Raw genomic sequence first — 57,671 nt, 5'->3', positions numbered from 1 at the left:
TTCAAGTCCTAACGGTGCTCCAATTGTGGTAGCTATGGTAGCCCCGATAAACTGCAGGAAGGCAGGTAGATAACGATCGATTAAAATCCATATGCCAGTAGCCAGTAATGGGAAATAGAAGGGTAGTTCCCAATCGGAGTTCAGTTGTTTGATTCCCCACAGGCAGCCAGCGGTAAATAATGAAGCGCAAAAGCTAATAATGGCAGCTATTCCCAACTTCTTAAAAAGAGGGAGAGATGTAGATGATCCGGTCTTAAATACTGGCGCTATTCCAGTGCCAATTCTGTTGATGTTATAAAATATATTCTGCATATAGGGTTAAAATAAACCACATTATCAAAACTATACAGTTATTATCATATTCACAAATGATATTTGTATAATATAATCAGAAAGAAACGTATAAATAATAAATTCATTTTATAATTTTTTTAGTTAGGAAGCCTTATAATATATTTGTATTAATGCAGAGGAGCACCAAAATCTATTGTCTATGACTGATATTTCAAATCAGGGCCCTGATCAACCTCCTTCCACTCCAGATGTTCAAACCCTGGTGCGTATTAAGCGAATGCTTTTATATACATATGAGGATGAGCAATATCTGGTTAAGGCAGGAGAGATATTACAGCCTTATGTTGAAGACATATTGAATGAGTGGTATGATTACTTGTTGACCAATAACTATCTGTCTATTTACTTTAGCCGGAACGGGCAGCCAGACCAGGCATATTTAGAGGCGCTACGGCCACAGTTTCTGCAATGGATAACAGTTTTGCTAAAGGGGAGAACCAATAGTGAGTGGTGGCAACTGGAGGAGCGTATTGCAGCTTTAATGGAAAAGAATAATGATCAGGATTCGGGAAGCTTACCACTTATTTATTTACGATACCTGACAACCTTTGTATATCCGATAGTAGGATATGGCAAGCATTATCTAGATCAATCCGGTAAGGATAAGAGAGAAATTTCGCTGATGCAGCAGGCCTGGTTTAAAGCAATATGTTTTAGTGCCTTGTTATGGGTATATCCGTCGGGGCAGCGGTTTGAATAGATTTACGCGATTTGATGGAAACCAAAATCAATTCTTATGGAAGTAGCAGTATTTGATACCTACGTAAAAAAGAAAGATGGGAGATACCTACACTTTAATATCATTGTGGGTAAAGACACACCATTTGAAGAGGTTTTAGGGTATGGAAACAAATACTTACAGGTAAAGGGTGTCAATTCTGCAGGAATCCTACATAAAGATTGCCGTTTCTGTCATTTAACGGCTATTATTCCCAATTGGGAGCTCCAGATTAAGGCTGAAGGGTACTATGTACACGAATTAGAAGGCTGTTAAAATAGTTTGTAATTCCACTAATATGCTATTTCCCACCATACATTTATATTGTACCTTGCCCCATTAACTATTAAGGACAGCAAGAAAATATGGGGAAAGTTTCCACATTCAGCCCCGCACAGCAGGCAGAAAACACGTCTAGTAAGGTAGTGGCCTCGCTGGAGCGATTATCAGAAGCATTCCGCGTACTATTATGGCAGGAAGCAACTCAGTATGGATTAAGTCCAATACAGATTCAGGTGCTTACATTTTTACTTCATTATCCTGAAGAAAAGCGTACTGTAACAACTTTGGCGACCTATTTCAACATGACCAAAGCAACGATCAGTGATGCAGTAAAATCGTTAGAGCAGAAAAACTACCTGACTCGCAAGCCTAGTCCAACTGATACCCGTAGCCATACTTTACACCTTGTAAAGGAAGGACGGGCCATTGCTAAAAAAGTAGAGCGTTTTGCAGATCCGTTACAAGAAACGGTAGAGCAATTGTCATCTAAAGAGCAAATCGGATTGTTAGAGCAATTAATGCAATTGATTCACAAACTGAATCAAAGAGAAGTTATTTCCACTCAACCAATGTGTTTTAACTGCCAGTTTTACTCAGAGAAACGCGGACATTATTGCAACGAATTAAAGACCTCCTTAAATCAGGGTGGGCTGCGTGTAGATTGTTCGTCATTTGAGTTAAAAGAAGAGTAGCCACGTTATTGCTTCCTGGGCAACTGACAGGTCATTTCATTTCCTCCGGAGATGAAACCAAACTTTTCGTACAATGATTTGCCAAGATCACTGGTATGTAGACTTACTTTACCGGTATTGCGGTCTTGTGCCTCTTGCAGAACCATCTGCAATAATGTATTTGCGATGCCTCTACGTCTGTAGTCTGGTAACGTATATACATTTAAGATATAGGCAACCTTACCTTCTAAGTTGTGGTACAGTGGTGGCTGATTATAGAATACTATACCAGCACTGGCCACAGCTTTTTCATCACTTATAGCAAACCAGTTTACAAAATTTTCTTTGGGAAGATGTTCCTGCAGATAAACAGACAGGTGATCGGACAGGCGATGATCCTGTGTTTCATCGGCATTAGGGTACATTTCTTTCAGGAACTGAATACGAAGATTGATCAGTTGCGGGATATCTTTAATATCCGCTTTTCTATAGGTTATCATAGTTAGTTTGGGTTATCCCGGGGCAATTAAGCTTCCCTGTTACTTCTCCACCATCTGAATGCCAGGAAGCCAATAATAACCAGCGGGGTTAGCGCTAACATTAAAATACCATTATTAAGCCCTTTTGCCGGACCTTCTCCAAGTTGTTGTGCTGTTTTAGTACAAAGGGAACATTGAGCCATTGCAGCTACATTGATCAACATAAAAATTCCCGTTAATAAAAAAGCACTTCCCCTTTTCATGATATACTAATTTGAATACAAAGTTAGACGTTCTGGTGCAATTAAGTTGCCGAATTCCATTAATGGTAATATGGAGAAATCATGATATACACAATTACACCTGTAACTGCCACATAGAACCAGATAGGCCAGGTAATACGTGCAATTTTACGATGGCGTGGGATATCGTTCTGAAATCCGCGAAGCGTGGTAAATAATACCAATGGTACGATTACACCTGCCAAAACAATATGTGTAAGTAATAAGAAGTAATAGAAATAACGGATACCTCCCAAAGCAGCTTTTTCAGCAGCATCCAATACTCCGTTGTGGTCCAGATCTCCAAACTTGGTTTCCGGTGCCAATGAGTGATAAGTCACATAAGACAATAGAAAAACTACCGACAGGGCAATGGCAATGAGGTTAGTAGTTTTATGAGCCTTTACATGACCATTCTTGATAAAGTAGAGGCTAGCCAGTAATAATACGGCTGTAGATGAATTCAGAATGGCATGAAATAATGGGAGTATCTTCACATCAAAGCCAGGATGAAAATCGGGCTTTGGTAATACAAACAGTAAAGCCACCAGCACAGGAATCACAATTGAAACGATCGTAATCGGTGTATTGAGATTTTTATTCTTCAACTCCATTTTCTGCAATTTTTATTTATGAATTACGGATTTGCGAACAAGATAGCTTAGTATCTTCCCACAAATCCGTAATTAAATTAGTTTTATTAATAAATCAGTTCTCCATTGAAAACAGCTTCTTGAGGAAGGCGATAAATCCCGGACGATGTCTGTCCTTTGCTAAATGCAATGTGGCTATGTCGCTGGCAACTCTTTTGATATCGTTAGAATCAAGACCGTTGTAATATCCTCTGATATTTCTGTTTTTATCGATCAGAACCAGTTTTTCGGTGTGAATGAAATCATCTGGTCCACCATCTCCCTGAGTAACTGATACAAAGAATTCGTTTCGAGCGAGGTCGTAGATTTCTTTTTTGCTACCTGTAAGCAGCCACCAGTTATCTGGGTTGATCTGATGTTGATAGCCGTACTGACGTAATTTATCAACAGAATCTCTTTCCGGATCTACTGAAAAGGAGAGGATTTGTAAAAGCGTATCATTTTTAATGTACGCATCCTGTACCATTTTCAGGTTCTTCGTCAGTGTAGGACAGATAGAAGGGCAGGAGGTAAAGAAGAAATCTACCAATAACACCTTTCCTTCGAGATCTTTCATACTAACTTCCTGGCCTAATTGATTTTTCAGGCGGAAATCTTTTACCTGATGAAAAACACTGTCATAGGTAACTTTACCATTGTTCCGGATAGTATCTACTTTTTCAAAGATATAATATCCTGGAACCGGAACCACATTTTTACCGTAGTGATCTACAATGAGATAACCCAAAAGCGGCACCAAAATGGCCAATGAAACTCCTAATAAAGCCCTGCGAGAAATGATCCTAAAGTTTTAACTATTAATAATGACCTGGTTTTTCAGCCGGAGCAACAAGTGGAGCTTCCACCGGAGTACCAGTTTTCAGGTTTTGACGTAAATGTTTCCATGAATCACCATCGTATAGGAATGCGATGATAAACCAAACAAACAGCAGTAAAGGCATTAAAACACTCATGATGAGGTTTTTGATTTCATGACCTAAGTGCATGAATTCAGCAACGATATAGAATGCTTTAAATAAAGTAAGAATAACGAATACACCATTCAGCGCTACTCTGGGCAGGAAGCCAAATTCGAGGTGTAAGAAGGCCAATCCTACTTCAACTACAGTGATACACAACAGGATCCAAAACGTTCTCCAGATGGTTTTGGTAGTTGAATCCCCATGATGAGCTGTTTCATGTCCTTCAGCAGTATGTGTATGCTCCATTACTATTTAGATTAAAAAATTCGAAAAATCAGATTTCAATTAAATGCTTCTTGTCTTTTGCTATTATGCTTAGAGCAGGTAGAAGCAAGTGAATACGAATACCCAAACCAGATCTACAAAGTGCCAGTACAGACCTACTTTTTCAACCATTTCGTAGTGTCCTCTGTGCTCATAGGTACCTTTCAGTACGTTAGCGAGGATTATGATATTCAACACTACACCGGAAGTTACGTGTAAACCGTGGAAACCGGTGATAGTAAAGAAGAAGTTAGTAAAGTTAGTAGAAGCTTGTGTTCCATCAACGTTAGGGAAAGGATTACGACCCCACCATGCACCTTCATGGAATAAGTGTGTCCACTCCCAAGCCTGACAAGCCAGGAAGCAAGCACCGCCGATGATAGTCCAGATAAGCCATTTTGCAACAGCTTTCTTATCATGCATTTTACCGGCATGTACGGCCAATACCATGGTTACAGAACTCATGATCAGGATGAAGGTCATCAAGCTCACGAACATTAATGGTAAATTGGCGTGCCCCATCCCAGGGAATGACTTGAACACTTCATTAGGATCAGGCCAGGATTGGCTGGAAAACCGGATTGTACCATATGATATCAATAATGCGCCGAAAGTGAACGCATCTGATAGCAGAAAGAACCACATCATCAACTTGCCATAGCTCACATTAAAAGGAGAATATCCTCCGGCCCACCATTTTTTCTTCGCTGTAACTGCTGTATCCATTGTTAGTTTTATAAAATTTTACAAAGTTTATCTGGCGATACTCAAAAAAATCAACAAGTAAATCCATAGTACATCTACGAAATGCCAGTAAGTAGCGGCCACTTCAATAGGTACTGCACTATAGGTACGGACGCGGGTTCTGTATGCTCTGGCAAACATTACCAGTAAGGCTACCACCCCTCCTAATACGTGCAACATATGCACACCTACTATTACATATATAAAAGAGGCAGATACCGGCCCATTAAGAGGCAGACCTACGTTCTTTAATTGTACGAACCCAATCCACTGACACACCGCAAATGCCACTCCTAAAATGGCTGTAATGGTGATCAATCTCTTGTAATTCCTCATATTCCTTTCCTTAAATTGCTTTAAAGCAAGGTGAATTGTTAGACTACTGAGCAAAATCACGGCAGTAGACAACCAAAAAATATGAGGCAATTCGAAAGCTAACCAATTTGCCTGTGATCTTTTAACAACGTAAGCGCTTGTAAATCCGATAAACATCATGGTAATACTACCCATGGCAATCCATAGGCTGTATTTATGCGGATGTATTTTTTTACGTTGTTCTAATGTCATAGTATTCATCACTCCTCCAATTTCAATTAAGCTTTATCCAGCAATTGCACTAGTTGTACTATAGTCAGGTAAATGTATGATCCAAACATCAATTTACGTGCTGCCGGCACATCATTCTTTCTGTATAGATTAATTGCTCTGTAGAAAAAGAATAGTCCGAGTACAATTGCAACTATCGCTGAGGTACTACCGGTGATCCCCAGTTTAAAAGGGGCAATACCGGCAGGAATTAGCAACAGGGTATAGGTAGCTGCCTGAAGAGCAGTGTATTTATTAGGTTCTCCGCTGCCTGGCAGCATTTTGAAACCAGCTTTTGCGTAATCTTTATAGGCAATCCAGGCTATAGCCCAGAAGTGAGGGAATTGCCATAAGAATTGAATAGCGAATAAAGACCATCCGCCAATGCTCAGTTCGTTAGCTCCTGCAACCCAACCAATCAGGGGAGGCAAAGCACCAGGAATAGCTCCTATTAATACAGAGAGGGAATTCCATTTTTTCCAGGGAGTATATACAAAACCGTATAATACCAGAGAAATCAGACTAAGTGCAGCACTTAACCAGTTGAAACTGAATCCCATAATCAGGGTACCGCTCACACCGGTTACTACAGCCAGCATAATTGCTTCCATATCGCTCATTCTGCCGGAAGGCAGCGGGCGAACGGCTGTACGGGCCATTAACTTATCTGTATTCTTTTCCCAGATCTGATTAATAGTGTTGGCCGATCCTGAAACCAGCAAACCACCTGCAAATAATAAAAGAACTTTCACCCAATTGAACTCAATCGTCGGCACCAGCAGATAACCTACTACCGATGAAAATACCACCATAAAAGTGAGATTAAACTTCATTAACTGAGAGTAATCTTTCACTTTGCTGGCAATAACGTACGATGACGACAATTTTATGGTGTTTTCTTGCAACATTTTTTTTCTAGCCACATTCCGGAATTAAAAATCCGGAACAAATTTACAAACTCCACTGAGAACAAAGTTCCGGAAGAACGATTTTTCTTGAAGAAACATCATCCTGCCGGAACCAGAAAATATTAGTGTGTTGCCTCGTTCGGGCCAATAGGCTCGGTTTGAGGAATGAAATCACGTCCGTCTTTACTGTAATCATAAGCCCAACGGTGAACTTCAGGAATTTCACCAGGCCAGTTTCCGTGACCAGCGTGAATAGGAGTAGTCCATTCCAGAGAAGTTGCTTTCCATGGGTTCATGGTAGTCATCTTTCTTCCTTTGAAAATGCTGTAGAAGAAGTTGAATACGAACAGTAATTGAGTTGCAAATACGATGATTACCACAATACTGATAAAGTAATTCAGCGGTCCGAACTGGTTGAAAGAAGCCCAGTTAGTGTAATCAAAGTATCTTCTTGGCATACCGGCCATACCTTCGTAGTGCATTGGCCAGAAGATCAGGTAAGCACCAACCAGGGTAACCCAGAAGTGAATATAGCCAAGTGTATTATTCATAAAGCGGCCATACATTTTAGGGAACCAGTGGTAAATACCGGCAAACATACCAAAGAATGCAGATACACCCATTACTATGTGGAAGTGCGCGATTACGAAGTAGGTATCGTGCAGGTGAATATCGATAGAAGAGTTACCCAACCAGATACCTGTCAGACCACCGGAGATGAAAGTGCTCACGAAACCGATAGAGAACAGGGAAGCAGGGGTGAAGTGGATATTACCTTTCCAGATGGTAGTAATCCAGTTGAATACCTTGATAGCTGAAGGTACAGCGATCAGGAGTGTCAGGAGTACGAAGAACGCACCCAGGAACGGATTCAGACCAGTTACGAACATATGGTGCGCCCATACCAGGAAGGCCAGGATACAGATCGCAAACAAGGAACCCACCATCGCAAGGTAACCGAAGATTGGCTTACGGGAATTAACCGCAAGTACTTCAGACACCATACCCATTGCAGGGAGGATAATGATATATACCTCAGGGTGACCAAGGAACCAGAATAAGTGTTGGTAAAGAATAGCGCTACCACCCTCATTTGCCAGTGCTTTACCTGCGATAAAGATATCAGACAGATAGAAGCTGGTACCAGCGTGACGGTCCATCAACAACAGGATGAAACCAGACAACAGAACAGGGAATGATAATACACCCAGTACCGCGGTGAAGAAGAATGACCAGATAGTCAGAGGCATCTTAGTCATCGACATACCTTTGGTACGCATATTCAGAATAGTAGAAATATAGTTCAGACCACCCAATAACTGAGATACCACGAACAACGCCATACTAGTCAACCAAAGGTCAACCCCGATTTTAGAACCGATAGATGCATCGCCCAGCGCACTCAGCGGAGGGTACATCGTCCAACCACCGGAAGCCGGACCTGTTTGTACAAACAGGGAAGCCATCATCACCAGGCTAGCCAGGAAGAAGAACCAGTAGCTGAGGCAGTTCATAAATGGAGACGCCATATCGCGGGCACCTACTTGCAGAGGAATAAGCAAGTTTGAGAAGGTACCGCTCAATCCGGCAGTCAATACAAAGAATACGAGAATAGTACCGTGCATTGTTACCAATGCATAGTAAGCTTCCGCTGAAATACGGCCACCTTTAGCCCAGTGACCCAGGATGCTTTCCAGCCATGGAAAGGTTGCATCCGGAAAACCAAGTTGCAAACGGAACAGAACAGAGAAGAAAGCACCAATGATAGCCCAAACGATACCAGTGATCAGGAATTGTTTGGCGATCATTTTGTGATCCATGCTGAAAACATATTTCGAAATGAAATTGTCTTCATGATGGTGCTCATGATCATGATGATCATGCGCTCCGTGCATTACCTCCTGTTGACTGTGCAATGTTGCTTCGTTACTCATAATCGGTTCGGTTTATTATAAACTAACGCCCGGGAAGTATCGTCGTTTGTCAGTTCGTCTTTATTGTTTTTAATTGTACTCCGTCAAAAATTCTTCTACACAAAATTATGGCTTACTTAATGTTAGCAGCCACAGTTTTTTGCGTGGTATCTGCTTTTGGCGCTTCCGGTGCAGCTGGTGCAGGATTTGCCAGATCATAAGCAGATTTTTGGCTTGTTACCCATTTGTCAAATTCTTCCTGGGTTTCAACCACGATTACACCTCTCATGGAGTAGTGACCGCTACCGCACATCTGATCGCAGGAAATTTCGTAGGTGAAATCAGGGTTACCTGTTTTCTCTTTCATTTCCTTGGTAGTGAACTTAGGAGTTACCCACAGGGTAGTAGGAATTCCAGGCACCGCATCCATCTTCATACGGAAGTGAGGTAAACCAACGTCGTGGATTACATCGCGGGAACCAATGATCATTTTTACAGGTTTGCCAACAACTAAGTGCATTTCTGTAGGAATGAAGTCATCTTTACTCAGTGGATCGGTCCAATCAACACCCAACTCATTTCCTTTAGCAGGATCGATTTTACTGAATTCGCGGCGACCTAATTGTCCGTCTTTTCCTGGATAACGATAAATCCAGTTAAACTGTTTACCGGTGATTTCAACAACCATAGCATCTTTTGGTGCTTCGGATGTTAACTGGAACCAATGTTTCAGACCGAAAGCCACCAGAATCGTCAATGCGATTGCAGGGATAACTGTCCAGATAATTTCCAGTTTATTATTATGTGGAAAATAAAAGGCTTCTTTTCCTTCTTTTTCCTGGTATTTAAATGCGAACCAGAAAAGCGCGATTTGTGTAAGCACAAACACCACACCTGTGATGATTAATGTTACATAAATGAGGTTATCAACACCTTCTCCTTGAACTGAAGCAGATTCGCCAAGGATTTTGCCTTTCAACAAATCATTGCACCAGTAAACTCCGATGAGCCCCAGCACCAGGAAAGCTATTAGCAGGAAACCATTGATACGGTTACTCTGTTCACGTGCTTTCTTTTCTCCCTTCAATATGGACACATATTCGCTCGCCTTCGCAATCTGGAAGATGACTATGAATATGAGAACAACAACTAAGACTGCTAAAAATCCTGACATTGCTATATGAAATAATTAAGTTATCTAATGATTTTCTATTGTCTGTGATCCTTAAACACCATTAGGTGTGGTGAACAATACTTTCTTTCAGGTAAGGATGATTCTTTGGTACCAAAGGAGCTTTAGTAAGCTGATTGGAAACCAGGAAGATAATCAATCCAACAAATCCGAGTCCAAGTCCAAATTCATACCAAGGGAATGACAGGTGCTTAACGGTACCAGGGTAAACCATCTGCCAGAAATCGAGCCAGTGACCGAAGATGATCACGATAGCGATGAAAACTATTGCAGTATAGTTACGTTTAGTATCCCTCTTCATCAGGAACAACAACGGTGTAATAAAGTTAATCAGGAGATTCAGGAAGAAAATTGGTCTCCATTCGCCCCAAACGCGAGGTTGGAAGTACTCAGTTTCTTCAGGCATGTTTGCATACCAGATCAGCATATACTGGGAGAACCAGAGGTAAGTCCAGAAGATACTGAAAGCGAACAGGAATTTACCCAGATCGTGCAGGTGTTCTTCAGTTACAAAAGTGAGGTAACCGTGTCTTTTCAGGTAAACAACGAAAAGTGCGATTAATGCTACACCGGATACCCAGGTACTAGCGAAGGTATACCAGCTATACATGGTAGAGAACCAGTGTGCATCGATACTCATTAACCAGATCCAAGGAGTGGTAGAACCAACGCTAAGGACAAAGATCGCCATGAAGCCACCGCAAACAACGGTGTTTCTCCAGAGGATTTTACGACCGGTTTCGCGGCTCATATCCCAGCTATCTTCCTGGATTGACATTTTACGGATTCTGATGGTAAAGATGATCCACAGTGCTAAAGTGATAACAGTAGCAATGGTAAAGAATCCTTTATTCAGGAAAGCTTTTTTCCAGCTCAGAATTGGGTCGTGTGCAACGTGTTCGGCATTGATCCAGTGGTAGATATCTTCTCTTCCACCGAAAATAAGGATCATCACAACGAGAAATAGAATGACTGCCAGAACAGGCACAGCCATTGAAATAGCTTCAGGAACACGACGGAAAGCAATTTGCCAACCACCTTGTGCCAAGGTAGTAGCAGCTATAAAAAAGGTGCTTGCCAATGTAATCAGCAAAAAGAAGCTGCTGTTTTGCAACAGACCGGCCCAGAACCGTGTCTCACCCTTAAACGCAATTAATCCGATCAATAACGTCAGCAAGCCTACTCCCATCAACACGAAGCTGGTCTTCTTTAATCTTGCCGGTACTACAAATTGGTCTTTCATTACTGTATATTAAAATACTTTTGAAATGCTGTTAATCTCTTTACTTAGCTGAGGTAGAATCACCTGCAGGAGCGGCAGCGCCTGCTTTTTTGCTTTGAATATACGCCACTACTTTCCAGCGTTGTTCTCTGTCGAGTTGGCTGGCGTAGCTACCCATCATATTATATCCATAAGTGATTACATGGAAAATGCGGCCTTCAGTTAATCCGGCTTTAGCACCAGCAACCAGGTTGGCAGGAGCTGCAGGATAAGGACCTTCACCACCTTTATAGAGAGGACCGTTACCATCTAAAGCAGTACCATGGCAGATACCACAATAGATATTAAATAAACGTTCACCTTCTTGCAGGTCGGTTCCTGTAATAGTTAATGGATTTTTGATCAGATTAGCTTGTGCAGTATCTGATTCTTTCAGGTGGTATGGCAGAAGTTCTCCTCTTTTTACTGTTCCTTCCACTGGTTTCAGAGCTGACAAACGAGCACTATAAAACTCATACGCACGGGATTCATACATGTCGGGCATATAAATCCTGCCGGGCTTTCTGTTGTGCTCCCCTCTGTTACAGGCTGCCAGGAAAGCTCCAGTTGCCAATGCGGCTACAATCAATATGTTGGAAGTCCTTTTCATCAGAAATTATTTATCTAGCTTTCATTAGTCTTGCTTACGAATCCTAATGTTGCAACTGTATATTTTAGCTGTTAAATTATTAAGCGTTTGCGGTTTGAATTTTACGCAGATAAGGCTCATCATCCTTATCGAAACGTCCGAACCACCATCCTGCTTCAGCTTTCTGTTCATTTATATCATGTGCACCAGCAGCAGTGAGGAAGCTCTTAACTTCTTCTGCGTTAGTTTTCTCTGTTAGCTCAATAACCATTACAAACTTATCATCTGTTTGTCTTGGGTGGAAGATATGTTTCTTCACACCTGGCATCATCTGGCACAACCAGCAGAATGTCATTACCATACCCACAGCAGCAAACAATACAGTCAACTCAAATGTGATAGGAATGAAAGCTGGTAATGGGAAATGTGGTTTACCACCGATGTTCAGCGGCCAATCAACATTAAACACCCAGCTCATAAAAGATAATGCTGTAGTTGTTCCGGTGATTCCATATATGAAACCGGCTGTGTGCAGACTGGTTTCTCTTAAACCCATTGCATGATCAAGGCCGTGAACAGGAAAAGGAGTGTATACATCGTGCAATTTGTAGCCTGCAGTACGTACTTTCTTAACTGCCGGAAACAACACTGCCTCATCGTCAAACAAGCCTACAACAAATTTTTTAACAGCCATATATTTAAAAATTCAAATTCCAGTAATTAGTTCTTAATTCGTCTATTAGTGTGCGTGAGCAACTTCGTGAGCAAATTTCTCTGTGTCTTGCCCTTCGTATACTTCCATTTTCTCTTTATAGTTCTCACCTGAAGTTTTCAGGATTGACTTGATCTCAGCTACCGCAATTACCGGGAAGTATTTAGCGAATAAGAAATAGCAAGTAAAGAACAGACCGAAAGTACCCATGTAGAAACCAACTTCTGGCCAGGATGGACGATAGTAAGACCAGCTAGATGGCAGGTAATCGCGGTACAATGAAGTACAGATAATCACGAAACGCTCGAACCACATACCGATGTTAACGATGATAGACATAATGAAAGTCACAGCAACGCTTCTTCTCATTTTACGGAACCAGAATACCTGCGGAGAAATTACGTTACAGGTCATCATAATCCAGTAAGACCAACCTAAAGGACCAGCAGCACGGTATTTGAAGAATGTATCGAATTCGTAAGGGTTAGCACCATACCATGCCATGAATAACTCAGTCAGGTAAGCGCAACCTACTACAGAACCGGTCAGTACAATTACTTTGTTCATGGCTTCCATGTGTCCAACAGTAATGTATTCTTCCAGGTGTAATATTTTACGAGTAATGATCAACAAGGTATTTACCATCGCGAATCCTGAGAAGATCGCACCCGCTACGAAGTAAGGAGGGAAGATGGTAGTATGCCAACCAGGAATTACAGAGGTGGCAAAGTCGAACGATACAATGGTGTGTACAGAAAGTACCAGTGGAGTAGATAAACCAGCCAATACCAGAGATAATGCTTCGTGACGTTGCCAGTGTTTTGTAGAACCTGTCCAACCAAAAGAAGCTACACCATATAACAGTTTACGTAATTTAGTTTTAGCCCTATCGCGGATGGTAGCGAAATCCGGAAGTAAACCGGAATACCAGAAGAGGAGCGATACGGTAAAGTAAGTAGAGATCGCGAATACGTCCCAAAGGAGCGGAGAGTTAAAGTTAACCCATACCGGACCGCGGGTATTTGGATAAGGCAGAATGAAGAACGCCATCCATACACGACCCATGTGAATGATCGGGAACTGACCCGCGCACATTACGGCGAAGATAGTCATCGCTTCAGCGGCACGGTTTACACCAGTACGCCAGCCTTGGCGGAATAACAAGAGGATCGCGGAGATCAACGTACCGGCGTGACCGATACCTACCCACCATACGAAGTTGGTGATATCCCAACCCCAACCGATAGTCTTGTTCAGATTCCATACCCCAACACCGAAATATATCTGCCAGAACACTGAAAATGCGCCGAAGCCCAACAGTGATAGTGATATAAAAAAGCCTACATACCACAATTTACCAGGCTTTCCCTCAATGGGACTAATGATATCTTCCGTTACCTGGTGATAATCCTTAACCCCGTCTACCAAAGGTTCTCTCAGTGTGGATTCGTATTTTAAATGCATATTCTATAAGCTTTTAGCCGCTAGCTTCCAGCTGCTAGCCCTTGTCTTTTGTTATGATCTCAGATTCTGTAACTTCTTTCTTATTTTCCTTAACGATACCGTTAAAGATCATTATGCGTGATGAGCTTCTTCTTTGTGAGCAGATTCTGCTTTAGGAGCCGCATCCTTGTTTCTGATCTTAGCCAGGTAGTTGATTGAAGGTAATACGTGGGTTTCTTCCAGTACGTAGTACATTCTTTCAGTTTGTTTTTCGTTACGGATTTTGAAGATTTCGCTGTCCTTGTCGTTAACGTTACCAAATACGATCGCACCAGCGCTACATGCTTGTTGACAAGCTGTTTTCGCAGCACCATCTTTCAGAGGGTGACCTTCTTTCTTAGCTTGCAGCTTGGCATCCTGTAAACGTTGTACGCAGAAAGAACATTTTTCCATAACACCACGGCTACGAACCACTACATCAGGGTTCAATACCATACGTGTTAAGCTATCGTTCATATCAGCAACATCATACAGGTTGTTTTCAAAGCTATCAGCTCCGTTCCAGTCTCTCCAGTTGAGGCGACGAACTTTATAAGGACAGTTGTTAGCGCAATAACGAGTACCAATGCAACGGTTATAAGCCATCTGGTTAATACCTTCAGAGCTATGGTTGGTAGCACCTACCGGACAAACGTTTTCACAAGGAGCGTTGTCGCAATGCTGACACAGCATCGGTTGGAATACTACTTCCGGATTATCAGTATCTCCGCTGAAGTAACGGTCGATACGAATCCAGTGCATTTCGTGTGCTTTTGCAACTTCTTCTTTACCAACTACAGAAACGTTGTTCTCAGCCTGACAAGCAATGGTACATGCACCGCAACCAAAGCAGGTATTCAGGTCGATAGACATACCCCATTTAATACCAGGGTAAGTATAGTTTGGATACAAAGTAGCGTCTTTACGGAAGTCAGGACCGAACTTCTTCAGTTCTTCCCTGTCTTCGTTCACTTCTTTAGGGTTCTTGATGAACTCTTCCAAAGTAGTTTCTTTAATGATAGGACGACCTTCGTAGCTATTGTGAGTTTGAGTTAAAGCAACAGGAGCTTTAGCACCAGTAGCTTCTACAGAAGCATCAGTGCTGAAGTAATCGAAAGTCTGACCATTGAAGCTTACAAAAGGATAAGCGTTCTTACCGATATTACCGGCAGCTTTACCGAAGCTTTCGTTATGACCATAACCAAGAGCGATTGCGATAACATCCGGGTGAATACCAGGAAGGATCAGCAATGGCAATTCGATTTCTTTACCACCAACTTTAATTTTCAATACTTTCTTATCAGTAGTGATTTCATAGTCATCACCTAACTGAGTAGAGAATTTCTTAGCGAGTGTATTGGAAATACAAGCGTAGTTATCCCAGGTAGCACGGGTAATAGGATCCGGCATTTCCTGTAACCAAGGATTATTAGCCAGTTTACCATTTCCGATAGCTACTTTTTCGTATAATACTAATTCGTAAGTACCACCTTTCTTAGCACTGCTGATTTTAGAAGCAGCACCGGCAACATCGCCATTGAAAGAAGCACCACCCAGAGCAGGAGCAGAAGCAGGTTCTATAACTCCATCCTGTAATGCTTTATCCCAGGCAGATTCGTTACCACCCAATTTAGCGATCCATTCTTTTTTCAGATAGTCGGCCCAGGTAGTAGGGTTACCACTCCAGGTCAGCAATGTATCCTGAACAGAACGGGTTTTGAAGAGCGGGAGAATAGTAGGTTGAGTGAAGCTGTAGTAACCAGTTTTACCTTCAACATCGTTCCAGCTTTCGAGGAAGTGATGATCAGGAGCTGAGAATTTGCACAGTTCAGTTGTTTCGTCTTTTCTTTCGTTGAAGGAAACTGCGAGTTTTACTTTCTTCAGACCTTCAGCGAATTTAGCTGCATCGTAGTAATCGTAAGCAGGGTTAGCACCGTAAACCAGTACAGCACCGATGTTACCGGCGTTCATATCAGTTACCAGTTTCGCCATTTCAGCGTCGTTACCCTGACGGTAATTAGCAGGAGAAGCGAAATCGATGGTAGTACCGTTAGCACCAACGATGTTGTTGATAGCGTTAACGATAATTTGAACGTTTACGTCGTTAGAACCACTAACTACCAATGATTTACCATTATTAGCTTTCAGTTCTTTAGCAGCTTTCTGGATACCTTCCTGAACGCGTTTATCAGCGATAGCAGGAGCGGTAACATTACCACCAACAGCAGCCAGGAGTGCCAAAGCAACAGCACCAGCTTCAGAAGGACGGTGAGTATATCTTTCGTCGGCATTTGCACCGGTAAGGCTCATAGTGCTTTCGAACACGAAATGCTTAGACATTTCAGGTTTTTCAGCATTGATCTTACGGGTTTGACCGAATTGCTGAGCATATTCAGCAGGGTTCAACCAGGTACCGAGGAAATCAGCGCCTAAGCTAACAACCACTTTAGCGTTTTCGAAGTGGTAAGAAGGAATTACTCTTTTACCGTAAGAAGCTTCGTTGGCTTGCAGCATACCCGAGTAAGAGATCGGATCGTATACTACGTGGCGTGAGTTAGGATATTTAGCAAGGAATTCGCCTATTACTTTTTTAGTACTAGGGCTTAATAAAGTGGAGCTCAATATAACAGCAGGAGCACCGCCTAATCCGGCCAGTGCTGCAGATACTTGTTTATCGAGTTCGGCCCAGGTAGTTTCACTGCCGCTGATAGAAGGGTAGCGAAGACGGGCGGTATCATATAAACTCAAAACAGCACCCTGTACTTTAGCAGTAGTAGCACCGTTTGTGATTGATGATAAAGTATTTCCTTCCAATTTGATAGGACGACCTTCGCGGGTTTTCACCACTAATGGTACGTATTCACCATCAATAGAATAAGAAGAAGCATAATAGTTGGCTACACCCGGAGTAATTTCGTCCGGTTTGTTTACGTACGGAATAGCTTTTCTTACTGGTGTTTCACAGCTGGCGGCGATTGCAGCAGCAGCGGTGGTGAACCCCAGATATTTTAGAAAATCCCTGCGGGGGGTAGTAGCATTTAACAGGCCTTCACTCTCGAACGGTAGTTCTTCACTGAATTCGTTCTTCACAATTTCCTGATGCGCATCGGTATTGTGCAACTCCTCCAAGCCTTTCCAATACTTTTTTTGCTCCATGTTATATTAACGAGTTACGTTTATAAATTTTGATATCTTCTTTTGATTCTGAACTCCGGATGGTTTCCGGAGTTACTAAATCTTAAATCCTTCCTAGTAGTGGCATTTTTGACAATCAGTACCACCAACCATTTCAACAGTTACGCTATCGATCTTACCATCTTTCATTTCCTGGTGAAGTTTCTCGAAGATGCTGTAATAGTTGTTATCTGCGAACTGTACTTTAGTAGTACGGTGACAGTTAATACACCAGCCCATTGACAAGTCTGCAAACTGATGAACTTCGTCCATTTCAGTGATTGCACCGTGGCAAGTCTGACATTGTTGTTTACCAGCTACAATGTGTTGGGAGTGGTTAAAGTATACATGGTCTGGCAGGTTGTGGATCTTAGTCCATTCGATAGGTCTGCCTGGTTTAGTGTAGGCAGCTTTCTCAGGATCCCAGCCAACGTAATCGTATAATTTGGCGATTTCGGCAGTACCGTTCACTTTCTTACCTTCTGCAGTTACCAGTTCAGGACCAGAATATTCTTTAATGGCCTTGTGACAGTTCATACAGATATTTTCAGAAGGAATCATGGCAATCTTACTCTTCTCAGCACCAGCGTGGCAATACAGACAGTTGATCTGGTTAATGCCGGCGTGTACTTTGTGGCTGTAGAAGATAGGTTGTTCAGGCATATAATTTTTCTGACGACCTAAATTGATAGCACCATTGATTGTGAAGTAACCACCTACCATAAAGAGCACTAAAATGATCAGTGCGAGGTAAGCTTTGTTTTTGTAGAAAGGAACAGGGTCCGGAGTTGGTACACCATCTTTATCAGCAGCTAACTTATTCAGGTTGCTGTTGATTTGCATGAGGATCAGTGCTACAACCGCCAGAATCAGGGTAATGATACCGAATAACAAACTGTTATCAGCACCTTCGCCTTCAGCTTTTCCTTCATTACCTGGAACAGTTTTAGGACCAGGAACATTTTTCTCTTCCACCTGAATGTAAGCCAGGATATCATCGATATCACCGTCAGACAACCCAGCGAAAGCAGGCATCGCTTGTTTGTTGTACTCAGCGAACAACTGATTAGCATATTTGTCGCCTGAAGCCAGAACTGAAGCGGAGTTATGAATCCACTGATGTAATAACTTTTTATCAGACCAGCGTCCTTCAACCCCTGCTAATGCAGGACCTGTCAGCTTCTTGTGGACATTATGGCAGGAAGCGCAGTTTGTTTGGAATGTTGCTTTACCCTTCGCTGGATCCGCAGCCTTAACTGAAGAAAACGGAATTACTATACTAGCGCATAGAATAAGCACACTCACAAAATGCTTGCGCAAAAGAATGGAAACACGACGATACACAGCCTATATAGTTTAGATTTGACCTAAAGTTTCTTAAAAGTGCCAGCAAAAATAAGACAGAATGTTGACAATTTTCAAACAATTGTAAAAATTTATTGCCTGCTGATTCGTCTATTTCAACTGGTATATTGAGTGATTATTTCGATGTAATTCTTACTGCTGGCGTATTTAAGCCCTCTGTCGCATATCACCTTTCAGAACTTATTATTTTGATTGAAAGTTCATCAACGATGTGGATAATAGTCTACATCTTAGTATAGAAGTAGGTTTTGGGGGATATAATTATAATATATGCAGATGAAAATAAGATAGTAGACCCCTATATCCTGTTCATCATATTATATATATACACAGAACAAATAAGAACAAATACACTTAAATCTCTGAGAGAGCGTTAAATTTACCATAATAACCTATCAGCCATCCAGAATGTTCAAACCTCTAAAAAAAACATCTTATGCAGAAATCCCTGCTACTGGCGATAGGATTATTCGCCCTGGCCTGTAATAATAAAAGGGCCGGTTCCAATAGTGACAGCACAAATAATACTACCGGCACCCATCAAATGACAAAACTTACAGGCACCTTCCAGGGAACAATCCCTTGTGCCGATTGCCCCGGTATCAACTATCAGATTACCCTGTTCGATGATCATACTTTCAGTGAACTAACTTCTTATCAGGCAAAAGGAATGAATGTAGAAGGTATTCCAATGAATGTTGCAAATGTGGAAAACGGCACCTGGAAGCAACTCTCCGATTCAACAATCATGATTCAACGAAAAGCTGATAATGCCTCATTCCTCGCAGAAGATGGTCATCTCCTGCTCCTCGACCCTAAAGGGAGAAGAATCGAAGGTGTATTGGCTGGTAATTATGTCCTAAATCCGGTTGAAGGGGGCGACAGACGCACCCTATTTGCCCAAAAACGACAACAAGGCATCAATTTTACCGCAAACGGAAACGAACCAGGATGGGCGTTAGACATCGACCATAAACAAATCTATTTTCATACAATAAATGGTGATAGTATCAAAACCGCCTTACCATCTCCACAACCTAACTCCGACAGCTTAAAAGTATACACCACAAAAAATATTACTGTTTCCATCCGAAATACCCTCTGTACAGACGATATGAGTGGATTAATGCGCCCCAATACCGTACAGATTACATATAAAGGCAAAACATACCGGGGCTGCGGAGAGTATTTACAGGTTAAATGAATGCTTTCTCGCAAAGAAGCTAAGGTTTTTGAAGCTAGCCAAGGTAGTTTTTAATTGCTTTCTCGCAAAGTGGTTAAGGTTTTTGAAGTTAGCCAAGATAGTTTTTAATTGTTTTCTCGCAAAGAAGCTAAGGTTTTTGAAGTTAGCCAAGGTTAGTTTTTAATTGTTTTCTCGCAAAGTGGTTAAGGTTTTTGAAGTTAGCCATGGTAGTTTTTAATTGTTTTCTCGCAAAGTGGTTAAGGTTTTTGAAGTTAGCTAAGGTTAGTTTCCTACAAAGAAGCTAAGGTTTTGGGGGAATGGTTTCTATTGGGATATGATGTCTCGAAATCCTTAAGCTGGTTAAAGGATTTTGGGAATAGCTTCCTCTTTTGCTTCTTCAAAAAACTGATGCCGCTTTGCGAGAAACCGGAAACAAGTTAATTTTGCCAGCCATAAAACATCTTCTTTTGAAAAATATAGCCATTTTCGCGTCAGGTGCTGGTAGCAACGCTCAAAAAATTATTGATCATTTCAGACATTCTGATCTGGCCAGGGTCTCATTAATTCTGTGTAATAAGCCAGGAGCGGGAGTATTACAAATTGCTGAACGTGAAAATATTCCGGCTGTCATTATAGATAAAACCGCTTTCTTTAATTCGGATACATATATTAAGGTATTGCAGGAGGCGCATACAGACCTGGTGGTATTAGCTGGTTTCCTATGGAAAGTACCTGCTAATCTTGTGCAGGCATATCCAAATAAGATTATTAACATACATCCGGCTTTACTCCCTAAATATGGAGGAAAAGGTATGTACGGGCATTTTGTACATGAAGCTGTTGTAGCAGCAGGAGATAAAGAAAGTGGTATTACTATTCATTTTGTTAATGAGAAATACGACGACGGAGAAACCATTCTGCAGGAACGTTGTGAAGTAACCAGTACAGATACCCCGGAATCTGTGGCTAAAAAAGTACAGGCTCTCGAACATCGCTGGTTCCCGGTAATTGTGGAACGATTATTGTCCGAAAAATAGCATAAGCGCCGCTCTAACCTCTACAACTGTATGAAAAGAACACTGATATTATTCTGGTTGTTTTCTCTCCCCATCCTATCTGCTGTAGCACAGGATAGTACTACAAGAGTAGGACGTAAAGGTTTCCTGAAAATCAATCCGGCTACCTTAATAAATGAACTTGATATTTATCTTGAACAGGAAATTTCAGATAAGGTTAGCCTTGAATTTGGCATCAGCGGTATTTATACAGATTATCCGGACTACGTATTAGCTAAGAAAATAGACATAGGTCAGAAGAAACCCGATATTAGCACAAGTCAATTCGTTGATGGACGCGGGTTAGGCTTCAGATTAGGTGCCCGCTGGTATCTTTTTTCACGTGATATGAAAGTTTCAAGAGCAGCAGGCACCTATTTCGAACCCATTTTATTCTATAAGAAAGTCTTTTACCCCAACGAAAACGTAACCTTTAATAACACTACCTATACCAACACAGCTGATAAAAATGTAGGCGGCTTACAATTGTTAATTGGCCGACAATTCACAAAAGATAAATTCATCTTCGATCCATACATCGGCTTAGGGATACGCAGTAAGTTTTATAGATACGATACCTATCATTATGATGGTAATAATGTATCCCTCAACGACGGAAAAATGGTAAGTATCCTTCCAAGTGTTCAATTTGGTATAAAAGTAGGCATCAAATTATGGTAGCCTAAAAGGGAACCACTATTTTAGTACTGATATTTCTTCCCATATTATAAATACCTCTTCTTCCGTTAGGTGTTGCTTCATAATATTCGAAGTACTTCAATCGATTCATATTGGATTGATAAGCTACATTACCAATATTTTCTACCTGAAAAAACAGTTCAAACAACAATTTACCTTTCTTATTTACCACTCCTGAACCTGCACCTGCATTCAATAATGTATAACCAGGTGTGAAAGTTTCAGTATCATCTACGCCATAGAAATGCGACTGATCAGCAAATACCTCTACTCCAGCCCGTAAATATGCATTTGTAAAACAGGCAAACCGGTTTTGTGACGTTGCCCGAATCTCTGTGCGCCACTGGGTTGGAGGAATCAGCGGTAAGTAACGGGCAGCAGAACCATGTTCTGCAATCAGCGCCGAATTTCTGTTGCGGCCCTGGGTAATAGCAAGATTAGAATTCACATTCAGCCATGGAATCCGGCGGGGATGCAGTCCTACAGAAAGTTCCGCCCCATAAAGCCTGGCGGCCGATTGTTGATAACTGTATGTTACATTACCAGGAACAATTACTACAGGATTTCCATTATTATCGTATAGTCTTGCCTGATAGATATAGTTACTAATGCTATTATGAAAAACAGCCAGATCTACGTCCAGATCCGGAAGCATAAGGGCCAACCCGATATCTTCCTGTAAGCTGAATTCAGGTTTAAAGTTCCTGTTCCCCAGATAAACAATATGAGCACCGGGATCAAGACCATTAGACCCGATCTCTGTTATATTCGGAGCCCGGTAGCCTCTTGCTACATTTGCTTTTAGAAACAGATAATCATTGATGCCCCAGGTAGCGCCGAGGCTCCCTGAAATTCCACTATATCTATGATTAAAATGCGGGAATTGAAGGTTGGCACCTGCAGTATCAGGTGGATACACGCGTTTTTCCAGGCCGTTGTCTTTATCCGGACCTACATAGAAGTCGTTCCAGTTAATAAACCTGTTATCGTACCTGATACCACCGGAGATATCTACCGATCCTATTGTTTTCTTAGCATACAGGAACCCTCCTATATCAAAAAGGTCGTAATCGGGAATTGGAAAATCTGTTGCTTTTTTACTTTTATTGGATTGATACATTCCATTGACCCCCACGGTTGTTTCAATCCCTTTAATAACCGGCAGATTATATCTTACATCATAGTTCAGGGTATTAAGTACAACGTATAGCCCGGGCTGTGAGGTTAGTTCTGGATGATTATATTCCCGCCTGATACTTTGCTGCAAAGCCAGCATCGTTTGCAGGTTGCTACTTCCTAGTTTATAGGAAGTGTTGTTATAAACTCTGTAATGCTGGATTCTTTGATGAAGCGGGTTAAGGGTGTAAGTACGCAGGCGACTATCGGGAACTATAGGTCTGTTCTTAATATCATCGTCTTCATTTACCTGATATGTAAACTTCCTGGTAAGTGAATCCCGGCTTCCATCAGGGATTTCCTGGGTATTATCGTACAAAGTAACACCAGTTTGAGAATAACCCCATGATTTATCTACTCTTCCGAGCAAGGATAAATTATATTCTCTGAATGCGGTACCATATACGTATCCGTCTATTTTATTCTGATAATTGTGAGCAGCTTTTACACTTCCTCTGACCATGTATTTCCAGTCATTTATTTTTTGCCCCAGCATTAAGGAAGACCCGATCATTCCGTTGTTGGTATGATAATCTACCAGGGCACTTCCTTTAAGCCGGCCAGATTCCATTGATGGAAATTCCGGAATCATATTTATAACACCAGCCAGGGCATCAGACCCATAAGTCAGGCTGGCCGGCCCTTTTACCACTTCAGCTCTGGTAACGCCATATTGGTCTATCTCGATACCATGTTCGTCGCCCCATTGCTGGCCTTCCTGTCGAACCCCGTCATAAAGGGTTAGCACGCGATTATAACCCAGACCTCTGATGAAGGGCTTAGAGATATTTGGGCCGGTAGTTACAGCACTGAGTCCGGGGATTTCTTTAATGATTGCATCAATGATGTTATTATTTACGTTCCTGTTCATGGTTTTACCTCCTATAACGGCAAGGGGTATAGGATTTTTCCGGATTGAAGTAGCCTTGGAAACTCCGGTTACTACCACTTCATTGAGTTTGGAAGCATCGTCAGTTAGAATTACTGTACAGTTGGTGGTAAGATTAGCGGTTACTGTTTGTTGTTGAATGCTGGTTCTGTAACCAACAACAGAAATTTTAAGCTCATGCTTACCGGCTGGCAGGTTTTTCAGGATGAAATTGCCATCCTGATCTGCCATGCTACCAATCTTAAGCGCCGGAATTGCGATGGTAGCCAGCGGTACCGGATGTCCATCGGGTGTTCTGACGACGCCTTTTATATTCCCTTGCTGAGCAGTGGCCAGCAGGGTAGAGAACATGCAAATAGAGAGTATAGATATTAGTTTCACTGAATATTTATTTTTCAGCAAATCTATAAATTGAAAATATGTTTGTCTAAATTATTTTTTAGGCTAATCTAAATTTTACAAATTTTCATCCATCTATAATTCAATAAATGAGCAATGATAATTCCAATAGCCGCCAGAAAAATAAGGAGTAGTTCTAAGCTATTTTCAATATAAAAATGTGCGAGCAGAAGAATGGAAAAGCTTATTATAAAAATGAACACTGAGAGAAAGCGTTTATGATGCATCAGATAGCCGCGCCCAAGCGACCAAATTCCAATCAGGAATGAAAAACCCAGGAGACAATATTCAACATAAACATTCTCGCTCCATAAACTGCCGATAGGCAATAGCATTAATACCAAAGGCCAGATTGCACAATGTATCGCACAAATGATAGAGGCACTTATTCCAAGGAAGTCGGCATTTACTTTTCTAATGATTTTCAAATCCATTTTTCTAAACTTTCATGACGCGAATATACACAAATATGCAACATTGTTGCATATTTGTTAAATAAATAAAAACGTTATGTATAACGTATTATAAAATCATAGAAAACGAGTGTTTCTTTCATAATTGGCGAGTATCTCTTTAGGATGTAGTACCTTTGTATACTGGATAAAAAGGTGACTTACCTATGTCGAAGAAATTAATCATACTCATTTCATTTTTTGTTGTGTTGAGTGCAGTCTTTTTGGGATATGCAGGATATGTAATTAAAGGAGAAACCGGCTCCTTTTTCGGGAAAGAAAAATTACCGTTCTTAGGTCCGGTAGGCCATACGGTTCCTGGATTTTCCTTTACAGATCAGAATGGTCAAACTAAAACCAAGGCTGATGTAGATGGTAAGATCTATGTAACTGAGTTTTTCTTTACTACTTGTACAGGTATTTGTCCGAAGATGAATGCCAATATGGAAAAGGTATATGCTAAATATAAGGGCTATTCCAACTTTCTGATCCTTTCTCATACAGTAGATCCTGAAAATGATAGCGTAGCTGCATTGAAAGCATATGCAGAAAAGCATGGAGCGGATTCAAAAAACTGGTGGTTCTTAACAGGAACAAAGAAAGATTTATATCGATTGGCTCGCCAGGGTTATTTAGTAGATGATGGTACTTACACCGGAGATGAGGATTTTGTGCATACACAATGGTTTGCGCTGGTAGATAAAACAGGACATATCAGAGGCCTGTATGAAGGCACCAAACAATTGGATATTGACAGGTTAATTGAAGATATCGACAGATTAATGGGAGAATAATAAATTTTTTCATCATGGGCAGCAAGCAACAATTAACGGAGCGGATTGGAAACCTATTGCGGGAAAGCAAGTTAAGCGTGACAGATACCAGAACCAAAATTCTGGAGCTTTTCATGAAAAGCAATGGTGCACTGGAACATAGCGATTTTGAGAAACTTACAGGCTCAAGTTTTGATCGTGTTACCGTGTATCGTACACTACAAACTTTTTTGGATAAAGGCATAATACATAAAATACCAACTACAGATACCTCAGTCAGATATGCGTTATGCAAATCTGAATGTACAGAACATGATCATCACGATCATCATGTACATTTTAAGTGTGAAGAGTGTGGAAATACTGTTTGCCTGGAAGAAACTAATGTGCCTGCCATCCATCTACCAAAGGGTTACGCAGCACATAATGTAGAAGTAGTGGTAAGTGGGGTTTGCAAATCCTGTAAATAAGCTCGCGTTGCTCGCTTGTGTTTCTCGCAAAGAGGCATAAGAAGCAAAGAGGCATAAGGATCGAAGCGATTTTTAAGGGGCTCCTGATTGGTTTTTCTATTATATTAGAAACCGATCTGAATTCCTTGAACATTCGCTTCGATCCTTATGCCTCTTTGCTTCTTATGCCTCTTTGCGAGAAAAAGCGAGCAACGCGAGCTAAATCTTCGAAATTTCTGCCTTCACAAAATCTGCCAGCTCTTTCACATAAGCAGGAGAGAAATCGAACTTAATTCCTGCAGCTTTATATAGCTCGGGTAATGTTTTAGTATTTCCTAAACTCAATGCTTTCACATAGTTCTCCAAAGCCTGTTGCTTATTTTCTTTGTACTGTTTCCACATTGCTATAGCACCTAATTGAGCAATTCCATATTCTATGTAATAGAATGGTACTTCAAACAGATGCAGTTGCCTTTGCCAGGTAATAGCTCTATAGTCTTCATGCCCCGACCAGTCAACAACTGAAGGAGAAAACTCATTCAGAATTTCCAACCATTTAGCAGTCCGTTCTTCAACTGTATGTTGAGGATTTTCATAAATCCAGTGCTGGAATTTATCTATAGTTGCAATCCATGGGAAAATAGTAATTGAACGTTCCAACTGTTGCAATTTAGCCCGTCGCAGCTGGTCGGCATCTTTAAAGAAAATATCCCAGTAGTCCATCGTCAGCAGTTCCATGCTCATGCTCGCCACTTCAGCAATCTCCATTGGATATTCTTTAAAAGCACTCAATGTAAGATTATGACTTAAGAAAGAATGTACAGCATGTCCACCTTCATGTACCATGGTGGTAAGATCCTTCATTTGTCCGGCTGCATTCATGAATATGAAAGGTACACCAGTTTCTGCAAGTGGGCAGTTATAGCCACCTGGCGCCTTACCTTTTCTGCTCTCGAGATCGAGCCGCCCCATTTGTTTCATTACCCGCAGGCAATCACCAAAGAAGGGATCGAGTTTATCGAATGTTTCGATAGCTTTGGAAACCAATTCATCGCCAGTATGGAAGGGCTCCAGTGGCTGTACTCCAACAGGTTCGGCATCAGTATCCCAGGGTCTTAAAACCTCGAGATTAAGTTTGGTTTTCTGCTTTTCAAGGGTATCCTGAACCAGCGGTACTATATGTGATTTGATGGCTTCATGAAACTGGAAAACATCTTCCTTAGTATAATCGAACCTTCCTAACTCTTCGAATTTATAATCGCGGTAGTTATTGAATCCTGCATTCTTTGCAACCTGATCACGTTTTTTAACAAGGCCAGAGTATAGTTCATCCAGGGCCTGTTTATCTTCCAATCTTCTGGCAGCTGTTTTGGTAAACACCTCTTCACGTAAGGCTCTATCGCTGCTTTCGAGGAATTTTGCGGCTTGCTGAAGCGTGTATTCCTGGCCATTAACAGTAATCGTCATTTTACCGGCGATGGCACCATATTGTTGGGCCATTACGCTAAGCTCCGCCTGGATAGGAATATTTTCTTCTCTGAAGAGTTTGATTTGCTTGTTAACGCTGCGTATATACGTTTTATACAAATCGGGATCAAGTTCTTTTACATATGGACTTTCGATAAACTTTTTGTTTAACGCATCGGCGTATGGCTGCAGCTTAGGCTGAATTTCCATACAGAAATAAGTGAATGCTTCTTCCAGCGATTTATCAGTAGTATCGCAGGTCATTTTGATTTGGCGCCAGCAAGCATCTTCACTTACTACGGCTTCCAGCTCACTCATATCTTTAAGCCAACTTTCGAGGTCAGTAACGCTATTAATATTTCTTTGAATTAATGCTTCGAAGTAGGGTTGAAGAGTATCCCAGGTAGTTACTTGAAAATCTTCCGGGAGGAAGTGGCGGGGTACTTTTTTGATATCTGCACTTAAATTATTCATCCTATCTATAATTTTTTAATTTTCAGATTGAGAAATTTATGAAATTTTACTTGAGTAGGAAACTAAAGAATAGTTAATGTTTCCTATAAATAAAACTTATGAGTGTTTGGAGACACAAAGCCTTAGAAATAATGCCCCGGTTCAAAAGGGAGATTGAGGACAATGATATTTATACTGCGTTCATGCTATTGCTTTCCGAAACGCAGGAAGCACATGATAATGATAATAAATTGCAGCTCCGCAAATATTATGACTATGCCGAATGGTGTTTTCGCCAAAACGATAAGAATCTTTGGAATGCGGCAGGTGTGGTCTTTTATGAGCATTTGTTGGATCATTCAAAGACACTGAAAGAATTTGCGAAATGGGTTAAAAAAGATATCTATATAAAGATCCGTCCGTTATTAGAAAAACGGTATAATAGCCAATTGGTAAACCAGATAGATCGTCAGTATACTATTTTCTAAAAAGACTTCAGGCTTCTACTTACCAGGAAAAACCTTTGTAAATAGAAGCCTGTTAGCAGGGTATTGATGAATGGATCATCAATGCGCCGATATACTTTATTCTTCTGTTTTCTTCTTGCGTGGTTTAGCTACTTTTTTAGCTTCACCTTCTTCTGTAGACGCTTCTTCTTTCTTAGCTTTAGTCTTCTTAGGTGCTTTTTCAGCGGCACCTTCTTCACCTTCTTCCTTGTCGGCCTTTTTAGCGCGTGCTTTCTTTGGCTTTTCTTCTGCTACTTCTTCAGTGGCAGCGGGAGCAGCTTTTTTCTTTTTTTCTGGTGCGGCAGTTTCTTCAACTGCTACTTCTTCCACTTCCTCTTCGCCGTTAGCGAGGATTTCATCGAATTTCAACAGATCATTTGCTTTGAGGATACCAAACCATTTAACCATCTTCTTCATATCGCTCACATATACTCTGTCTTCATCGAATTCAGGGAATACGTTTTTGAAATATGCTTTGATAGCATTGTTATCTGCTTTACCGTCTAATGGCGGAAAAGTTGAGAACTTTTCGTCCATAGCTTTAAATACTTCAGCCAGGTTTACGTTTTCGCCGGTAGTGAATACTTCAATACTTTCCAGTGGAGTAAAATTATGCACGCGGGAAGACACAAACTTAGTGCTTTTATCTTCCAGTGACCTTACGATGGCGCCATCTTGTTTGCTGGCTACTAACTGAAACAAACCGCCCAATCCGGTTACTGCAACAATTTCTCTGTACTGCATGTCTAAATTTTTAGGAAGCGCAAATATAAATAATTATAATAGATTGCCAGTGGCTAATTTTACGTATTAGAGATCGCTGTTATTTCAACTTCCGTGCCAGCGTTACCGTTCTTTTCCAGCGCATAATGCTTCCCTGCAAGTTAAATATTTCTATTAAGAATATATAAACTCCTGATGGCAAAATTTCTGAAGCCTCATTTGTTCCATTCCAGGATAAATTCCCACTATTTCCCAGTAGTATATTACGCGCCAGCTGTCTGACAAGTTTACCCTGTATATCGTAGATATTCACATTGCCCACATAACCAGGCTGGGGTAGTTCCCAGCTTAATATGGCTTTATTATCAATAATCAGATCGGGGGTTATCAGTGCTGGTTGAATCGCAATAATAGGAGGATTAACTGCTGCCACCCATCGCTGGGAGTTTTCGAAGCCGGGAGTAGCTCCATTGTATATATTAGAAGCGGTATGCCAATTAGAGGAAATATCAGATGCTTGCTCGGGAGACAAACGCTCTATCGACACATCGCGGTTGTTAGTCATTAACGGAAAGAATAGGGAATCGGAATATCGTACATCATCAATAATTGTAGAATCGGCTGATAATAATATAACTGATCCTTCATCCATCGCCATGGTGGGTAAGCTATTTATTGTTGCAATTTTATCCTTTGCCTTACAAATAAAATGTTGGCATAATGCTTCTGCATTGGTGGTAAAAGCGAGGTAATCGGAAGCTGGTAATATTCTGGGGAGAACAGCCAGTTTTCGGAAGGTGGAGAGACTTCCATCTTTCTTTCTGGAGCTAAAATATAATTGATCTAAAGCTATTGGTTTATCAGATCTGTTATAAACCTCGATAAATTTAGGGATGCCCGGGGAAGGATTAACCAATAGTTCGTTAATTACAATATTTCCTTTTTGTGGTTTTTTCCCTTTTCCCAAGATAGTGGTATTATACAGGTCACTTTCCTTTCCGGTACAATCCAATAAGCCATTGGTAGTGATTTGATATAATACTTCAGTATAAACGGGGTCCAATAAACTAAGGTCCACCTCTTTAAATAATGGAGGCACAGCTTTAATGGCCTTCAATGGGAGGTCTGGGGATATTTTGTAATATGTAGGATTAGTAGCGATGCTGCTATCTAATGATTTGCTGAACAGGAGCCTGATTGTGAGACTATCCAGCCATACAGCGTAGAGCAGATCGGGGCGGGAATCATCGGTCCATTGCCCGTGTACAGAATTCATGGTTCCGGGAGTGCCGCCGGTAGAACTGGAGCTTGGCAGCCAGTTGGCTTTTTCATAACAGGGTTTCCCGATATCAATCATTTCAAGGCTTTTGCCATTCTTTGAAACACTGCCGTACCAGCCCTGATTGTAATCAATAGCGTGAATTACCTTATGCTTTGAATCGAAAAGCGTGATCAGGGCTGTATCATCTGAAATTGCCGGGAACCTGGAAATCCCAACAATATTGCTCTGATGATAGGCTTCTGCCCCCGCAACGGAACAAAATACGATTAGGCTATCAGGTTTCAGAAGATAAGCTGGTAAAGAAACAGTGCGGCTATTAACTTTTAGCTGCCAGTTTTCAAGATTATAGGAATGAACACTCCGATTATATAATTCTATATACTCATATGGCGGCAAAGCCAATACTGGTGTGGGCTTTGGTAATACTTCATGAATAACAACATCATAAATTTCAGGATTTTGGGAAAAGGCGGTACAACATATCAGTACCAGCAAGGAACAAACAACGGGTAAACGCATAATAAAAAATTGAAGATTGAAGGTATCAGTATTTTAGGAGAGGCTTGTTAATGGCGTCTTAACAGCAAAAAAAAGTTAGTGCTATGAAAAGCGCTATTGTTATATTAATTTTGAGTTCCTAAAAAAAATTTAAAAAACAATAAAATGAAAGTTGCCGTAGTAGGAGCGACCGGACTGGTAGGCTCCAAAATGTTACAAGTTTTAGCGGAGAGGAATTTCCCCGTTACTGAATTGATTCCAGTAGCTTCAGAGAAGTCTGTAGGTAAGGAAGTAACATTTAAGGGTAAGGGTTATAAGGTGGTGAATGCAGATACGGCTATTTCCATGAAGCCTAACGTGGCAATTTTTTCTGCAGGTGGAAGCACATCATTAGAGTGGGCTCCAAAATTTGCAGCTGCAGGCATCACTGTTATTGATAATTCCAGCGCATGGAGAATGGACCCAACCAAGAAACTGGTTGTTCCTGAAGTTAATGGAGATGCAATTACACAGGAGGATAAGATCATTGCGAATCCTAACTGCTCTACAATACAAATGGTATTGGTATTAAAGCCACTCCATGAGAAATATAAAATTAAGAGAGTTGTAGTTTCAACTTACCAATCAGTTACTGGTACAGGTGTTAAAGCTGTTACACAACTGATGAATGAAAGACAGGGTATAGAAGGGGAGAAGGCATATGCATACCAGATAGATCTCAACGTAATTCCGCAGATCGATGTATTTCTCGACAATGGTTATACGAAAGAAGAGATGAAGATGGTAAATGAAACCAAAAAGATCATGGGAGATGATAACATTTTGGTAACAGCAACTACAGTGCGTATACCAGTAATGGGTGGACATAGTGAATCTGTAAACATTGAGTTTGAAAACGAATATGATGTTGCGGAAGTGCGTTCATTACTGAGTCAGACACCTGGAGTGATAGTAGTAGATGATCCATCGAAAGCGCAGTATCCAATGCCTAAGGATGCTCATGATAAAGATGAAGTATTTGTAGGCCGTATTCGCAGAGATGAAACTCAGCCTAAGACTGTAAATATGTGGATAGTAGCAGATAACCTTCGTAAAGGTGCTGCAACCAACGCTGTACAGATAGCTGAATACCTGAGCGGTAAAAACTGGTTGTAGTTTATCATACTGTTGTGTTATGTAAATTTGTGGAGGATGGTCTGATTATCGCAGTAGCAAACATGACTATACGAAAATATATTTGTAAGTAATTAAAAGCAAGCATGTTAATGCTTGCTTTTTTTTATTGTATATAGAAATTTATTGTGTGTGTAGTTGAAAAATTACACGGAAGTAGTATTGATTTGTGGAGGATAAAAAGCAATTTTGGAAGTAATAATCCTATGCCAACTAACCTCTTTAAAGAAGAGGAGTCCAATTTTAGAGATGCCGGTATTTTTCGTTATTTTCTAATCAGAAAACACCCTTAAGTCCTATGAAAACCAACACCAATCGAGAACTTCTGTTAATGCACAAGTTTACCGAAGAGTGGAGTACTAATTTCTCATCTCAGGTATCCAGGATCATGAACATCGTTGATCAGCAGGATACACTAGATGGAATTATACCAATTATTGAGGTGGCCAATGTCTACAATCAACGCTTTGCGCATGCGCGTACCGACAAGGAAAACTTGTTAAAAAATCGCAAAGCTCGTCCATTTGAATTTCTAATTCACAAGAATTAGTGAATATGCATTATTAGTTTATCAAACGATAATTGTATTCATCAGGAACGCTAATTATCAGGAATTAAAATTATTGATTGATAAACTAATAATTGCATTGCAATGCAATTAATCCAATGCACGATTTAGGAATTGCACCAGCGGTTGCATAACTGCAAAAGTCTTGAGGATTTCTCTGACAACAGCAGGTTGTGTGCACAATTCATCTGGAAATTGCCTTTCCACCAATACGCTTTTTAATTTAAGATATGCGATTGCAGGGTTATCAGGAGCATAACCCTGAGGAGCTGTTTTTAATGCATCCCCTTCTACTTTACTAAAGTGGCGGATAAATTCTTTATTGGATATAATCTGTTCGAATTCTTCAAAATTATAATCAATTTCCTGGCGTATTTTTTTCAATGCAGGAGCAGGAGGCATCCAAATACCACCACCTGCAAAGCTTTTATTACCAGGTTCGAGATGAAAATAATATCCGGCAGTAATAGCTTTCTTTCCTCCGGATTGGAATGAAGCACCGAAATGTGTTTTGTAAGGAGTCTTATCTTTAGAAAATCTAACGTCTTTGTATATACGAAAAACAGAATCTTTTATCTGTAATCCTTTAATTGCAGGATCTTGTTTCGACAATCCATCAATCAATTGCTGAACGGTATTTTCAAAATCAGTTTTTGCATTCTGATAATCTGATTTATGATTATCGAACCATTCTTTATTATTATTAAGCCTTAGCGTCTTAAGAAATTTCAACGTGGATGGCTGCACCATACTAGTCATTTGTTTTTTGCAGCAAGTTAATAAAATAGGTGTAAATACAAAGAGGTGCCTGTCAATCTCTAAAGAATTAACAGGCCCCCTTTTATGCGATGGGAAAAGTCAGATTAGAAATGATAGGTGGCCCCAATCAGTACATTAGCAGATTGATCTACAGCCTTTCCGTCGGATTTCTGGAATATTTCAGCAGACGCTTTATCCAATCTAAACTCAGGCATTATAGTAAGGTTTCCTACCTTATAATTAAGCGTTACAGTTCCGGCAACTACATTTCCACCGTCGCGGGCAAAAACCTTAATACCATCTTTATCACTAAAATATTCACCACGTACGGTAAGTCCAACTTTTTCTGTGAAGTCGAGATTCACATATAAAGCATTTCCCCACCAGTTAACATTTTCACGGGTACTTTTAGGAACAGCAGTATTAGAGTAAGTACTATAAGTAGCATTATATCCTAATCCGAATACTTTAGTGACCTGATACGTACCTACAAAATCGATCTGATGATTTTGAATACCGGAAGTATCTTTTCCTTCGAGGTAATTCAGATAAAGCTTCAAAGGAATTTTGGAAGCAGTATATCCGAGTTGTGCCCCGATATATTTATGGCCGGTAAACGAAGCAGATTTCAGGTCAGTAGGATTAAATACGCCAATCATTGCACTGAAATTTGAGCTGAGGGCAATATCGGCTTTTACACCAGTATGGAAGAAAGGGCCGTAGCTAAACATATAGCTCATGCTATAGTTTCTGTTTAAATAAGCATCTACCAGTTCGTAGCCAACGTGTGTAGCATAGCTACCTAAACTAATTTTCACTTTGCTGGTAAGTTCGTAGCCAACGTATAATTGTTTGATTGCCATTGAAAGGCCTGTGCTGGCATCAGGCACATCATTATAGGAAAACTCACCGGCTCTTTTTCCAAATCCAAGATCAGCAACAATGCTTCCTTTTTTAAAACTATGCTCAGCTTTCAGCGATACCATTCCCAATTCAAAAGAGTTATGTGAGTTGGTAAAGCTGGTTTTATTATTATCGGTTGCGGTTCCGTTGAAATTGTATTTGTAGTATACATCAGCAGATCCGGATAACTTAAATGCAGGAGCAGTAGTTGTATCTGTAGCGGATTGAGACATGGCTAGCATCGTGCTGCCCATTGCAAATAAGGTCGTTAACATTCTTTTCATACTTATAAGTTTGGTTGATAAAATGGTAAGAAACTGTTGATTCGTGCCTTTTCCTGCAAGATTGTTTTGGGGTGCGCGTGCAATAAGGTGCTACAATAAATTAGAAGGAATGGATAATCAGTAATTAATGATTGGTGCGAGTTTCATTATTTACAGCAAAACAATTACCAATTATCCATTCCAGGTTCTTACAACATAAAGTATATGTTTAATAAAGTTGATAAAGATCTGATTCAAAGAACTGATTGTGGTTGAAAAAGCTAGTCTTGGTTCCTACTCATGAATGAATCAGTTCATCTTCTTCTTTCAGAGAGCCATTATCAGATACACTGATAAAAGATGAGTGATAACCTTCATTGTGTTGAGTAGCATCCAGACCCAGTTCTTCTTCTTCATCGCTAACCCGTAAAGGATGAATTAAATTGATCAGTTTAAAAATTCCATAAGAAACAATAAAGCTGTAACCAACAACCAGTAAGAGGCCTAAAACCTGATTCTTAAACAGTTCGAAGTTGCCATAGAGCCAACCATCATTACCACCGCTATTGATAGTTTTGGTTGCAAAAACACCTGTGAGCAACATACCCACCATACCACCAAGTCCGTGACAAGGGAATACATCTAAAGTATCATCGATGCTTGTTTTAGATTTCCAATGAACAGCGAGGTTAGAAATGATAGCAGCTATGAAGCCGATAAAAATACTTTGAGGAATCGCTACAAAACCAGCGGCAGGAGTTATAGCCACCAATCCAACTACAGCACCGATACAGAAACCGAGAGCTGAAGGTTTTCTGCCACGGATTACATCAAAGAATACCCATGATAAACCAGCAGCAGCGGTAGCGGTATTAGTAGTAGCGAAAGCAGAAGCAGCAAGGCCATTGGCACCTAAAGCAGAACCGGCATTGAAACCGAACCAGCCAAACCATAACAAGCCAGTTCCTAATAATACGAATGGAATGTTTGCAGGCTGTAAATCCTTCTTCTCGATGTGATCCTTTCTTCTCTTTAATACTAATGCACCAGCCAATGCAGCACATCCTGCAGAAATATGTACAACGGTACCACCAGCAAAGTCGAGTACTCCCAATTTAAACAGTATGCCATCCGGATGCCAGGTCCAGTGAGCAATAGGAGCATAAACTAGTAGGCTAAACAATACCATGAACAACACGTAGGAAGTAAAGCGGATTCTTTCAGCTACCGCTCCTACCACCAGGGCCGGTGTAATAATTGCAAATTTCATCTGGAAAAGTGCAAATAATAACAACGGAATAGTGGGGGCCAGGCTCCACGGGGCTCCTGACCCTACATTGTTGAACATAAAAAAGGTACTTGGGCTACCGATAAGACCATGATAAGATTCACCAAACGCCAGACTAAATCCAACTACTAGCCAAACAATACTAATAATACCAGTTGCTATAAAGCTCTGCATCATTGTAGAGATAACATTTCTCTTATTTACCATTCCTCCATAAAAAAATGACAACCCAGGGGTCATTAAGAATACAAGAGATGAGGCAACCAGAATCCAGGCAATATCTGCGAAGTTATATTTGCTGGTATCTCCAAAAACTGGGAGAGATGGAACAAAAATTCCAAGTATTGCGACTACCGTGAGGAAAATAAAGGGGAGGTAGTCTTGAAATGTTGTTTTCTTCATAGCGATGATATTTTTAAATTCTTAAATAAAAGTAGAGGTTGAATTTAAAACATCAAATAGATCGCCTTAAAAATAGAAATATTTGAAATTGAGGCAGGAAATTTGGGTTAAAATCAATTATATTAAAATAAATAATAATATTAATTATTGATTTTTAGATTTATAGAGGAAAGAAGAAGTAGAAAAATCTGTATAATTAATTGATTATTAATTATTTGAAAAAATAATAAAGAAAGGGTTAACAATTTTCAAAAAACACTCAAAGAGGCACTACTACAAATTTTCATAATAGCGCCTAGAATATTGATAATTAATATATTATAAATAATAAAATAAATGATTTATTTGCTAAAACAGACAAGACATATTATAAATAATTCTATATGCTGTTTTATTGAAGCCCTTCTGATTATTGCTTCATTTCAAGTAATTCTCTCTCTAAAGCAAACATTTGATCTCTTAACCGGGCCGCTTCCATAAAATCTAAATCTCTCGCCGCCTTTTCCATATCTTTTTTCACCTTAGCAATAGACTTCTCCATCTGCGGAATAGTCTTACTACCCGCTGAAGTCTTCGCATAACTCATTTCTTCCTCCGCTACTAACTGCACATCATCTCTGATTGCCATCGGGGAATTTTCATCGAAATGCTTGATTTCCAATACCGATGTCTGACCCAGGATTTGCTCCTTAGTCTTACGCACCGTTCTCGGAGTTATATTATGAGCTATATTAAAGGCCACCTGCTTTTCCCTGCGCCTGCTGGTTTCATCGATCGTCTTTTGCATACTCTCCGTAATCTTATCCGCATAAAAGATTACCAATCCATCCACATTACGCGCTGCACGGCCAGCCGTTTGCGTCAATGAACGCTCATCCCTCAGAAATCCTTCCTTATCGGCATCCAGAATCGCAACCAGTGAAACCTCCGGTAAATCGAGCCCCTCTCTCAATAGGTTTACACCTACCAATACATCTATATTACCAAGCCTCAAATCTCTCAAAATCTCAATACGCTCCAGAGTATCTACTTCAGAGTGGATGTATCGTGACTTAATATTAATCCTACCAAGATACTTGTCCATTTCTTCCGCCATCTTTTTGGTAAGTGTGGTTACCAACACCCTGTCGCCCTTCTGAACTCTCTTGTCTATTTCATCGAGCAGGTCATCTACCTGATTCACACTTGGCCTAACCTCAATTGGCGGTTCAAGCAATCCCGTTGGCCTTACTACCTGTTCAACAACCACCCCTTCCGTTTTCTTTAATTCGTATTCACCTGGTGTAGCACTTACAAAAATCGTCTGGTTCAAGAGGTTTTCAAATTCATAGAAGTTAAGCGGCCTGTTATCCAATGCCGATGGCAGTCTAAATCCAAATTCAACCAGATTGAGCTTCCTGGAACGATCGCCCCCATACATAGCTCCAATCTGAGGCACGGTTACGTGGCTCTCATCTATTACCAATAAAAAGTCGTCCGGGAAATAATCAAATAAGCAGAAAGGTCGGGCACCTGGTTTTCTACGATCCAGAAATCTCGAATAGTTTTCAATTCCACTACAATAGCCCAGCTCCCTCATCATTTCTATATCATAATTTACTCTCTCTGAGAGTCGCTGTGCTTCTATCAGCTTACCATTCTCCTTAAAATAATCTACCTGTGCTTTCAATTCATCCTGTATTTCATAGATGATCTGCTGCATCATATCTTTTGGTGCCAGATACATATTAGCCGGGAAAATAGCAGCATTTTCCACGACCGTTATGCGTTTGCTATTCTGAACATCAATTGTCTCTATTTCTTCGATTTCATCACCAAAAAATGTAATTCTATATCCATAATCCACATACGGAAGATTGATGTCTACAGTATCGCCCTTTACCCTGAAATTACCTCTGTTGAAATCACCAGTTGTACGGCTATATAAAGAGTTAACCAATCCATGTAATAAAGTATTCCTACCAATAGTTTGTCCTTTTTTGATTCTGATAATCCCATTTTCATATTCTGCTGGGTTACCAATACCATAGATACAGGACACACTGGCTACCACAATAATATCCCGTCGACCGGATAACAGGTTGGAAGTTGCCTTCAAACGTAGTTTATCCAGTTCTTCATTAATAGCGAGATCTTTTTCTATGTAAGTATCACTAACCGGCATATAGGCTTCCGGTTGATAATAATCGTAATATGATACGTAATATTCTACTGCGTTATCGGGGAAAAACTGTCTTAACTCGCCATACAGCTGAGCAACCAGGGTTTTGTTATGGGTCAACACTAATGTTGGTTTTTGGACCTCCTGAATAACATTAGCTACAGTAAACGTTTTTCCTGAACCAGTAACTCCGAGTAATGTCTGAAAAGCTTCTCCATTCATTACTCCCTGGGTTAATTGTTTGATTGCTTCCGGCTGGTCGCCAGCGGGAGCATAAGGAGCTTGTATCTTAAATGACATATTGAAAAATCGTTGTTTGTGCAGAACATCAAATTTACTAAAGAATCCGCAAGTGAAGTGTTAAAAAAAGAACCTTTACTTTTGCCTTTTATTTGAAACTTATGAGAAAGAAATTCTTAGCTGGCCTCATTCTGGCCTTTATGCTTCCTGCTGCCACTTTTGCTTGGGGTCCAAACGGACACCGCATCGTAGCTGAAATTGCCTGGTTACATCTCACACCTAAAGCCCGTAAGGCAGTTTCCAATATTATTGGCCCTAAAAGTATGGCGATGGTTGCCAACTGGCCCGATTTTATTAAGTCCGATACCACCCACCAATACGATCATACCAATACCTGGCATTATCTGGATTTTCCTGCGAATGTAGACAGATCTACCTTCGATCAAATGCTGAATGCTGCTACAGGAGAGAATCTGTATACCGAGACGCAGGCAATGATCAAAAATTTAAAGGATAAATCATTGAGTAAAGATCAACATACCTTCTCTCTTTCTTTCCTTATTCATATGATGGGCGATATGCACCAACCATTGCATGTTGGCCGCGATGAAGATATGGGAGGCAACAAAATCAATGTAACCTGGTTTAACACTCCTTCTAATCTGCATAGAGTTTGGGATGAACAATTGATTGATTTTCAGCAATTAAGTTATACAGAATATACTAAAGCGCTCGACATTGCAACTCCTGCCAAAGTAAAGGAAATACAGAGTGGTTCTATTGCCGATTGGATGTATGACTCACATTTGATAGCAGATCGAATTTATGCGGGAACAAAGCCTGATTCAAAGTTAAGTTATCGTTATAATTATGTGTTTGTAGATGACCTGAATAATCAATTATTAAAAGGAGGATTGAGGTTAGCATCTATTCTTAATAACATCTATAAATAATCACTTCTTTATAAAATAAAAATGCTGATCTAATTACAGATCAGCATTTTTTTTATTGTAATTATTGATTCGTTTAAACCAGGTCGATATCGAAGTTCACCAATTGAACAAATTGTTCGATACGTGCAGCAATTTCACCTTTAGTAACCTGACGGATTCTTTCTGTACCAAATTTCTCAACACAGAATGAAGCCATTGCAGAACCAACGATGATTGCTGTTTTCATATTCTCGAAAGAGATGTCTTTAGTTCTGGCCAGGTGACCGATAAAACCACCTGCGAAAGTATCACCAGCACCGGTAGGATCGTATACCTCATCCAATGGCATTGCTGGAGCAAAGAAAACATGGTTATCGCAGAATAATAATGCTCCGTGTTCTCCTTTCTTAATGATCAGATACTTAGGACCCATTTCGAGGATCTTACGGGCAGCTTTAACCAGTGAATACTCACCGCTTAATTGTCTTGCTTCTCCATCATTTACCATCAGCACATCTACTCTCTTTAATACTTTCAGCAGATCTTCCAAAGCTACTTCCATCCAGAAGTTCATGGTATCCATTACAATCAATCGAGGTCTCTCTTTCAATTGATCCAATACGCTCATTTGAACCTGAGGTGTAAGGTTTCCTAAAATCAGGAATTCGCTACCCTGATAGGTTTCAGGAATAACTGGCTGAAAATCGGCCAAAACATTTAGATCTGTCACCAAAGAATCGCGGGTATTCATATCCATATGGTATTTTCCAGACCAATAGAAGGATTTTTCGCCTTCTTTAATCTGTACTCCATCCAACGCAACTCCTTTAGCAGATAAGGCATCCATTTCAGCCTTTGGAAAATCTTCTCCAACTACGGAAACCTGATTAATAGGTTGTACAAAGTTAGAAGCAGCCCAGGCAATATAAGTTGCCGATCCACCTATTATTTTACCAGATTTACCAAATGGCGTTTCAATTTCATCGAATGCCATAGTGCCTACAACAGTAAGTGACATGCTATTTTTAATTGATTTAATTATTTTAATATTTGTGCAAAACCTCGCAAAGGTAATATTAAAATAGAAAGCATAAAGCTAAATCTTAACCAGCTTCCAGGTATTCCTTCTAAATAAACAAATGGCAATAATAGCAGATGTTGACTCAGAAATAGCAACTCCCAGGAAAACGCCCTCTGGCCCCATATTACAGTAAACCGCCAGAAACCAGGACAATGGCATTTGCCATAGCCATAACGCAATTAGATTAATAAACAGGGGAGTACGTGTATCACCAGCTCCGTTAAAAGATTGCATAAGCACCATTCCATATGCATAAAATAAAAATCCCATGCTTATATAGCGTAAGCACTGAACCCCATATCCGATTACTTCTGGCTGGTCTGTAAACAATTTAAGAATTGTAGGGGCTGCTATCCAAAATAATAAAGCCATACAACCCAGAAACAGCATATTATAAAAGGCTGTTTTCCAAACAGAAACTTCAGCTCTATCTGGTTGTCCTGCCCCCAGATTCTGCCCTACCAATGCCGATGCCGCATTAGCCATACCCCATGCTGGGAGCAATGTAAAGATCATAATCCTGATCCCTATCGTATAACCGGCAACTGCATCTGTTCCGAATCTGGAAATAATACGAACCAAAAAGATCCAACTTGCTGAAGCTATTAACATCTGGCCAGTTGCTCCACCGGCAATACGTAATAACGACCAGATAACATCCATTGCCAAGCCCAATTGCTTCCTTGTAATTCTTATCAAGTCCTTACCCTTCAACAGATGAAACAATTGATAACATACTCCTGTTCCTCTTCCTATAAATGTAGCCAGAGCTGCACCTTTAAGACCGAATGCCGGAATAATTCCCCAGCCATTGATCAAAATAGGGCAGAGCAAAATATTTAACCCATTAGCCAGCCACAAAGCCCTCATTGCCAATGCTGCATCACCCGCCCCTCTGAATATTCCATTTATCAGGAAAAGAAGAATGATTACAATATTTCCTTGTAATAGCAACGCAGTATATTCATACCCGTTATTAACAATACCCGGAGAAGCACCCATTAACATTAAAATATCTTTCGAAAAGAATATTCCTATCATGGTAATAAGTACAGAGATAACCAAGCCCAAATAAAGTACCTGTATTGCAGCATGAGAAGCAGCTTCCGTATTTTTTTCCCCTACACGCCTGGCTATTACCGCCGTAGCTGCAATGCTTAGCCCCATTGCCAATGTGTACACAATTGTCAATATAGATTCCGTTAATCCCACAGTAGTAATTGCATCAACACCCAAATGACTAACAAAATAGATATCAACAACAGCAAACAATGACTCCATTAGCATTTCCAATATCATTGGCACTGCCAACAGAAAAATTGCACGATTAATATTACCTGTTGTAAATTCTTTTTCACTACCTGAAATGGCAACTTTAAATAAACGAAATAGATTGGCTATACGAAGCCCTAACGTATTAAAACGTGGCATACAATTATTTTTGAAATAATAAATAGGATACACTACTACAGTTAATTGTAGTTTCAGTTGGAGAAGATTTGGGAGCTTTAATAAAAAGCTTTAGAAGACTTTCATATGCCTTGAGTATTCAGGTATGCCTAACAAATCTATAATTTTTTTTACTCTTAGTGTAACTTATTTTTTCAGGCACCGTTTAACATACATCATCAGCGCTGACAAACCTAGGAAAATCAATTAGTACAATCTTAAAATCGCAATCTTAAAACTTTATTAGAGATGCTTATGTTCAAAAAACACGCACTCCGTACCGGAGTGGCGTTAGCTACTGTATTGGGTATTACTTTCGCATCATGTTCAAAAGACAAGGATGATCCAGCGCCTCCGACTCCACGTTCAAAGTCTTTTGAATTAAAAGGAACCGGAGCTGATGCAAATAAAAAAATCGGAGAAATAATCGTATCTGAAAATACTGACAGTTCAATAAATGTGGTATTAAGTCTCACAAAAAACACCAAAGATGCAGATCACCTTATCTACTTCATTGGTGGTACAACCACAGCACCTAAAACAGATACATTGTTGTCTAAATCTTTCAAAGGAAACGGTGCAGCACAAACAGTTGACTTGTTTAAAAATGTAACTACAATTAAGCTGTATCAACCTGCCGATGCGACTAAAGACGTTGCTTTCAAATACAATGATGCTATAGCATATAGCGCACACCTGAAAGTATTAAAAGGAACCGACACTTTAGCAATTGGTAATTTCGGAAAGAGTAATTAATCAGCAATTAAATAAGGACTCATAATTACAACCCCAGTAACCGGTTGCTGGGGTTATAATTATATGTATAAAAAAAGAGACTACCGGTTTGGCAGCCTCTTTCTACTGTAGAACGTAGGATATGGAAAGCAATTAGATTTTTATCATTGAGAACTATTGTTGTCGTAATCGCTTCTGGCTTCCACTTGTCTCTTCAACACTTTAAATTCTGTTCTGCGGTTTAGCTGACGGCCTTCAGGATTATCTTTACCATTAGGCAGAGAGTTTGGAGCAATTGGTCTGGATTTTCCGTAACCTTTTGCAATTAACCTGTTAGGAGAAATACCTCTGCTGATCAGGTAATCAACGCAAGATTGTGCACGAGCCTGAGAAAGTTTATCATTATATTTCACAGATCCGATGCTATCGGTATGTGCACTCATTTCTATAGTGAGTTTCGGATTTTCTCTCAAGATATCCACCACTGTATCCAATACTATTTTAGATTCTTCTCTCAATGTTGCTTTATTGAAATCGTAATAGATATTGTTCAATACAATTGGCTTATCGATTTCATATGGTTTGAGACAGAGAGTCGGATTATCTAATGAATCTATTTTCAGCAAGTCATCTGTATTTACGTACAATGCTTTGGAGAAGTAGTTTTGTTTCTCTGCGAGAAGTTTATAATAACGCTGAGGATCGGCTTCGAAGGTATATCTGCCATCAGCGCCTAATGTAACTTTGCTGATAGTTTTTCTTCTCACTGTATCCAATAGGGTAACCGTAGCTCCCTGCAGGGGCTTTTGGGTATCACAATCGATAATCAATCCACTGATCACTTTTTTGATACGTCTGATACCGAATACTTCCAGGCAGCAGATCGATTCTCTATCTGAGCTGATAAATCCGGCAGCAAAAGGATGAGAGTTATCCAATGCTGTGTAGTAAATATCGTCTTTAGGTGAATTGAGCGGTTTGCCCATATTTACAGGCTGAGACCAGGTACCAAAATCGCCTTCGCTGGAATAGAAATCAAGACCTCCATAACCTACACGACCATCTGTACTGAATACAAGAAGATTTTTTTCTGCATCATAAAATGGAGCCTGCTCCTCATCTTTTGTATTAATAGCTGTACCCATGTTTTTAGCACCACCAGGAGTGCCGTTAGACATAATACAGTACCAGAGATCATATTTCCCCATACCACCTGGTCTGTTGGAAGAAAATAACAGGTATTTTCCATCAGAGGTAATAAAAGGTTGCATGGAATTATATCCGGGTACGTTTACGTTATCGCCTAATGGCCGAGGTTCTGCCCAGGCACCATTTTGGCGTATGGTCATATAAATACTAGCCTGTTTTACTCCATCCTTCATGAACCAGCGGGTCAGATACATTGAGTTCCCATCTGGAGAGATAGTGGAAACGCCCTGATCAAATCCTTTAGCCATAGGAATTTTAACTTTCTGGCTATTGTCATAAGAGTTCTCACTACCTGTTGCGGTGTAAAGGTTATTTACATAAGGAGTACCTTTTCTATTGTTGGGATTTGGTTTCTGTTTGGAAGCAGTGGGTAAAGGAGGGTTATCTGACCTGGAAGATGTGAACATTAAAGTTCCAGGATCAAGCACTACAGGTGCATAGTTTGCACCACCTTCGTTTACATTGCCGGAAGTTTTTTCGATTGTAAAACGAGGAAGTTTCTGCCCATCAGAAAGTGCGAATTCACAAGTAGAAATTTCAAGAGCTGTTCTAACACTTAGGTCATCTGATGCGGTATAGCTTTTTTGAAATTTTTTGAATTCATCGAGTGCTTCCTGATACTTTCCGTTGTAGCGCAAAGTGGTAGCATACCAGAAACGGGCTTGCGGATAAGCAGGATTGTTGAATCCTACCAGTTGTGCATACCAGGTTTCTGCATTTCCGTAGTCATAGAACCGACGATAAGAATCGGCCAATCTCGCAACAACATCCTGGTAATCTTTCATTTTTCCGGTTGGGGCAGGAGCACCAGCGATGGTATAGGGTAAAACTTGTTCTGGTTTGATTTTAAACGTACCCAGCGCTTTATTGTAGTACTGTGCCGCGGAATAATAATCCCGGGCATTGTAATAAACATCTGCGGTATGTTTATAATCATAAACATATTGAGCTTGTATAGAGCTAAATATCCCAGTAAGAACCACCAGCAAGCAGAGAGTAATTTTTTTCATGAGGGTTCCATTTCTTTTTCTGTATATGTTTTTCATGCAGATTATAATCTTGGACAGATAAAGTATTCTTCGTTCAGCAGTCTCTTTTTACGGCTAATGAAGGAGAGAGATACTTCAAAGGCCTGACTTCCGTTTACTAAAGATTTCATCCCGGAGGTATTAGCATCGTAGCTCAATCCTAACACGAAGCCTTTATAATGAAATCCGGCAAATGGAATGACAGCATCGTTAAAGCGGAAATTGCAACCTATGAGGAAGTCGAATTCCGGGTTTACCAATAGCTGTGCATAAATACCGGCTACAGTTTCTTCCGCATTACCCTGATGCATGTATAAAGCGGTAGGTGTTAAGCTTACTTTATCGGCTACCTTAATCTTTGTTCCTCCATGAAACAGCCAGCGTACTGGCAGGTTGATATTATTTCCATCACTGGCAAACGGATCTCTTGGGGTATTAAGATGTTGGGCGGCGAAACCTACAAATGGATTTAGAATGTGATTAGGGTTACCGTCGAACAGTACAGTACCTGCACCAATATCAAATTGAGTAGAGTTAGTTTTTCTAAGGCTTTCACCATTATACAATGAAGGATCAAATCCGCCGATCGGAGACCACATCAGACCGGTCTGGAATTTAGCCGGATCGAGTCTGCGATTCATGAGGCCGGCGTTCATACCAAATGTGATCTGAGTAGTTTTAGTGCGACCGAATTTCACACCGGTGTATGAAACGCTGGCCATCGCATTAAAAAAATTATAGCCGGCATCCCCAGCCGACATATTCAGTACATTTAATCCAACTCCTATGTTTTTTGTTGTTGCCGCATCTATAGATACCCCTGCTGTAGAATATGGTTTGCCATAATTGGCCCATTGATTTCGATAATCACCGCTTATCCGGTAATCACCATCAATAACACCAGTTAAGGCAGGATTTAACCACAGCGGGTATGCGTAATATTGAGAGAAGTGGGGGTCCACCTGCGCGACTACCACCCGGGGCAACAAACTGCTCCACAAAATTAGTGCAACTATAAAAATCCTTTTCATAGGAACATTTTTAACTTGTTCTGTATAAACCGGGATACTGTTGTATCCCGGTTTTTTGATATTATTAGTGTTGATCAATTCTCAATCATTATCTCATCAGTGTAATATTTCCTTTCTTAGTTATCACTGTGCCATCCTGCATTGTAGCCTTCACGATGTAAACGTACACTCCAACTGGCTGACGTCTTCCATCCATAGTACCATCCCATCCCTGGCGTTGATCTTTAGAAGTGAAGACTAACTGACCCCACTGGTTGTAGATTCTGAACTCGAGTTGTGCGATTGCTGTACCGTATACATACTCGATATCATTTATACCATCACCATTTGGACTGAAGAGGTTCGGTACATAGATGTTGTTACCGTTTGGATTGGTTGTCTTACCTGTTGCAGTAGCCACGGCACTAGTTTCACAGCTCACGGCTCCTATTGCCTTAACCTGAATGGTTACACTCTGATTAGGTTGCAGACCGCCGATTGTATGAGTAGTACCATTAGGGCCAGAGCTAGGTGGAATCCAGGTCACACCATTATCAATTGATACCTGATAGCTTTGAGCACCTGTAACTGTGTTCCAGCGGAAGGTTACTTCAGTAGGCGTTGCGTTATCAACTGTAATAGTCGGAGCCGGAAGTGGTTGAGCCATTGTTACATTCACTGCAGTTCTGCTTGTGCTTATGCAACCTCCTGTTGTAAATGCTTCTACATAGTAAGTAGTTGCATTATTCAGTACCGGTGTTGTATAGCTTGCGCCAGTGAACAATGGAGTACCACCTGTTGCTGTACTGTACCAGCGGAAGTTTACACCTGCGGTAGCTGATGCTGCCGTCAGTATAGTGCTGGTACCCGGACAGATATTCTCGGTTCCTGTGATTGTTGGATTTGCAGGAGCTGGTGTTGCAATTACGCTAACAGCAGTACGGGTAGCACTCGGACAACCATTATTGTTAAGAGCTTCCACATAATACATCTGGTTTGCATTGATTGGAGGAGTTGTGTAAGAAGCTCCTGTTGTCAATGGTGTACCACCAGTTGGTGTATTATACCATTTGTAAGTCAGGGTTGGATCAGGATTCAGTACTGCTACTTCAACTGTCTGACCAGGACATGCATTCAGCGTTGCATTAGCTACAACAGGAGGTGCAGGTGAAGGATTCACGGTTACACGAACTTCTGTTCTGGAGCTTACGCATCCACCACTGGTAGTAGCTTCAACATAGTAGATTGTGCTGATGGTTGGAGTAATTGTAAAGTCTCCACCTGTGAATATCGCAGTTCCACCAGTTGCAACATTGTACCATTTATACGTTATACCTGTTTTTCTGTCTTTCACGCTCAGTACACCAGTCTGACCAGCGCAGATTGTGAGCGGTGATGCTAATGGAGCATCCAGGTCATTCACCACTGTTGCAGTTACTCCTTTACGTGCACTGCTACAACCGAAGCTATTCAGTGCTTCTACATAGAATGGAGTATTAGCGGCCAGCGGAGCGGTAGTATATTCAACACCTGTTGCCAGTAATGTACCGTTAGAAGGAGCATCAAACCATCTGTAAGTCAGTGCTGCACTTGGGTTGCTGATATTGAATGTGACAGTTCCACCGATGCAGGTAGTCAGATCGTCGGAGGCTACACTTGGAATTGGTGGAGCCGGATCTACTGAAACATTAACCGCAGTTCTGGTTGAACTAGAGCAACCATTACCAAGATTAGCCTGTACATAGAAGGTTGTATTAGTTGTTACTACCGGTACACTATATACAGCACCAGTGAACAGTAATGATCCACCACTTGCAGCATCGTACCATTGGTATGTAATAGCTGGATCTATAGTTTTCACAGCCACAGTTACACCGGTACCAGCGCAAGTTTTGAGCATACTTGCTACTACATCAGGAGCATTTGGAGCATTTACTACAGTCACTGTTGCTTTTACTCTCACAGATGCATTTCCACAAGATCCGGAATCAGCAATTGCATCAACAAAGAAGTCGGTACTTGAAGTCAGGTTGTTGGTTTTATACACCGGACCTGTAAATACAGGAGTACCACCTGTTGCTGATGTATACCATCTGTAAGTAATACCATTTGTTGGTGATGTTACGCGAAGCGTTGCAGGATTACCCATACAAACTGTGAGTGCATTTGATTCCAGGGTTGGTGTTGGTGCCTGACCTACACCTATTGAAATCTTAGTCCTTTGATTGCTGCTACAGATTCCATTGCTGGCTTCCGCATAGAAATCAGTATTAACATTTAATGCACCGGTTTTGAATACAGGGCCAGTAAACAGCAGGTTACCACCAGTTACTGCATCAAACCATCTGTAGGTTACACCTGCAATTGGATTTACGATGTTGAGTGTTACACTGCCACCCTGACAAACACTAGGTGAAGAAGAGGCTACTTCAGGAACCTGTGGTATATCGTTAACCTTTATAGATCCACTGGTTCTGGTAGCACTAGGACAGCTTCCATTTACAGTAGCCTGAACATAGTATGTGATACTTGTATCAAGTGCTGCTATATTGAATACAGTTCCTTCGAACACCTGTGTACCATTAGTAGCTGCATCAAACCATTGATAAGTTAATCCAGGAACCGGATCTTTAATTGCCAGGGAAGCACTTTGACCTTTACAACCCTGAACAAATCCGCTTACCAATACCGGAGCTGTTGGAACCGGAACCGCTGTCACTTTCACCATTACCCTTGCAGATGGTTTACCACATCTGGAGGTATCACCTACAGCATCCACATAGAAGGATGTGTTGGCGTTGATCGGAGCAGTGGTATATATTGGTCCTGTAAAGATTGGTGTTCCACCAGTAGGTGATGTGTACCATCTGTACGTGATATCAACTGTTGAAGATGTTACTTTCAACACTGCTTTACCACCCTGACAAACTGTAACATCGGTAGATTCAAGAATTGGATTAGGAGCAACACCCACACCGATAGAAATCTTAGTGCGAACCGGACTTGTACAACTTCCAGCAGATGCTTCAGCATAGAAGTCGGTAGACTGAGTAAGGCCTGTTACTACGTATACCGGACCTGTGAACAGTGATGTACCACCGGTACTAGTATTGAACCAATTATATGTTAATCCACCTTCCACATTTTTAACTGAGAGTGTTACGGTATCACCAACACAGATGTTGATTGAAGATGCAGCAATTATTGGTGTGGTTACCTCGCGGATGCTGACAGTTACCACCTTAGCATTAGCGGCATCATTAGCACACTTGTTAGAACCTTCTACTGTTACATAGAACGAAGTAGTAGCGGCCAATTGTTGTGTAGTGTAAGTTGCACCTGTGAACAATAATGTTTTCAGTGATGCATCTTTATACCATTTGAATATTGGGTTAGTAACTGTAGTTGATGTAGCTGTTAGTTTCACCGTTGTATTAGCACAGATTGTTGTATCTGCTACTTGTATATCGGCTGCCACTGCATTATTATTTACAGTTACTGTTACTGATTTAAGTTTACCCGCCTGGTTTTCACACTGACCATTATTGCTTACGCTTACATAGTAAGTATAGATACCCGGAGTTAATCCTGTAATGGTCAGTTGACCTTTACTATTTACACCTGCGGTGATTGGACTGGTCTTATCAGCATTTGCGTACCATTTAAATACTGGGTTGGTTACAGTAGTGCTGCTTGGAGTTAATACTGCCGTATCACCACTACAGATTACTGCATTTGCCACCTGAATATCGCTGGCTGTTGAAGCACTATCCACTGTCAGTACAATCTTCGCGCGTCCGCTATCATTTGCACAATTATTACCATTCACAGCTTCTACGTAGAAGTTATATGTACCAGCGGCCAGATTAGCCGGAGTAGTGTATTGATTACTGTTAGATACCAGTTTCGCACCACCAGTTGCTGCATCATACCAGTTGAACTGTACTCCGCTTACTGCTTTTACGCTCAGTGTTACAGGAGTATTGATACAAGTTGTTACGTTACTGCTGGTTGGTTGAGGTGCAGATGGTAATCCAAGTATTGTAATCGTAACAGGTGCAGAAGCTGTAGAAGTACAACTATTTCTGTTTGCAGTTACATAGTAGCTATAAGTACCTGAATCGAGTGTTGTTGGAGTTACAAATGCAACGCTATCCAACAGATGAACACCTTTACCATTATACCAGCTATACACCACATTCGCAGCAGGGTTCAGTACTTTAAGCGTTACCGGATTGCCTTTACATACGCTGTTGCTACCGCTTACCTGTACTTTAGGCTGAACGATCGCTCTCTGAGCGTAGTTGAAGTCAACATCTGTGAGTGCAGCAGCAACACCAGCTTTCAGTCTTACTTCCACCGCATCGAATGGTTTGGTTGGAACGAAGGAGAGAATAGCTCTACGGCTGTTGCTCAGAAGATCCAGATGAACAATCGGATTAGATACCAGTACTGAGTCACCAGGTGTGTTTCCATTGTAAGTGGTCAGCTGAACACTTGCCAGAGCTGCTACAGAAAGCACCTGACTTGGGTTAGACAACATCACTTTCACAGTATCACCAGGAGTAGAGATACCAGTGAAGTTTGCTTTCTCGAATACAGATCCATTCAGTACACCTAAGTTGATTACCAGAGAAGATGCTGTATTCACATTATTATCTACTGCATACTGAGGATTTATCACACTACCGATAGTTAAACCAGTTACGCCATTTGTTTGGCTGGTAGCGCCTTCACATGGTACTTCACTTGTTACACCGTTTACAGTCACCACGGTTGCAGTTGCTCTTTCAGATTTACAGATTGAGCTACCATTCAGTACTGCTTCCACATAGTAAACAGTAGTACCAAGTTTAGTAGAAGGACTGGTTATGAATGATGAACCAGTAAACAGTATATTGGTACTTGTATCACTTGTATACCAATTGAATGTTGTATTAGCCACAGCTGCAGAAGCACGGAACAATGACTGTTGTCCGATTATTACAGTATCTACCGGTGGTATAACTGTAGGACGAGCCAGAGACGATGCTGTATCCACTGTTACCGCAGTTCTTGTTGCAGAGATACTATTACAGCTATCATTAATTGCTTGTACATAATACGTAGCCTTAGTAGTAACATTCAATACTTTGAATACAAGTCCACTATCCGTATTCAGTTTTGTTCCTCCAGTAGGTACATTATACCAACCATAAGAGTAACCTTTCACCGGATTAGCGATTGCCAGATCAGCATCAGAACCGCTACATACTTTCACATTATTAGACAGTACATTCGGAGCAGTAGGTGCAGCGGTTACTTTCACACTAATCATTGCACGACCTGTGCTTGCACAATTGTTTCTGAATGCATCTACATAGAATGTAGTATCTGAAGTCAGATTACCAGTGGTAAAGGTATTTCCATCCTTACCAGCCTGATAAACACCCTGGCCATTATACCAACGGTACGTTACACCTGCTACAGGATTTTTAACCGCGAGTGTTGCCGGATTACCAGCGCATACTGTAACGTTTGAAGCCTGAACAGTTGGTGTTACCAATGCACGCTGAGCATAGTTGAAGTCGATAGTTGTCAACGCACCAGCGATACCAGATTTGAGTTTCACCTCAACAGCATCGAATGGTTTGGTTGGTACAAATTCTACCAATGCTTGTTTCTTACTGCTCAACAATGTCAGTTTAACCAGCGGATTATTAATATTAACTGAATCACCTGGCGTATTACCATTGTAAGAAGTTAACTGAACTCCACCCAGCAGTGCCAGAGACAATACCTGACTTGGGTTAGACAGCAGTACTCTTATTGTATCGCCTGGAGAAGATACTCCAACGAACTTAGCACGTTGCCAGATTTGTGCATTCAGTATACCTGCATCTATTACGAGAGTAGAAGCAGTATTAGCGTCATTATCTACAGCTAATTGTCTGTTATAAACATTTCCGAGTATCAGTAATCCACTGCTACCTACGGTTTGTGAAGAGGCACCTTCACATGGTACCGGACTGAATGCCTCTTGTGAGTAAACCACTACAACCGGAACTCTGATTGACTGACAAGTAGCTCCACTGCTCAGAGCAGCTTCAACCCAATAAGTCTTAGTACCTGGAGTGTTGCTCGCTGCCGGAGTATATACCTGACCGGTAAACAGACTATCATTACCTGCCTGGCTACCATACCACTTGAAGATTACATTAGCGGTATTAGACATTGCTGTTAATACAGGCTGCACACCTAATCCCACTGTATCAGGGTTTGGAGTAACTATCGGAGCACTCAGGGTAGATGCCATTTGTACTGTGAATGGTACTCTGTTTGACATTGCACCACAGCTATTTACTGCCGCCACATACAACGTAGTATCCTTACTGATTGCTGTCAGTTTAAATGTATATCCACTGTCTGTATTCAGCTTAGTACCACCAGTTGCCATACTATACCAGTTGTATGTAAGTCTGTGGTCTGCATTATTTATCTGTAATACTACATCAGAACCTGGACATACCTGTACGGTAGCCGGAGCTGGTGCAACAGGTGCAGCAGAAACAGTTACTGAAACCGGGATACGATCAGGGTTTGGACAGTTGTTTGGTCCACCTACCACAGATACATAGTAAGTTACCTTACCTGCATTTCTTAATGTATCTGTAGTATAAGTATTAGAAGAGCTTAATACAATATTACTTGTAGAATCTGCATACCAGCGTACAGAAGTACCAGGAGCAGGAGTTACAGAGAGGGTTGCTTTACTATTGATACATACTGTATCTGAAGTATTGGTATTTACTGTTGGTTTAGCATACAGTATTCTTGCACTGTAGATATCAATAGAATTCAACAGATTAAGCACACCTGTCAGTTTCACTTCTACTCTGTCATAAGCCGCAGGAGCAGCAATAGTAGCAGTAAACTGCTGACCACTGAGCAAGCGGAGTGTCAACAGACTAGAAAGTGTATCGGATTTAACGAGTGTATTATTGTTATAGAGAGAAATTAATGTACCACCTAACAGGCTTACATCAGCTAAGCCAACAGAAGTAGCCAATTTCAGTTGTACACTGTCATTAGCTGCACCGGCATTAGGGAATATCAGACGTTGGTAAACAGATCCACCTAATACGCCTACAGGGATAGACAACCTTGTGAAGTTAGTCTGAATACTATCTACGTCATTAGTTGGATTAATTACACTACATAAGATACAACCCAGGGTAGTACCTGAAGTCTGAGCATTAGCAAAGTTACAGTTAGGGTTAGGATTATATGGTCCAACCACTTGCACCACAATTGGTACACGTTTAGAATCACAAGCCCCGGCAACCCTTGCCGCAACATAATATGTATAGTTACCCACCATACCAAACGGACCAACTGTATATGAAGGACCAGTTTGAGCTACTGTAGTTGTAGTAGAATCATTGAACCAAACCAGAGTAGCACCAGGTACTGGTTGTGCAGTTAACGTTGTACTGGTATTGATCGGGATAACCACTTCACCGGCAACTACAGGAGCAGCAGGAGATGTTGCTATTTGCACATTTGCAGCTTTCAACGAACCAGCAGGGTTTTCACACTGCGTAGCACTGGATACGCTTACATAGTAAGTATAGTTACCAACAGCCAGACCAGTGATAGTTAGTTTACCTGTATTATCAATATTGAAGGTTGCACCGCCGATTACAGTACCATTAGTAATTTGAGTTGTTTTATTATTGCTTGTATACCATTTAAATACCGGAGCAGTAATACCCGGAGCAGTTGGTGTTAACACAACCGGAGCACTGGAGCAAATTACTGAGCTATCAGGTACAATGATGTTACCTGGCTTGCTGGTTGGATTAACCGTTACCACAACTGGTATTCTGTTAGGGTTTGGACAACCATTACCATCTATTGCCTGAACATAATAACGGAAGTTGCCCGGAGTATTTAAAGTATCAGTTGTATATGTTGCACTTGAGCTAAGTATTACTGTAGTTGTAGAATCAGCATACCAACGCACACTTGTTCCTGCAGCAGGAGTGGCCGTCAACACAGCAGGTTGACCAGCACATACAGTAACATTTGGAGCCGTAATTGTTGGGTTAGGCGCCAAAGCTCTAACTCCATAGATATCAAGAGAATTCAGGAGATTAACAACCCCTGTTAGTCTTACCTCTACACGATCATAAGCGCCACCAGCTGGAATTGTAGCTGTATAACTATTACCACTTAATACTCTGAGAGTTAATAATGAAGCAATAGTATCTCTGTTTACTACAGTATTACCATTATAAACAGTAATTAAGGCACCACCTAAAACGCTAACATCTGCCAAACCACCAGGGTTTGCCAGTTGAAATTGGATACTATCGGTAGCTGCACCTACAGAAGGGAAGATCAATTGTTGATAAACTGAACCTCCCAGTAAACCTACCGGAATATTTAATCTTGTAAAATTGGTCGGGATTGTATCAATATCAAATGTAGGATTCTGAACTGAACACAGTACGCAACCAAGAGTAGTACCAGTTACCTGGCTATTTGGCATATTACATCTGATAGGAGAAGGACCTGTTACTGTAATTGAAATTGGGAGTCTGATAGACACACAACCTCCAGGTAAACTATCTCCGGCAAAATAGGTGTATATACCTGCCGTTGGGAAAGGCGCCAGCGTAATGCTGGAGCCTCTTCCAATCGGAGCTTTCGTTGTATCGCTATACCATAGCACCGTTGTTCCTGGTGCTGGTGTTGCAAATAATGTTAATGGAAGTCCGGTACTTACTGTATAATTCTGAACCACACTTGGAGGAGCAGGAGCACCAGAAACAGTTACTGTTACGGCCTTCAGACTACCTGCTGGATTTTCACAACGATTAGTACCAGATACGCTTACATAGTAAGTGTAACTACCCTGAGTTAATCCGCTGATCGTCAGTTTGCCAGTACCATCGATAGTGAAGGTTGCACCACCAATAACTGCACCGTTAGTGATTTGAGTTGCTTTTGTATTATCTGTATACCATTTGAATACCGGATTAGTAACATTAGTTGCTACCGGAGTCAATACTGCAGGAGCACTACCACATGATGCTGTTGTATCTGCCACTGTGATATCACCAGGAGTTCCTAATGGATTTACCGTTACCGTTACTGGGATACGTTCTGGGTTCGGACAATTGTTAGAACCAATTACCTGTACATAATAGGTGTATGTTCCTGCTGTTTTCAGCGAATCAGTTGTATAAGTATTCTGATTGCTTAAAGCAGCGCCACCGGTAGAATCCTTATACCATTGCAGCGTAGTACCCGCGGCCGGAGTAGCACTCAGCGTGGCCGGTAATCCTGCACAAACTGTCTGACTGCTGGTTTGGATGGTTGGATTTGCTCCTACCGCTCTCGCACCGTAGATATTTAAGGAATTGAGCAGGTTAAGTACTCCTGTGAGTCTTACTTCCACTCTGTTATATACTCCGCCTGTTGGTACTGTAGCTACAAAACGGTTACCACTCAGTAAGCGAAGCGACAGTAAGTTTGATAAGGTATCAGCACTTACTACTGTGTTATTATTATATACAGTTATTACTGTTCCACCAAGTAAGCTTACATCAGCCAGACCTACGGAAGTTCCCAAGTTCAGACGAATACTATCCGTTCCTGTACCTGGAGTAGGGAAGATCAGTTGTTGATATACTGAACCTCCTAATAAGCCAACCGGAATGCTTAATGTAGTGAAGTTAGTGGTGTCTAAATCTATATCATTATTTGGATTCTGAACTGAGCACAGTATGCAACCCAATGTAGTGCCATTTACCTGTGAAGTTGGAACATTACAGTTAGGGTTAACGATTGGACCTGTAACAGTTATTGTTACTAATAATCTGTTAGAGAAACAACCACCGGCAATACTGTCGCCAGCAAAGTATTTGTATACACCTGGTGTATTGAACGCAGGTAGAGTGATGGAGCTTCCTCGGCCAATTGGTGCCTGAGTGGTATCGCTATACCATACTACCGTAGCACCAGGAGCTGGAGATGCTACCAAAGTAACTGGTGTACCAGTACTTACTGAAACATTCTGATTTACTGTTGGAGGAGCTGGAGCGGTTGTTACAAAGATTGTAGCGGCTTTCAGACTACCTGCCGGATTTTCACAACGGTTAGTTCCGGATACGCTTACATAGTAAGTATGGTTACCGGCGGTTAATCCGCTTACCGTTAACTTACCTGTACCATCTATCGTGAAGGTAGCACCTCCGATAACTGCACCGTTAGTGATTTGAGTTGCTTTTGTATTATCTGTATACCATTTGAATACCGGGCTGGTAACATTTGGAGCAGTTGGAGCCAGGGAAACCGGACCACTACCGCAAGTTGCTGTAGTATCTGCTAACGTGATATCACCAGGAGTACCTAATGGATTTACTGTTACCGTTACTGGGATACGTTCTGGGTTCGGACAATTGTTAGAACCAATTACCTGTACATAATAGGTGTATGTTCCTGCTGTTTTCAGCGAATCAGTTGTATAAGTATTCTGATTGCTTAAAGCAGCGCCACCGGTAGAATCCTTATACCATTGCAGCGTAGTACCCGCGGCCGGAGTAGCACTCAGCGTGGCCGGTAATCCTGCACAAACTGTCTGACTGCTGGTTTGGATGGTTGGATTTGCTCCTACCGCTCTCGCACCGTAGATATTTAAGGAATTGAGCAGGTTAAGTACTCCTGTGAGTCTTACTTCCACTCTGTTATATACTCCGCCTGTTGGTACTGTAGCTACAAAACGGTTACCACTCAGTAAGCGAAGCGTCAGTAAGTTTGCTAAGGTATCAGCACTTACTACTGTATTATTATTATAAACTGTTATCACTGTACCACCCAGTAAGCTCACATCGGCAAGGCCAACAGAGGTTCCTAAGTTTAATCGGATACTATCAGTTGCAGCACCTGGGTTAGGGAAGATCAGTTGTTGATATACTGAACCGCCTAATAAACCAACTGGTATACTTAATGTAGTGAAGTTGGTTGTATCCAGATCTATATCATTTGTTGGATTCTGAACAGAGCACAGTATGCAACCCAATGTAGTTCCATATACTTGTGATGTTGGAACATTACAGTTTGGATTAACGATTGGTCCTGTAACAGTTATTGTTACTAATAACCTGTTAGAGAAACAACCACCGGCAATACTGTCGCCAGCAAAATATTTGTATACACCAGGTGTATTGAAGGCTGGGAGAGTGATGGAACTTCCTCGGCCAATAGGTGCCTGAGTGGTATCACTATACCATACTACCGTAGCTCCAGGAGCTGGAGAAGCTACCAGCGTAACTGGCGTACCAGTACTTACAGAAACATTCTGATTTACGGTCGGAGGAGCTGGTGCAGTTGTTACAAAGATTGTAGCTGCTTTCAGACTACCTGCCGGATTTTCACAACGGTTACTTCCTGATACGCTTACATAGTAAGTATGGTTACCGGCGGTTAATCCGCTTACCGTTAACTTACCTGTACCATCTATAGTGAAGGTAGCACCGCCGATTACTGCGCCGTTAGTGATTTGTGTTGCCTTAGTATTATCTGTATACCATTTGAATACCGGGCTGGTAACATTAGGAGCAGTTGGAGCCAGAGAAACCGGACCACTACCGCAAGTTGCTGTAGTATCTGCCAATGTGATATCACCAGGAGTTCCTAATGGATTTACTATTACTGTTACTGGGATACGTTCTGGGTTCGGACAATTGTTAGAGCCGATTACCTGTACATAATAGGTGTATGTTCCTGCTGTTTTCAGCGAATCAGTTGTATAAGTATTCTGATTGCTTAAGGCAGCGCCACCGGTAGAATCCTTGAACCATTGCAGCGTAGTACCCGCGGCCGGAGTAG

44 protein-coding genes (1 of these 44 running past the window's edge) are annotated in these 57,671 nt (G+C 41.0%); 13 read left to right on the top strand and 31 right to left on the bottom strand.

The window, feature by feature from the left end; genetic code table 11:
- Window positions 1-312, bottom strand: partial view of a chloride channel protein gene (locus DVR12_RS11370; protein ID WP_116975803.1) — the 5' end (the start) only. 861 nt of this gene lie to the left of the window's left edge; only the first 312 of its 1,173 coding nucleotides appear in the window; its start codon is at window positions 310-312; the stop codon falls past the left edge of the window.
- 181 nt (window positions 313-493) lie between these two features.
- Between DVR12_RS11370 and DVR12_RS11365 the strand changes: the two genes are divergently transcribed.
- From DVR12_RS11365 to DVR12_RS11355, 3 genes are all read left to right on the top strand, one after another.
- A complete protein-coding gene (locus DVR12_RS11365; RefSeq protein ID WP_116975802.1) occupies window positions 494-1,054 on the top strand; it encodes a protoglobin domain-containing protein in 561 nt (186 codons plus the stop codon).
- Between the two features lie 36 nt (window positions 1,055-1,090).
- Window positions 1,091-1,348 carry a DUF2024 family protein gene (locus tag DVR12_RS11360; RefSeq protein WP_116975801.1) on the top strand — a complete coding sequence of 86 codons (258 nt, stop codon included), beginning with the start codon at window positions 1,091-1,093 and terminating at the stop codon, window positions 1,346-1,348.
- An 89-nt stretch (window positions 1,349-1,437) separates the two neighbouring features.
- Entirely contained in the window at window positions 1,438-2,046 is a 609-nt protein-coding gene (locus DVR12_RS11355) for a MarR family winged helix-turn-helix transcriptional regulator (RefSeq protein WP_116975800.1), read from the top strand.
- A gap of 5 nt (window positions 2,047-2,051) precedes the next feature.
- Here DVR12_RS11355 and DVR12_RS11350 read toward each other — a convergent pair whose 3' ends face one another.
- The 16 genes from DVR12_RS11350 to DVR12_RS11275 form a co-directional block, all read right to left on the bottom strand.
- Window positions 2,052-2,525: a GNAT family N-acetyltransferase gene (locus DVR12_RS11350; protein ID WP_116975799.1), complete on the bottom strand. Its 474-nt coding sequence runs from the start codon at window positions 2,523-2,525 to the stop codon at window positions 2,052-2,054.
- 26 nt (window positions 2,526-2,551) lie between these two features.
- Window positions 2,552-2,767, bottom strand: coding sequence for a hypothetical protein (locus DVR12_RS11345; protein WP_116975798.1), 216 nt, complete (start codon window positions 2,765-2,767; stop codon window positions 2,552-2,554).
- 59 nt (window positions 2,768-2,826) lie between these two features.
- The gene (locus DVR12_RS11340) at window positions 2,827-3,399 is read right to left on the bottom strand and encodes a DUF420 domain-containing protein (RefSeq protein WP_116975797.1); all 573 of its coding nucleotides are present in this window, start codon (window positions 3,397-3,399) and stop codon (window positions 2,827-2,829) included.
- Window positions 3,400-3,493: 94 nt separating this feature from the next.
- Entirely contained in the window at window positions 3,494-4,165 is a 672-nt protein-coding gene (locus DVR12_RS11335) for an SCO family protein (RefSeq protein ID WP_158563254.1), read from the bottom strand.
- Window positions 4,166-4,235: 70 nt separating this feature from the next.
- Complete coding sequence (locus DVR12_RS11330) at window positions 4,236-4,646, bottom strand: cytochrome C oxidase subunit IV family protein (RefSeq protein ID WP_116975795.1); 411 nt, start codon at window positions 4,644-4,646, stop codon at window positions 4,236-4,238.
- A 69-nt stretch (window positions 4,647-4,715) separates the two neighbouring features.
- Window positions 4,716-5,390: a cytochrome c oxidase subunit 3 gene (locus DVR12_RS11325; RefSeq protein ID WP_116975794.1), complete on the bottom strand. Its 675-nt coding sequence runs from the start codon at window positions 5,388-5,390 to the stop codon at window positions 4,716-4,718.
- Window positions 5,391-5,417: 27 nt separating this feature from the next.
- The gene (locus tag DVR12_RS11320; protein ID WP_116975793.1) at window positions 5,418-5,984 is read right to left on the bottom strand and encodes a cytochrome c oxidase subunit 3; all 567 of its coding nucleotides are present in this window, start codon (window positions 5,982-5,984) and stop codon (window positions 5,418-5,420) included.
- 17 nt (window positions 5,985-6,001) lie between these two features.
- Window positions 6,002-6,916 (bottom strand): heme o synthase, encoded by a 915-nt coding sequence (gene cyoE / locus DVR12_RS11315; protein ID WP_233522316.1) that lies wholly within the window; start codon window positions 6,914-6,916, stop codon window positions 6,002-6,004.
- 107 nt (window positions 6,917-7,023) lie between these two features.
- Entirely contained in the window at window positions 7,024-8,835 is a 1,812-nt protein-coding gene (locus DVR12_RS11310) for a cytochrome c oxidase subunit I (RefSeq protein WP_116975791.1), read from the bottom strand.
- Window positions 8,836-8,947: 112 nt separating this feature from the next.
- Window positions 8,948-9,988: a cytochrome c oxidase subunit II gene (locus DVR12_RS11305; RefSeq protein WP_116975790.1), complete on the bottom strand. Its 1,041-nt coding sequence runs from the start codon at window positions 9,986-9,988 to the stop codon at window positions 8,948-8,950.
- A 61-nt stretch (window positions 9,989-10,049) separates the two neighbouring features.
- Entirely contained in the window at window positions 10,050-11,249 is a 1,200-nt protein-coding gene (locus DVR12_RS11300; protein WP_116975789.1) for a quinol:cytochrome C oxidoreductase, read from the bottom strand.
- A gap of 40 nt (window positions 11,250-11,289) precedes the next feature.
- Entirely contained in the window at window positions 11,290-11,877 is a 588-nt protein-coding gene (locus DVR12_RS11295) for a c-type cytochrome (RefSeq protein WP_116975788.1), read from the bottom strand.
- A gap of 79 nt (window positions 11,878-11,956) precedes the next feature.
- On the bottom strand, window positions 11,957-12,550 hold the full coding sequence (locus tag DVR12_RS11290) for a DUF3341 domain-containing protein (protein ID WP_116975787.1): 594 nt from the start codon (window positions 12,548-12,550) through the stop codon (window positions 11,957-11,959).
- A 45-nt stretch (window positions 12,551-12,595) separates the two neighbouring features.
- On the bottom strand, window positions 12,596-14,032 hold the full coding sequence (gene nrfD, locus DVR12_RS11285) for an NrfD/PsrC family molybdoenzyme membrane anchor subunit (RefSeq protein ID WP_116975786.1): 1,437 nt from the start codon (window positions 14,030-14,032) through the stop codon (window positions 12,596-12,598).
- 111 nt (window positions 14,033-14,143) lie between these two features.
- On the bottom strand, window positions 14,144-17,206 hold the full coding sequence (locus tag DVR12_RS11280; RefSeq protein WP_116975785.1) for a TAT-variant-translocated molybdopterin oxidoreductase: 3,063 nt from the start codon (window positions 17,204-17,206) through the stop codon (window positions 14,144-14,146).
- 93 nt (window positions 17,207-17,299) lie between these two features.
- A complete protein-coding gene (locus DVR12_RS11275; protein WP_233522301.1) occupies window positions 17,300-18,568 on the bottom strand; it encodes a c-type cytochrome in 1,269 nt (422 codons plus the stop codon).
- A 457-nt stretch (window positions 18,569-19,025) separates the two neighbouring features.
- Here DVR12_RS11275 and DVR12_RS11270 point away from each other — a divergent pair, with 457 nt between their 5' ends.
- From DVR12_RS11270 to DVR12_RS11260, 3 genes are all read left to right on the top strand, one after another.
- Complete coding sequence (locus DVR12_RS11270; protein ID WP_116975784.1) at window positions 19,026-19,793, top strand: copper resistance protein NlpE N-terminal domain-containing protein; 768 nt, start codon at window positions 19,026-19,028, stop codon at window positions 19,791-19,793.
- A 446-nt stretch (window positions 19,794-20,239) separates the two neighbouring features.
- Window positions 20,240-20,809: a phosphoribosylglycinamide formyltransferase gene (purN, locus tag DVR12_RS11265; protein ID WP_116976207.1), complete on the top strand. Its 570-nt coding sequence runs from the start codon at window positions 20,240-20,242 to the stop codon at window positions 20,807-20,809.
- A 30-nt stretch (window positions 20,810-20,839) separates the two neighbouring features.
- Complete coding sequence (locus DVR12_RS11260; protein ID WP_116975783.1) at window positions 20,840-21,508, top strand: hypothetical protein; 669 nt, start codon at window positions 20,840-20,842, stop codon at window positions 21,506-21,508.
- Window position 21,509: 1 nt separating this feature from the next.
- Here DVR12_RS11260 and DVR12_RS11255 read toward each other — a convergent pair whose 3' ends face one another.
- Both DVR12_RS11255 and DVR12_RS28125 read right to left on the bottom strand, forming a co-directional pair.
- Window positions 21,510-23,972 carry a TonB-dependent receptor gene (locus DVR12_RS11255; protein WP_199417087.1) on the bottom strand — a complete coding sequence of 821 codons (2,463 nt, stop codon included), beginning with the start codon at window positions 23,970-23,972 and terminating at the stop codon, window positions 21,510-21,512.
- A 68-nt stretch (window positions 23,973-24,040) separates the two neighbouring features.
- Window positions 24,041-24,424 (bottom strand): MerC domain-containing protein, encoded by a 384-nt coding sequence (locus tag DVR12_RS28125; RefSeq protein WP_116975781.1) that lies wholly within the window; start codon window positions 24,422-24,424, stop codon window positions 24,041-24,043.
- A gap of 185 nt (window positions 24,425-24,609) precedes the next feature.
- Between DVR12_RS28125 and DVR12_RS11245 the strand changes: the two genes are divergently transcribed.
- Complete coding sequence (locus tag DVR12_RS11245) at window positions 24,610-25,236, top strand: SCO family protein (RefSeq protein ID WP_116975780.1); 627 nt, start codon at window positions 24,610-24,612, stop codon at window positions 25,234-25,236.
- A gap of 14 nt (window positions 25,237-25,250) precedes the next feature.
- A complete protein-coding gene (locus DVR12_RS11240; protein WP_116975779.1) occupies window positions 25,251-25,685 on the top strand; it encodes a Fur family transcriptional regulator in 435 nt (144 codons plus the stop codon).
- Window positions 25,686-25,883: 198 nt separating this feature from the next.
- Here DVR12_RS11240 and DVR12_RS11235 read toward each other — a convergent pair whose 3' ends face one another.
- Entirely contained in the window at window positions 25,884-27,605 is a 1,722-nt protein-coding gene (locus DVR12_RS11235; RefSeq protein ID WP_116975778.1) for a M3 family oligoendopeptidase, read from the bottom strand.
- Between the two features lie 98 nt (window positions 27,606-27,703).
- Between DVR12_RS11235 and DVR12_RS11230 the strand changes: the two genes are divergently transcribed.
- Window positions 27,704-28,072: a DUF7674 family protein gene (locus tag DVR12_RS11230; RefSeq protein WP_116975777.1), complete on the top strand. Its 369-nt coding sequence runs from the start codon at window positions 27,704-27,706 to the stop codon at window positions 28,070-28,072.
- A 96-nt stretch (window positions 28,073-28,168) separates the two neighbouring features.
- On the opposite strand, the gene DVR12_RS11225 is transcribed toward DVR12_RS11230, so the two are convergent.
- A complete protein-coding gene (locus tag DVR12_RS11225; RefSeq protein ID WP_116975776.1) occupies window positions 28,169-28,834 on the bottom strand; it encodes a DUF5606 family protein in 666 nt (221 codons plus the stop codon).
- 79 nt (window positions 28,835-28,913) lie between these two features.
- On the bottom strand, window positions 28,914-30,614 hold the full coding sequence (locus DVR12_RS11220; protein ID WP_116975775.1) for a lamin tail domain-containing protein: 1,701 nt from the start codon (window positions 30,612-30,614) through the stop codon (window positions 28,914-28,916).
- A gap of 144 nt (window positions 30,615-30,758) precedes the next feature.
- Here DVR12_RS11220 and DVR12_RS11215 point away from each other — a divergent pair, with 144 nt between their 5' ends.
- Window positions 30,759-31,748, top strand: a complete 990-nt coding sequence (locus DVR12_RS11215) for an aspartate-semialdehyde dehydrogenase (protein WP_116975774.1) — start codon at window positions 30,759-30,761, stop codon at window positions 31,746-31,748.
- A 349-nt stretch (window positions 31,749-32,097) separates the two neighbouring features.
- Entirely contained in the window at window positions 32,098-32,316 is a 219-nt protein-coding gene (locus DVR12_RS11210; protein ID WP_127042883.1) for a hypothetical protein, read from the top strand.
- Between the two features lie 108 nt (window positions 32,317-32,424).
- Here the strand turns inward: DVR12_RS11210 and DVR12_RS11205 are convergent, their stop codons facing one another.
- The 4 genes from DVR12_RS11205 to uvrB all read right to left on the bottom strand — a co-directional run bounded on the left by DVR12_RS11205 (window position 32,425) and on the right by uvrB (window position 38,410).
- Window positions 32,425-33,084 (bottom strand): DUF2461 domain-containing protein, encoded by a 660-nt coding sequence (locus DVR12_RS11205; RefSeq protein WP_116975773.1) that lies wholly within the window; start codon window positions 33,082-33,084, stop codon window positions 32,425-32,427.
- 113 nt (window positions 33,085-33,197) lie between these two features.
- Window positions 33,198-34,280: a porin gene (locus DVR12_RS11200; RefSeq protein ID WP_116975772.1), complete on the bottom strand. Its 1,083-nt coding sequence runs from the start codon at window positions 34,278-34,280 to the stop codon at window positions 33,198-33,200.
- A gap of 277 nt (window positions 34,281-34,557) precedes the next feature.
- Window positions 34,558-35,949, bottom strand: coding sequence for an ammonium transporter (locus DVR12_RS11195; protein WP_116975771.1), 1,392 nt, complete (start codon window positions 35,947-35,949; stop codon window positions 34,558-34,560).
- 409 nt (window positions 35,950-36,358) lie between these two features.
- Window positions 36,359-38,410: an excinuclease ABC subunit UvrB gene (gene uvrB / locus DVR12_RS11190; RefSeq protein ID WP_116975770.1), complete on the bottom strand. Its 2,052-nt coding sequence runs from the start codon at window positions 38,408-38,410 to the stop codon at window positions 36,359-36,361.
- 101 nt (window positions 38,411-38,511) lie between these two features.
- On the opposite strand from uvrB, the gene DVR12_RS11185 reads away from it, so the two are divergent.
- Entirely contained in the window at window positions 38,512-39,303 is a 792-nt protein-coding gene (locus DVR12_RS11185; RefSeq protein WP_116975769.1) for a S1/P1 nuclease, read from the top strand.
- A 73-nt stretch (window positions 39,304-39,376) separates the two neighbouring features.
- On the opposite strand, the gene DVR12_RS11180 is transcribed toward DVR12_RS11185, so the two are convergent.
- On the bottom strand, window positions 39,377-40,300 hold the full coding sequence (locus tag DVR12_RS11180) for a PfkB family carbohydrate kinase (protein ID WP_116975768.1): 924 nt from the start codon (window positions 40,298-40,300) through the stop codon (window positions 39,377-39,379).
- A 78-nt stretch (window positions 40,301-40,378) separates the two neighbouring features.
- Window positions 40,379-41,794 carry an MATE family efflux transporter gene (locus DVR12_RS11175; protein WP_116975767.1) on the bottom strand — a complete coding sequence of 472 codons (1,416 nt, stop codon included), beginning with the start codon at window positions 41,792-41,794 and terminating at the stop codon, window positions 40,379-40,381.
- 267 nt (window positions 41,795-42,061) lie between these two features.
- On the opposite strand from DVR12_RS11175, the gene DVR12_RS11170 reads away from it, so the two are divergent.
- The gene (locus DVR12_RS11170) at window positions 42,062-42,568 is read left to right on the top strand and encodes a hypothetical protein (RefSeq protein ID WP_116975766.1); all 507 of its coding nucleotides are present in this window, start codon (window positions 42,062-42,064) and stop codon (window positions 42,566-42,568) included.
- Between the two features lie 143 nt (window positions 42,569-42,711).
- Here DVR12_RS11170 and DVR12_RS11165 read toward each other — a convergent pair whose 3' ends face one another.
- The 3 genes from DVR12_RS11165 to DVR12_RS11155 form a co-directional block, all read right to left on the bottom strand.
- Window positions 42,712-44,766 carry an OmpA family protein gene (locus DVR12_RS11165; RefSeq protein WP_158563253.1) on the bottom strand — a complete coding sequence of 685 codons (2,055 nt, stop codon included), beginning with the start codon at window positions 44,764-44,766 and terminating at the stop codon, window positions 42,712-42,714.
- 41 nt (window positions 44,767-44,807) lie between these two features.
- Window positions 44,808-45,815, bottom strand: coding sequence for a PorP/SprF family type IX secretion system membrane protein (locus tag DVR12_RS11160; protein WP_116976206.1), 1,008 nt, complete (start codon window positions 45,813-45,815; stop codon window positions 44,808-44,810).
- Between the two features lie 88 nt (window positions 45,816-45,903).
- Window positions 45,904-57,671: Ig-like domain-containing protein (locus tag DVR12_RS11155; RefSeq protein ID WP_116975764.1), on the bottom strand; the 11,768-nt coding region annotated here is incomplete at its 5' end.

The organism is Chitinophaga silvatica (assembly GCF_003419895.1).
Taxonomy (GTDB): Bacteria; Bacteroidota; Bacteroidia; order Chitinophagales; family Chitinophagaceae; genus Chitinophaga; species Chitinophaga silvatica.
The sequence above is the reverse complement of the archived record's forward strand: the minus strand, read 5'-3'. Positions and strand labels throughout refer to the sequence as shown.

What these genes read in the sequence shown, in the direction of transcription:
- DVR12_RS11280 (WP_116975785.1), bottom strand. Translation starts at nt 17,206, where the DNA reads ATGGAGCAAAAAAAGTATTGGAAAGGCTTGGAGGAGTTGCACAATACC.
- DVR12_RS11200 (WP_116975772.1), bottom strand. Translation starts at nt 34,280, where the DNA reads ATGAAAAGAATGTTAACGACCTTATTTGCAATGGGCAGCACGATGCTA.
- DVR12_RS11345 (WP_116975798.1), bottom strand. Translation starts at nt 2,767, where the DNA reads ATGAAAAGGGGAAGTGCTTTTTTATTAACGGGAATTTTTATGTTGATC.
- DVR12_RS11270 (WP_116975784.1), top strand. Translation starts at nt 19,026, where the DNA reads ATGCAGAAATCCCTGCTACTGGCGATAGGATTATTCGCCCTGGCCTGT.
- DVR12_RS11230 (WP_116975777.1), top strand. Translation starts at nt 27,704, where the DNA reads ATGAGTGTTTGGAGACACAAAGCCTTAGAAATAATGCCCCGGTTCAAA.
- DVR12_RS11300 (WP_116975789.1), bottom strand. Translation starts at nt 11,249, where the DNA reads ATGAAAGACCAATTTGTAGTACCGGCAAGATTAAAGAAGACCAGCTTC.
- DVR12_RS11290 (WP_116975787.1), bottom strand. Translation starts at nt 12,550, where the DNA reads ATGGCTGTTAAAAAATTTGTTGTAGGCTTGTTTGACGATGAGGCAGTG.
- DVR12_RS11220 (WP_116975775.1), bottom strand. Translation starts at nt 30,614, where the DNA reads ATGCGTTTACCCGTTGTTTGTTCCTTGCTGGTACTGATATGTTGTACC.
- DVR12_RS11210 (WP_127042883.1), top strand. Translation starts at nt 32,098, where the DNA reads ATGCACAAGTTTACCGAAGAGTGGAGTACTAATTTCTCATCTCAGGTA.
- DVR12_RS11215 (WP_116975774.1), top strand. Translation starts at nt 30,759, where the DNA reads ATGAAAGTTGCCGTAGTAGGAGCGACCGGACTGGTAGGCTCCAAAATG.
- DVR12_RS28125 (WP_116975781.1), bottom strand. Translation starts at nt 24,424, where the DNA reads ATGGATTTGAAAATCATTAGAAAAGTAAATGCCGACTTCCTTGGAATA.
- DVR12_RS11340 (WP_116975797.1), bottom strand. Translation starts at nt 3,399, where the DNA reads ATGGAGTTGAAGAATAAAAATCTCAATACACCGATTACGATCGTTTCA.
- DVR12_RS11180 (WP_116975768.1), bottom strand. Translation starts at nt 40,300, where the DNA reads ATGTCACTTACTGTTGTAGGCACTATGGCATTCGATGAAATTGAAACG.
- DVR12_RS11295 (WP_116975788.1), bottom strand. Translation starts at nt 11,877, where the DNA reads ATGAAAAGGACTTCCAACATATTGATTGTAGCCGCATTGGCAACTGGA.
- DVR12_RS11325 (WP_116975794.1), bottom strand. Translation starts at nt 5,390, where the DNA reads ATGGATACAGCAGTTACAGCGAAGAAAAAATGGTGGGCCGGAGGATAT.
- DVR12_RS11165 (WP_158563253.1), bottom strand. Translation starts at nt 44,766, where the DNA reads ATGAAAAAAATTACTCTCTGCTTGCTGGTGGTTCTTACTGGGATATTT.
- DVR12_RS11205 (WP_116975773.1), bottom strand. Translation starts at nt 33,084, where the DNA reads ATGGTGCAGCCATCCACGTTGAAATTTCTTAAGACGCTAAGGCTTAAT.
- DVR12_RS11330 (WP_116975795.1), bottom strand. Translation starts at nt 4,646, where the DNA reads ATGGAGCATACACATACTGCTGAAGGACATGAAACAGCTCATCATGGG.
- DVR12_RS11320 (WP_116975793.1), bottom strand. Translation starts at nt 5,984, where the DNA reads ATGAATACTATGACATTAGAACAACGTAAAAAAATACATCCGCATAAA.
- nrfD (WP_116975786.1), bottom strand. Translation starts at nt 14,032, where the DNA reads ATGCATTTAAAATACGAATCCACACTGAGAGAACCTTTGGTAGACGGG.
- DVR12_RS11365 (WP_116975802.1), top strand. Translation starts at nt 494, where the DNA reads ATGACTGATATTTCAAATCAGGGCCCTGATCAACCTCCTTCCACTCCA.
- DVR12_RS11310 (WP_116975791.1), bottom strand. Translation starts at nt 8,835, where the DNA reads ATGAGTAACGAAGCAACATTGCACAGTCAACAGGAGGTAATGCACGGA.
- DVR12_RS11360 (WP_116975801.1), top strand. Translation starts at nt 1,091, where the DNA reads ATGGAAGTAGCAGTATTTGATACCTACGTAAAAAAGAAAGATGGGAGA.
- DVR12_RS11350 (WP_116975799.1), bottom strand. Translation starts at nt 2,525, where the DNA reads ATGATAACCTATAGAAAAGCGGATATTAAAGATATCCCGCAACTGATC.
- DVR12_RS11240 (WP_116975779.1), top strand. Translation starts at nt 25,251, where the DNA reads ATGGGCAGCAAGCAACAATTAACGGAGCGGATTGGAAACCTATTGCGG.
- uvrB (WP_116975770.1), bottom strand. Translation starts at nt 38,410, where the DNA reads ATGTCATTTAAGATACAAGCTCCTTATGCTCCCGCTGGCGACCAGCCG.
- DVR12_RS11235 (WP_116975778.1), bottom strand. Translation starts at nt 27,605, where the DNA reads ATGAATAATTTAAGTGCAGATATCAAAAAAGTACCCCGCCACTTCCTC.
- DVR12_RS11160 (WP_116976206.1), bottom strand. Translation starts at nt 45,815, where the DNA reads ATGAAAAGGATTTTTATAGTTGCACTAATTTTGTGGAGCAGTTTGTTG.
- DVR12_RS11355 (WP_116975800.1), top strand. Translation starts at nt 1,438, where the DNA reads ATGGGGAAAGTTTCCACATTCAGCCCCGCACAGCAGGCAGAAAACACG.
- DVR12_RS11195 (WP_116975771.1), bottom strand. Translation starts at nt 35,949, where the DNA reads ATGAAGAAAACAACATTTCAAGACTACCTCCCCTTTATTTTCCTCACG.
- DVR12_RS11175 (WP_116975767.1), bottom strand. Translation starts at nt 41,794, where the DNA reads ATGCCACGTTTTAATACGTTAGGGCTTCGTATAGCCAATCTATTTCGT.
- DVR12_RS11305 (WP_116975790.1), bottom strand. Translation starts at nt 9,988, where the DNA reads ATGTCAGGATTTTTAGCAGTCTTAGTTGTTGTTCTCATATTCATAGTC.
- DVR12_RS11245 (WP_116975780.1), top strand. Translation starts at nt 24,610, where the DNA reads ATGTCGAAGAAATTAATCATACTCATTTCATTTTTTGTTGTGTTGAGT.
- DVR12_RS11260 (WP_116975783.1), top strand. Translation starts at nt 20,840, where the DNA reads ATGAAAAGAACACTGATATTATTCTGGTTGTTTTCTCTCCCCATCCTA.
- DVR12_RS11225 (WP_116975776.1), bottom strand. Translation starts at nt 28,834, where the DNA reads ATGCAGTACAGAGAAATTGTTGCAGTAACCGGATTGGGCGGTTTGTTT.
- DVR12_RS11185 (WP_116975769.1), top strand. Translation starts at nt 38,512, where the DNA reads ATGAGAAAGAAATTCTTAGCTGGCCTCATTCTGGCCTTTATGCTTCCT.
- DVR12_RS11170 (WP_116975766.1), top strand. Translation starts at nt 42,062, where the DNA reads ATGCTTATGTTCAAAAAACACGCACTCCGTACCGGAGTGGCGTTAGCT.